This is a genomic window from Dactylosporangium sp. NPDC005555 (genome assembly GCF_040605635.1).
GTDB lineage: Bacteria > Actinomycetota > Actinomycetes > Mycobacteriales > Micromonosporaceae > Dactylosporangium.
In genome coordinates this window covers 63,473-121,143 of sequence record NZ_JBEXDG010000029.1, presented here as the reverse complement: position 1 = coordinate 121,143, position 57,671 = coordinate 63,473, and the positions used below count along the sequence as shown (strand labels likewise).

45 protein-coding genes and 1 pseudogene (2 of these 46 running past the window's edge) are annotated in these 57,671 nt (G+C 72.3%); 24 read left to right on the top strand and 22 right to left on the bottom strand.

The features are described 5' to 3' along the window. On the top strand, window positions 1–1,003 hold the 3' portion of the coding sequence (locus ABZS58_RS29450) for an integrase core domain-containing protein (protein WP_354786468.1). Its footprint begins 101 nt before the window's first position; only the last 1,003 of its 1,104 coding nucleotides appear in the window; its start codon lies beyond the left edge, outside the window; its stop codon occupies window positions 1,001–1,003. Between the two features lie 272 nt (window positions 1,004–1,275). Here ABZS58_RS29450 and ABZS58_RS29445 read toward each other — a convergent pair whose 3' ends face one another. Both ABZS58_RS29445 and ABZS58_RS29440 read right to left on the bottom strand, forming a co-directional pair. Beyond that, window positions 1,276–1,551, bottom strand: a complete 276-nt coding sequence (locus ABZS58_RS29445; protein WP_354786467.1) for a hypothetical protein — start codon at window positions 1,549–1,551, stop codon at window positions 1,276–1,278. A 266-nt stretch (window positions 1,552–1,817) separates the two neighbouring features. Beyond that, window positions 1,818–2,012 carry a hypothetical protein gene (locus tag ABZS58_RS29440; RefSeq protein ID WP_354786466.1) on the bottom strand — a complete coding sequence of 65 codons (195 nt, stop codon included), beginning with the start codon at window positions 2,010–2,012 and terminating at the stop codon, window positions 1,818–1,820. Between the two features lie 401 nt (window positions 2,013–2,413). Between ABZS58_RS29440 and ABZS58_RS29435 the strand changes: the two genes are divergently transcribed. The 3 genes from ABZS58_RS29435 to ABZS58_RS29425 all read left to right on the top strand — a co-directional run bounded on the left by ABZS58_RS29435 (window position 2,414) and on the right by ABZS58_RS29425 (window position 6,965). After that, on the top strand, window positions 2,414–3,067 hold the full coding sequence (locus ABZS58_RS29435; RefSeq protein WP_354786465.1) for a hemerythrin domain-containing protein: 654 nt from the start codon (window positions 2,414–2,416) through the stop codon (window positions 3,065–3,067). 98 nt (window positions 3,068–3,165) lie between these two features. Then, complete coding sequence (locus tag ABZS58_RS29430) at window positions 3,166–6,471, top strand: BTAD domain-containing putative transcriptional regulator (RefSeq protein ID WP_354786464.1); 3,306 nt, start codon at window positions 3,166–3,168, stop codon at window positions 6,469–6,471. A 71-nt stretch (window positions 6,472–6,542) separates the two neighbouring features. Continuing rightward, window positions 6,543–6,965, top strand: a complete 423-nt coding sequence (locus ABZS58_RS29425) for a nuclear transport factor 2 family protein (protein ID WP_354786463.1) — start codon at window positions 6,543–6,545, stop codon at window positions 6,963–6,965. A gap of 89 nt (window positions 6,966–7,054) precedes the next feature. Here the strand turns inward: ABZS58_RS29425 and ABZS58_RS29420 are convergent, their stop codons facing one another. Then, a complete protein-coding gene (locus tag ABZS58_RS29420) occupies window positions 7,055–7,522 on the bottom strand; it encodes a helix-turn-helix domain-containing protein (RefSeq protein ID WP_354786476.1) in 468 nt (155 codons plus the stop codon). A 320-nt stretch (window positions 7,523–7,842) separates the two neighbouring features. Here ABZS58_RS29420 and ABZS58_RS29415 point away from each other — a divergent pair, with 320 nt between their 5' ends. From ABZS58_RS29415 to ABZS58_RS29395, 5 genes are all read left to right on the top strand, one after another. After that, on the top strand, window positions 7,843–8,229 hold the full coding sequence (locus tag ABZS58_RS29415) for a metalloregulator ArsR/SmtB family transcription factor (RefSeq protein ID WP_354786462.1): 387 nt from the start codon (window positions 7,843–7,845) through the stop codon (window positions 8,227–8,229). Window positions 8,230–8,359: 130 nt separating this feature from the next. Then, window positions 8,360–8,506, top strand: a complete 147-nt coding sequence (locus tag ABZS58_RS29410) for a hypothetical protein (protein WP_354786461.1) — start codon at window positions 8,360–8,362, stop codon at window positions 8,504–8,506. Further along, window positions 8,499–10,322, top strand: a complete 1,824-nt coding sequence (locus ABZS58_RS29405; protein ID WP_354786460.1) for a phosphoenolpyruvate carboxykinase (GTP) — start codon at window positions 8,499–8,501, stop codon at window positions 10,320–10,322. The genes ABZS58_RS29410 and ABZS58_RS29405 overlap by 8 nt, the downstream gene beginning before the upstream one ends. Window positions 10,323–10,441: 119 nt before the next feature. After that, window positions 10,442–10,648 (top strand): DUF2795 domain-containing protein, encoded by a 207-nt coding sequence (locus ABZS58_RS29400; RefSeq protein ID WP_354786459.1) that lies wholly within the window; start codon window positions 10,442–10,444, stop codon window positions 10,646–10,648. Window positions 10,649–10,696: 48 nt separating this feature from the next. After that, window positions 10,697–11,461 carry a class I SAM-dependent methyltransferase gene (locus tag ABZS58_RS29395; protein ID WP_354786458.1) on the top strand — a complete coding sequence of 255 codons (765 nt, stop codon included), beginning with the start codon at window positions 10,697–10,699 and terminating at the stop codon, window positions 11,459–11,461. Window positions 11,462–11,913: 452 nt separating this feature from the next. Here the strand turns inward: ABZS58_RS29395 and ABZS58_RS29390 are convergent, their stop codons facing one another. Continuing rightward, window positions 11,914–12,396, bottom strand: a complete 483-nt coding sequence (locus ABZS58_RS29390) for a VOC family protein (RefSeq protein ID WP_354786457.1) — start codon at window positions 12,394–12,396, stop codon at window positions 11,914–11,916. 558 nt (window positions 12,397–12,954) lie between these two features. Between ABZS58_RS29390 and ABZS58_RS29385 the strand changes: the two genes are divergently transcribed. Continuing rightward, on the top strand, window positions 12,955–13,629 hold the full coding sequence (locus ABZS58_RS29385; protein WP_354786456.1) for a hypothetical protein: 675 nt from the start codon (window positions 12,955–12,957) through the stop codon (window positions 13,627–13,629). A gap of 22 nt (window positions 13,630–13,651) precedes the next feature. Here the strand turns inward: ABZS58_RS29385 and ABZS58_RS29380 are convergent, their stop codons facing one another. Then, window positions 13,652–14,080, bottom strand: a complete 429-nt coding sequence (locus ABZS58_RS29380) for a hypothetical protein (protein WP_354786455.1) — start codon at window positions 14,078–14,080, stop codon at window positions 13,652–13,654. A gap of 101 nt (window positions 14,081–14,181) precedes the next feature. On the opposite strand from ABZS58_RS29380, the gene ABZS58_RS29375 reads away from it, so the two are divergent. The 3 genes and pseudogenes from ABZS58_RS29375 (at window position 14,182) to ABZS58_RS29365 (ending at window position 15,855) form a co-directional block, all read left to right on the top strand. Then, window positions 14,182–14,934: a metalloregulator ArsR/SmtB family transcription factor gene (locus ABZS58_RS29375; protein WP_354786454.1), complete on the top strand. Its 753-nt coding sequence runs from the start codon at window positions 14,182–14,184 to the stop codon at window positions 14,932–14,934. Continuing rightward, window positions 14,931–15,326, top strand: coding sequence for a VOC family protein (locus ABZS58_RS29370; protein ID WP_354786453.1), 396 nt, complete (start codon window positions 14,931–14,933; stop codon window positions 15,324–15,326). Before ABZS58_RS29375 ends, ABZS58_RS29370 begins: the two co-directional genes overlap by 4 nt. Next, window positions 15,220–15,855, top strand: a pseudogene (locus ABZS58_RS29365) (chromate transporter). Before ABZS58_RS29370 ends, ABZS58_RS29365 begins: the two are co-directional and overlap by 107 nt. Window positions 15,856–16,130: 275 nt before the next feature. On the opposite strand, the gene ABZS58_RS29360 reads toward ABZS58_RS29365, so the two are convergent. The 7 genes from ABZS58_RS29360 to ABZS58_RS29330 all read right to left on the bottom strand — a co-directional run bounded on the left by ABZS58_RS29360 (window position 16,131) and on the right by ABZS58_RS29330 (window position 24,478). Then, window positions 16,131–17,021 carry an ROK family protein gene (locus ABZS58_RS29360; RefSeq protein ID WP_354786452.1) on the bottom strand — a complete coding sequence of 297 codons (891 nt, stop codon included), beginning with the start codon at window positions 17,019–17,021 and terminating at the stop codon, window positions 16,131–16,133. Continuing rightward, window positions 17,018–18,481: a lyase family protein gene (locus tag ABZS58_RS29355; RefSeq protein WP_354786451.1), complete on the bottom strand. Its 1,464-nt coding sequence runs from the start codon at window positions 18,479–18,481 to the stop codon at window positions 17,018–17,020. The genes ABZS58_RS29360 and ABZS58_RS29355 overlap by 4 nt, the downstream gene beginning before the upstream one ends. Beyond that, window positions 18,478–19,305 carry a creatininase family protein gene (locus ABZS58_RS29350; protein WP_354786450.1) on the bottom strand — a complete coding sequence of 276 codons (828 nt, stop codon included), beginning with the start codon at window positions 19,303–19,305 and terminating at the stop codon, window positions 18,478–18,480. Before ABZS58_RS29350 ends, ABZS58_RS29355 begins: the two co-directional genes overlap by 4 nt. After that, window positions 19,293–21,044 (bottom strand): iron ABC transporter permease, encoded by a 1,752-nt coding sequence (locus tag ABZS58_RS29345; protein WP_354786449.1) that lies wholly within the window; start codon window positions 21,042–21,044, stop codon window positions 19,293–19,295. Before ABZS58_RS29345 ends, ABZS58_RS29350 begins: the two co-directional genes overlap by 13 nt. Beyond that, window positions 21,041–22,123, bottom strand: coding sequence for an ABC transporter ATP-binding protein (locus ABZS58_RS29340; protein WP_354786448.1), 1,083 nt, complete (start codon window positions 22,121–22,123; stop codon window positions 21,041–21,043). Before ABZS58_RS29340 ends, ABZS58_RS29345 begins: the two co-directional genes overlap by 4 nt. A gap of 101 nt (window positions 22,124–22,224) precedes the next feature. Then, complete coding sequence (locus ABZS58_RS29335) at window positions 22,225–23,286, bottom strand: extracellular solute-binding protein (RefSeq protein ID WP_354786447.1); 1,062 nt, start codon at window positions 23,284–23,286, stop codon at window positions 22,225–22,227. A 28-nt stretch (window positions 23,287–23,314) separates the two neighbouring features. Continuing rightward, window positions 23,315–24,478, bottom strand: a complete 1,164-nt coding sequence (locus ABZS58_RS29330; RefSeq protein WP_354786446.1) for an ROK family protein — start codon at window positions 24,476–24,478, stop codon at window positions 23,315–23,317. A gap of 473 nt (window positions 24,479–24,951) precedes the next feature. On the opposite strand from ABZS58_RS29330, the gene ABZS58_RS29325 reads away from it, so the two are divergent. Together ABZS58_RS29325 and ABZS58_RS29320 are read left to right on the top strand one after the other, a co-directional pair. Continuing rightward, window positions 24,952–27,642 carry a sugar-binding protein gene (locus ABZS58_RS29325; RefSeq protein ID WP_354786445.1) on the top strand — a complete coding sequence of 897 codons (2,691 nt, stop codon included), beginning with the start codon at window positions 24,952–24,954 and terminating at the stop codon, window positions 27,640–27,642. 314 nt (window positions 27,643–27,956) lie between these two features. After that, window positions 27,957–29,255, top strand: a complete 1,299-nt coding sequence (locus tag ABZS58_RS29320) for a hypothetical protein (protein WP_354786444.1) — start codon at window positions 27,957–27,959, stop codon at window positions 29,253–29,255. 190 nt (window positions 29,256–29,445) lie between these two features. On the opposite strand, the gene ABZS58_RS29315 is transcribed toward ABZS58_RS29320, so the two are convergent. Both ABZS58_RS29315 and ABZS58_RS29310 read right to left on the bottom strand, forming a co-directional pair. Continuing rightward, window positions 29,446–31,905: a hypothetical protein gene (locus tag ABZS58_RS29315; protein WP_354786443.1), complete on the bottom strand. Its 2,460-nt coding sequence runs from the start codon at window positions 31,903–31,905 to the stop codon at window positions 29,446–29,448. Window positions 31,906–32,036: 131 nt separating this feature from the next. Then, entirely contained in the window at window positions 32,037–32,702 is a 666-nt protein-coding gene (locus ABZS58_RS29310) for a GNAT family N-acetyltransferase (RefSeq protein ID WP_354786442.1), read from the bottom strand. 75 nt (window positions 32,703–32,777) lie between these two features. Here ABZS58_RS29310 and hrpB point away from each other — a divergent pair, with 75 nt between their 5' ends. From hrpB to ABZS58_RS29295, 3 genes are all read left to right on the top strand, one after another. Further along, window positions 32,778–35,225: an ATP-dependent helicase HrpB gene (gene hrpB / locus ABZS58_RS29305; RefSeq protein ID WP_354786441.1), complete on the top strand. Its 2,448-nt coding sequence runs from the start codon at window positions 32,778–32,780 to the stop codon at window positions 35,223–35,225. Between the two features lie 112 nt (window positions 35,226–35,337). Further along, window positions 35,338–36,636, top strand: a complete 1,299-nt coding sequence (locus ABZS58_RS29300) for a DUF1254 domain-containing protein (protein WP_354786440.1) — start codon at window positions 35,338–35,340, stop codon at window positions 36,634–36,636. A gap of 100 nt (window positions 36,637–36,736) precedes the next feature. Next, a complete protein-coding gene (locus tag ABZS58_RS29295) occupies window positions 36,737–38,878 on the top strand; it encodes an MMPL family transporter (protein ID WP_354786439.1) in 2,142 nt (713 codons plus the stop codon). A 64-nt stretch (window positions 38,879–38,942) separates the two neighbouring features. On the opposite strand, the gene ABZS58_RS29290 is transcribed toward ABZS58_RS29295, so the two are convergent. After that, window positions 38,943–40,736, bottom strand: coding sequence for a hypothetical protein (locus ABZS58_RS29290; protein ID WP_354786438.1), 1,794 nt, complete (start codon window positions 40,734–40,736; stop codon window positions 38,943–38,945). Window positions 40,737–41,043: 307 nt separating this feature from the next. Here ABZS58_RS29290 and ABZS58_RS29285 point away from each other — a divergent pair, with 307 nt between their 5' ends. Then, a complete protein-coding gene (locus ABZS58_RS29285) occupies window positions 41,044–41,580 on the top strand; it encodes a DoxX family protein (RefSeq protein ID WP_354786437.1) in 537 nt (178 codons plus the stop codon). 5 nt (window positions 41,581–41,585) lie between these two features. Here the strand turns inward: ABZS58_RS29285 and ABZS58_RS29280 are convergent, their stop codons facing one another. The 4 genes from ABZS58_RS29280 to ABZS58_RS29265 are packed head-to-tail and all read right to left on the bottom strand — an operon-like array spanning window position 41,586 to window position 44,758. Then, window positions 41,586–42,275, bottom strand: a complete 690-nt coding sequence (locus tag ABZS58_RS29280) for a hypothetical protein (RefSeq protein WP_354786436.1) — start codon at window positions 42,273–42,275, stop codon at window positions 41,586–41,588. Further along, on the bottom strand, window positions 42,272–42,841 hold the full coding sequence (locus tag ABZS58_RS29275; RefSeq protein WP_354786435.1) for an NADAR family protein: 570 nt from the start codon (window positions 42,839–42,841) through the stop codon (window positions 42,272–42,274). The genes ABZS58_RS29280 and ABZS58_RS29275 overlap by 4 nt, the downstream gene beginning before the upstream one ends. A gap of 31 nt (window positions 42,842–42,872) precedes the next feature. Beyond that, entirely contained in the window at window positions 42,873–44,099 is a 1,227-nt protein-coding gene (locus tag ABZS58_RS29270; protein WP_354786434.1) for a HAMP domain-containing sensor histidine kinase, read from the bottom strand. Between the two features lie 2 nt (window positions 44,100–44,101). Then, window positions 44,102–44,758 carry a response regulator transcription factor gene (locus ABZS58_RS29265; protein ID WP_354786433.1) on the bottom strand — a complete coding sequence of 219 codons (657 nt, stop codon included), beginning with the start codon at window positions 44,756–44,758 and terminating at the stop codon, window positions 44,102–44,104. 124 nt (window positions 44,759–44,882) lie between these two features. Between ABZS58_RS29265 and ABZS58_RS29260 the strand changes: the two genes are divergently transcribed. The 4 genes from ABZS58_RS29260 to ABZS58_RS29245 are packed head-to-tail and all read left to right on the top strand — an operon-like array spanning window position 44,883 to window position 48,481. Further along, window positions 44,883–45,488, top strand: coding sequence for a hypothetical protein (locus ABZS58_RS29260; RefSeq protein WP_354786432.1), 606 nt, complete (start codon window positions 44,883–44,885; stop codon window positions 45,486–45,488). Window positions 45,489–45,490: 2 nt separating this feature from the next. Next, window positions 45,491–46,570 carry a peptidoglycan-binding protein gene (locus tag ABZS58_RS29255; RefSeq protein ID WP_354786431.1) on the top strand — a complete coding sequence of 360 codons (1,080 nt, stop codon included), beginning with the start codon at window positions 45,491–45,493 and terminating at the stop codon, window positions 46,568–46,570. Further along, window positions 46,567–47,229, top strand: coding sequence for an ABC transporter ATP-binding protein (locus tag ABZS58_RS29250; RefSeq protein WP_354786430.1), 663 nt, complete (start codon window positions 46,567–46,569; stop codon window positions 47,227–47,229). The genes ABZS58_RS29255 and ABZS58_RS29250 overlap by 4 nt, the downstream gene beginning before the upstream one ends. Before the next feature lie 49 nt (window positions 47,230–47,278). Beyond that, complete coding sequence (locus tag ABZS58_RS29245) at window positions 47,279–48,481, top strand: ABC transporter permease (RefSeq protein WP_354786429.1); 1,203 nt, start codon at window positions 47,279–47,281, stop codon at window positions 48,479–48,481. On the opposite strand, the gene ABZS58_RS29240 is transcribed toward ABZS58_RS29245, so the two are convergent. Beyond that, window positions 48,424–49,653 carry a glycosyltransferase gene (locus ABZS58_RS29240; protein WP_354786428.1) on the bottom strand — a complete coding sequence of 410 codons (1,230 nt, stop codon included), beginning with the start codon at window positions 49,651–49,653 and terminating at the stop codon, window positions 48,424–48,426. The genes ABZS58_RS29245 and ABZS58_RS29240 overlap by 58 nt on opposite strands. Window positions 49,654–49,729: 76 nt before the next feature. Beyond that, on the bottom strand, window positions 49,730–53,122 hold the full coding sequence (locus tag ABZS58_RS29235; RefSeq protein ID WP_354786427.1) for a hypothetical protein: 3,393 nt from the start codon (window positions 53,120–53,122) through the stop codon (window positions 49,730–49,732). 145 nt (window positions 53,123–53,267) lie between these two features. Between ABZS58_RS29235 and ABZS58_RS29230 the strand changes: the two genes are divergently transcribed. Beyond that, on the top strand, window positions 53,268–54,284 hold the full coding sequence (locus ABZS58_RS29230; protein WP_354786426.1) for a hypothetical protein: 1,017 nt from the start codon (window positions 53,268–53,270) through the stop codon (window positions 54,282–54,284). Here ABZS58_RS29230 and ABZS58_RS29225 read toward each other — a convergent pair. Further along, a protein-coding gene (locus tag ABZS58_RS29225; RefSeq protein WP_354786425.1) for a BTAD domain-containing putative transcriptional regulator crosses the window boundary here: on the bottom strand, window positions 54,242–57,671 show its 3' portion. Its footprint extends 341 nt past the window's final position; 3,430 of the gene's 3,771 nt are visible here — the last part of the coding sequence; the start codon falls outside the window, past its right edge — the gene reads right to left on this strand; the stop codon is at window positions 54,242–54,244. The genes ABZS58_RS29230 and ABZS58_RS29225 overlap by 43 nt on opposite strands.

Sequence of the window (57,671 nt, the reverse complement as noted above, 5' to 3'; positions counted from 1 at the left end):
GCGCCACCAACTCCTCCTCCTGCAACGCCAGGCCGGCAAACCCACGTTCACCGACACCGACCGCGTGGTGCTCGCCGGCCTGCTCCACCACCTCCCCAGGCAACGGCTATGCCAACTCCTGCTGCTGGTACGGCCGGACACGGTCCTGCGCTGGCACCGTGACCTGATCAAGCGACGCCATGCCGCGACCTGCACGCCGAAACGGCGCGGACGCCCACCCACGGTCCGCTCGATCCGCGCACTGGTCCTGCGCCTGGCCCGCGAGAACCCCTCCTGGGGATACCGCAGAATCCACGGAGAGCTCGCCGCCTTGGGCATCAAAGTCGCTGCCTCGACCGTCTGGGAAATCCTGCGGGAACACGGCGTCACGCCCACGCCGCAACGGCAGAGCACAACCTGGGCCGACTTCCTCCGCAGCCAGGCGGACGCGCTGCTGGCATGCGATTTCTTCGAAACCCACACCTTGACCGGGGCGCGCCTGTACGTCTTCGCGGTCATCGAGCACGCCACCCGGCGCATTCGGATCCTGGGCGCCACCGCACATCCCACCGCGGCATGGGTGGTGCAACTCGGGCGCAACCTCGTCATGGACCTTGAGGACGTGGACAGCAGGGCCAGGTTCCTGGTTCGTGACCGGGACTCCAAGTTCACGCAGGCCTTCGACGCCCTGCTGACCGATGCCGGCCTGAAGGTCATCAAGAGCGGTGTCCGGATCCCCCGGATGAACTCCATCATGCAACGCTGGATACAGACCTGCCGACGCGAACTGCTGGACCGCACCCTCATATGGGACCAACGCCATCTGCTCCACGCCCTGCGCGAGTTCGAGTCGTTCTATAACGAGCACCGGCCGCACCGGGCCCTCGATCAAGCCGCTCCGCTACGCCCGCTGCCCGAACCGATCACCGAGCCAGGGCAGATCCTGCGCCTGGACGTCCACCGACGAGATCGACACGGCGGCACCTTCACGAATACCAACATGCCGCTTGAACAGGGCGGATGATTAATCGGCACCTACAGAGGCGGCTGATCTACGTTTCCGCAGTTCAACCGCCTCTTGATCTTGCGCGCCCGAAGGGACTCGAACCCCTAACCTTCTGATCCGTAGTCCGCACGCAGCCGAGTCCAGCTCACAGCCTCGATCAGCGCCGACCTGATAGCCCGATTACTCGATAATCGTGTAGCTCGTCCATCCACTGTGGATCGACTCAAGTTTTGGCAGATCAAGACGCGCCGATCGCGGCAGACATCCCATGTCTTGATCTCGAAGCGCGCTCAACGCGGATCATCGTATGGTGGCATCTCGTCGGCGAAGGTGCCGTAGGGAGCGCCGCCGCAGGTGTAGCCCGCAACGAAGAACGGCCTGCCGTCCAGCATGATCCACCACTCGTCATGGACCGGGCGAGTGGCGCGCCCGACGGTACGGCAGGGGGTCGTTGATGGGCGCTGCGCCCACTGCTGCGCCGACTCGGGCAACGCGAACCCGAGCGCGGTCAGGTCGTCGTAAGCCGTGTACTCGTCGACGCCGTACCACTTGGCGTAGTGCCTCACCGTAACCGCCGACCCGGAGCGGATCCACGCCCGTGCCGAGTCCCGGCGTTGCCGCTGGCGCATTCGGTGCCGGCGCGGTTGCATGCCCGGATGCTACCGGCGGCCGGTGTCCGTCCTACCGCATGCTGGACGACGCCGGATCGCGCGTCCTGCTCGCCCCGATAGTCACCAGCCTGCCGAGCGCTATCGGCGGCTACTTATCCGGACGTCTGATCTTGGCCGGTTGGTGGGTGGGCTTGTCACTGTGTGGTGAGGGTGCTCGGCAGTCAGGTAGTGATCGTGCCGTTGTTCCAGCCGATCCAGAATTCGGACATGGTGCTTGCCAGTGGCCGGCTCGCGCCGTTGATCGGGTTCCACACGAACACCCTGATGGTTTCGCCGCGCGGGACGCAGAACGGCGCGCCGGTGCCGTCATCACCGAAGCCAGCAGGCTGCGTCGCGTACCGGCCTCGTGCTGCCATGCCTGCAGGTTGCGTGCCACCACCTCGGCCAGCGGCCACACTACGAACCATTGCGCGGCGTGATCGAACCGGCCGTCGCTGAGCAGATACAGCTGTCGCAGGTCGGTCGACAGTGCCGATTCCGCTGCCTGGATGGCGGCTCCGGTTGCGGCCGGCATGGTTCGACGTCGTCGCCGTCGGCAAGTAACGCGTACCAATCTGTCGTCGGCATAGTCCAGAATCTTCCAGCCCGGCTCCGATCGTGGCCAGCGCTCAGCACCCACTGGGTCTGTATGGCCGTGCGTCCGGGTGGCACTGTACGGGCGCGGGCGCGCCGAGGCGTCTTTCCGCAAGCGCGTCGCTAGTCGGACGCAAGAGGTTCGCCGGAGGTTGAGGGCACTACCGAGACCTTGGAGCGGACCATGACGATCACATCGACGCACACCGAACCAGACCTGCGCGGTTTCCTGCTGGCGCACGCGGGCTTCCGGACCGAGTACGGCCGGCTCGCCGTCGCGGCCGGGGCCGTTCGCGACGCCGGGCACGCCGCGCTCATCGAGGACCAGCTGCGGATGGTCACCGACCATCTGGAACACCACCACGGCGACGAGGACGCCTGGATGTGGCCGGTGCTGCGCAGCCGGCAGCCGAGTGCCGTGGCCGCACTCGACGCCCTGGAAGAGCAGCACGAACACATCGACCCGCTGCTGCACCAGATTCGCGACACCACTCGAGGCCTGCCGAACCGGATCGACGCGATGGAGCAGCTGCACCGGCTCCTGAACACCCACCTCGACAACGAGGAGCGCGACGCGGTGCCGATCCTGCGTGCGGTCGTGCTGCCCGACGAGTTCAAGGCGGCCGCTGACCGGGCGCTCGCATCGGTACCGAAGCGAGAGATCCCGGCACTGTTCGGCTGGATGGCGAGCTGCGGTACCCCGCAACAGGTGGCATCGGTGATGACCACGTTCCCGTTGCCGGTGCGGCTGCTGTTCCGGCTGGTGTGGTGGCCGGCGTACCGGCGGCGGTACAACAGCCTCTACGGCAGCGATCTGCGCCGGCACGCCGATCGTTGACGGCGGAACCGGCGGCCGCGGGGGGACAGTCGGGGACTTGACGTTGCCGGCCTGACGTGCGGGCTTGACGGCAGACGGGCGCGTGACACGCTGTTGAGATGATCACGCCGCCCACCCCGCACCTGTCCGTGCTGGGGCGCGTGGGCGCATGGCGCGACGGGGTCGATCTGGATCTCGGTGGCCGCCGGCAACGGGCGGTGCTGGCCCTGCTCATCGCGGCACGCGGCCGGATCGTTCCAGCCGACCGGCTGATCGGCCTCGTCTGGCGCGACGAGCCACCGGCGCGGGCGTCGGGGGTCCTGCAGGCGTACGTGTCGCACCTGCGCCGGGCCCTGGAGCCGGACCGGCCGGCCCGCGACCGGACCGGGCTGATCGTGAGCGCGTCGCCCGGTTACGCCGTGCGGGCCGAGGCGTTCACCGTCGACGCCTGGCAGTTCGAGGCGGTGGTCCGCGAGTGGACCCGCCCGGCGGCGCCCGCCGCGCCGGCCCGGGACGCGCTGAGCGCCGCGCTGCTGCTGTGGCACGGCACGCCCTACGGCGACTACGACGCGGAGCCGTGGGCGGCCGCCGAACGAGCCGGTCTGGAGGAGCTGCGGCTGGCCGGCCTGGAGGGGCTGGGCCGGGCCCGGCTCGAGCTGGGCGAGACGCACCAGGCGATCGCCGACCTGCAGGGGCTGCTCGCCGGGCATCCGCTGCGGGAGGAGGCCTGGCGGCTCCTGGCGCTCGCGCTGTACCGCAGCGGGCGGCAGGGCGACGCTCTCGCCGCGTTACGGCGGGCCCGCACCGCGCTCGCCGAGAGCGTCGGGCTCGACCCGGGGCCGGGACTGCGGTCTCTTGAGGCCGACATCCTCGCCCAGGCGCCGCACCTGCTAGCTTCCGCCGCACCCCCGAACGTTGTGCAAGAGGCACGGCGCCCTACCGTTGGCGTACCGCGCCGTGTGCTGGTCGGCCGTGACGCCGAGACGGCGGTGCTGGATGCCGCCGCCCGGCAGGCCCGCGCCGGCGCCACCGTCGCACTGGTGGAGGGTCCGGCCGGCAGCGGCAAGTCGTCGTTGCTCGAGGCGCTCACCGACCGGTTGCGTGCAGAAGGCTGGGGTACCGCCTGGGGGCGCTGCCCCGAGGTGGACGGCGCCCCGGCCCTGTACCCGTGGGCGGCGCTGCTGGAGGCGCTCCCGGCGGCCGCACCCGGGTCCGGGCACGACGTCGGACTCGACCCGCTGCGCTCACCCGGCGCGCCGGGTGAAGTGCCCTCGGACGGCGGTGATCCGACCGCCCGGCGGTTCCTGCTGCACCGGGCGTTCACCCGCCGGCTCACGGCCGCCGCCGCATCGGCTCCGCTGCTGCTCGTGCTCGACGACCTGCACCGCGCCGACGACGCGAGCCTCGCCCTGCTGCGCGATCTCCTGCCGGACCTGCGGACCGCGCCGGTGCTGCTCGTTGCCACGTACCGGCCGGAAGAGGCACACGCCGCGCTCACCGGAGCGCTGGCGACCCTGGCCCGGCATGATCCGGTCCGGTTGCGGCTGGGGCCGCTCGCGCCGGACGCGGTCGGCGAGCTCGTGCGCGGGCTCGCCGGCCGCCCGTTGACATCGCGGGAACTCGCCTCGGTGACCGCGCGCAGCGACGGCAACCCGTTTCACGTCATGGAGCTCGGGCGGCTGCTCTCAGCCGGCGGCAACGTCGAGGAGGTGCCGACCGGCGTCCGGGACGTGGTGAAGCTGCGCACCTCCCGGCTCCCTGACCGGGCGGCCACCGTCCTGCGCCTCGCCGCGGTCATCGGCCGGGAGGTACCGACCGAGGTGCTCCTGCGCGCCAGTGGCCTCACCGAGGATGAAGCGCTCGACGCCGTCGAGATCGCACTGGTCGGGGGCTTCCTGGACGCGGTCGCCCACGATCTGCGCTTCTCGCACGTACTGGTCAGAGAGGCGCTCTACGCCGAGCTGTCCCCGCCTCGCCGCGCCCGGATGCACCACCTGGTGGCCTCGACGACGGAGGCGGTCGACCCGTCGGCGGTGTTCTCCCTGGCCCACCACTACCACCTGGCCGGCCCGGCACACGCGGCGTCAGCGGCCCGGTGGAGCGAGCTCGCGGCGGAGCAGGCGGAGAGCCGGCTGGCGTACGCGGAGGCCGCCCTGCTCTGGCGCCGCGCGGCGGACGCCGCGCGCGCCGCCGGCCGGCCCGCCGCCGGGCGCCTCGATCTGCTGCTCCGGCTCATCCGGACCCTTGCCTGGAGTGGCGACGTGGCCCGGGTCCGCACTGTGCGCGCCGAGGCCGTCGAACTGACCGGTTCAACGGGCTCCGAGGCGTTACTCGTGGCCGCGCTCACCGCCTGGAGCATCCCGACCCCGTGGACCCAGCGGCACTACCTGGAGCTCGACCAGGCGCTCATCGACCTCGCCGAGCGCGCCCTGACCATGCCCGCGGCGGACGACCCAGCGACCCGGTGCAGGCTGTTGTGCCTACTCGTGGGCGAGGTCGACGGGGAAGGCGATCCACGTACCGCCGACCGCGCCGACGAGGCCGTCCGCGCCGCCGAGCAGGTGGGCGATCCGCAGCTGCTGACGCTGGCCCTCAACGCGCGGCTACGTGTCCACTACGAGACCGACGACCTGACGCAACGGCTGGCGGTCGCGCACCGGGTGGCGGAGCTCGGCGAGCGGGCGCAGCTGCCGGCGACCGCGCTGCTCGGGCACCAGGCCGCGTTCGCCGCCCACGCCGGGCTCGCCGACCTGGTCGCGGCCCGGCGGCATCTGACCGCGTTGGAGGCGGTCGCCGAGCGGCACCAGCTCGGCACCGGCACGGTGATGGCGCGCTGCGCCCACGCGCTGCTGTCAGCCCTCGATGGAGACGACGCCGGGGCACGGCGGTCCGTGACGCGGATGGTCGAGGCGATGCGCGCCGCGGGCGAACACTCGGGCGACTCGCTGGGCGCGCTGTGCCTGTTCATGCTCGATGAGGTGGCCGGCGTCGCGCACGATCCGGAGCAGGTCCGAGGTTGGTACTCGGCGGTGCCGGGGTTGTCGCCGGAGTTCCTGGTGCGCGCCCTGCGGCAGGCCGGCCGTCCTGCCGAGGCACGCGCGCTGTGGCGGCCCGACCAGCCGGTCCGGCACGATTTCCTGACGCTGACGATCTGGACGGTGCGCGCGCACAACGCCCTGGCGTTCGACGAGGAACCGGTGCTGGCGCGGTGCGCGGAGGCGCTCGCCCCGTATGCGGATCAGCTGGCCGGCGCCTCGTCGGGTGTGTTCACCCTCGAACCGGTCGCCGAGGTGCTCGCCCGGCTGGCGACCGCTCTCGGCGATCTGCCGGCGGCGCACGAGTACTGGAGTCGCGCGCTCCTGGTGGCGGAACAGGCCGGCGCGGCGCACTTCGCGGCCCGGGCGCGTACGGCCCTCGCAAGTTAGCCGCTAGATCGGCGCAACCGTCCGGCCCGACGCTCTGGTGGTCAGCGAAACCACCAGAGAAACGGCCGACCATGATGACGCTCACCGACACCCGAGTCCGCAACACCGAGCTGATCGCCCAGTACAACGCCCTGTTCGCGGCGAAGCGCTTCGCCGACTGGTCACTGTTGTTCCAGCCCGACTGCCACTTCGAGGTCGCGTACCCCCTGCCGCCGCTCCCCGCCGTCCTGCACGGACGCGACGAGCTGGTGGGGTTCATCGGCGCAATGGCCGAAGCCGTCGGCGACGTCCGTATCGATCGGCAGTCGACGCACCAGACCATCGACCCGGACGTCGTGATCACCGAGCACCGGCTGAGTGTCGAGCTGCTGGGCGGAGGCCAGTACCAGAACCAGTACATCAGCGTCATCCAGCTGCGCGACGGCCTGATCGCCGAGGTCCGGGAGTACTACGGCAGCATCGAACACGCCGCCTTCGTGGCGTCACTCGCGTGACCGGCGCCCGTCCGTGATCCGCGGCGACAGCCTGGCCGCCGCCGCGGGCGCCGTGCGCGAACACGGCGGCCAGGTCGTCGTCGAGCCGCTCACCCTGGCCGGCATGGGTCAGGGCTGGCGGCGGGATCGCGGTGGAGCGGGCCGGCACCATCACTGGCAGCATCGAGTGGCACGGGCTGCGGTTCGAACCGCCCGGTCAGTGTGACCGTCTCGAAGAAGTCGCACGCCAGCAGCGCCTCCGCCTGCGATCGCAGGAAGTCTGACCAGGTACTGGCCGCCCGATTGGGTGCCGGATCGATGCCCGCCTCGCGCAGGATCTCCCAGACCGTGGACGCGGCGACCTTCACACCGAGCACGAGCAGTTCGCCGTGCACCCGCCGGTAGCCCCACTGCGGGTTCTCTCGCACCAACCGCAGCACCAGTACCCGAATCGACCGGACCGTTCGCGGGCGACCCGGGCGCTTGGGCCGACAGACTGCCGCATGGCGGCGCGCGACGAGGTCACGATGCCACCGAAGGACCGTGTCCGGACGGACCAGCAGCCGCAGCCCCCGCACCACACGTTGCCGGGTACGTGATGCAGCAGCGCGGCCAGCAACGCCCGGTCGCTTGGGTCGAACCGCGGACCGGGACCGTTGGCCCTTTCGCGATCGCTAACCGGCCCTGGGGGCAAGGCGCGCTACCGGCGCGGGGCAGGTGCCACCCGAGATCCCACAGATGCCTTCCCACCCCGACCGTGACCCCCAAGGACCACCACAGCGGCGCGGGCTGCCGTGGGATGTTTCACAACCGTCCAGCCCGCGGTAGTGGTGCGAAGTTGCAAAGGTGTTCAATTGTCGAGAACGTAGAAGGCGTCTCGCGTGAGGGTGTGAGCCTGGTGCCAGTTCCGCTGTATCAGCGCAAGGCGGAGTTCTTTCGCACGCTGGGTCATCCGGTGCGGATCCGAGTCCTCGAATTGCTCGGGGACGGACCGCTGGCGGTCCGGGATCTCCTTGGCGAGATTGATGTCGAGGCGACGAGCATGTCGCAGCAGTTGGCGGTGCTGCGCAGGGCGGGGATCGTCAACAAGCTGCCCGACGGTCGGTACGCCCTGGCCGGACCTGATGTCGCGGATCTGATGCGGGCGGCCCGTTCGTTCCTGACCCGGCTGCTGGCCGGCCAAAGCGAACTGCTCGACGCGTTGCGCGACGAAGCCGTTTCCGACGATGTTGGTCCCGAAACTGGTCCCGATGATGCCGATGCGGCTCTGGCGGTGCCCGCGTGAGTATCACCGCCACTCGCGCCGCTGGGACTCGGCTTGGGCTGCTGTTGCCCGGTCAGGCGGATGTGGCGGCGATGCCGCCACCGCGCGGCGAACTCGTGGCTCACACGACCGGGGTCACCCGGTGAGTCCGGTGAACAGCGCGACCGGACCGGCCGGGCAGCAGGCGGCGTGGAACCAACGCTTCGAACTCGACACCAAACCGCCGGGCACACCGCAGCGGCGCAACATGCGACACCACGGCCCGCAGCACCCCGAGAAGGGTATCGACGATGACTGACACGGCAATGGCGCCCGGCTCAGCTCCCACCACCCACCCACGTCTGGTCGCCTGGGTGGCCGAGGTGGCCGCGTTGACCACACCCGAGCGCGTGCACTGGTGCGACGGCTCCGACGAGGAATGGCAGGCCCTCACCGCAGTGCTCGTCGAGGCGGGCACCCTCGTCGCCCTCAACCAGGAACACAAGCCGAACTCGTTCTGGGCCCGCACCGACCCCTCCGACGTGGCCCGGGTCGAGGAACAGACGTTCATCTGCTCGGCGGGCGAGGCCGATGCGGGGCCGACCAACAACTGGAAGGACCCGGCCGGGATGAAGCGTCTCATGGCCGACCTGTACCGGGGTGCGATGGCCGGCCGGACCATGTACGTCATCCCGTTCTGCATGGGCCCGCTGGACGCGGAGGACCCGAAGTTCGGTATCGAGATCACCGACTCGGCCTACGTCGCCGCCAGCATGAAGATCATGACACGGGTCGGAACCCCGGTGCTGGATGCGATGGGTCGCAACGCCGACTTCGTGCCGGCACTGCATTCGGTCGGTGCACCCCTGGCACCCGGCCAGGACGATGTGTCGTGGCCGTGCAACGACACCAAGTACATCGCCCACTTCCCGGAGACCCGCGAGATCTGGTCGTACGGCTCCGGCTACGGCGGCAACTCGCTGCTCGGCAAGAAGTGCTACAGCCTGCGCATCGCGTCGGTGATGGCCCGCGACGAGGGCTGGCTGGCTGAACACATGCTCATCCTCAAACTCACCAACCCCGCCGGTGCCGTGCACTACGTCGCGGCGGCGTTCCCGTCCGCGTGCGGCAAAACCAACCTCGCCATGCTGCAGCCCACCATCGAGGGCTGGAGGGTCGAAACGCTCGGCGACGACATCGCCTGGATGCGGTTCGGCGACGACGGCCGGCTGTACGCCACCAACCCCGAGTACGGATTCTTCGGCGTCGCACCCGGCACCGACTGGACCACCAACCCCAACGCCATGCGTACCCTCGAACGAGGCAACTCGCTGTTCACCAACGTCGCGCTGACCGACGACGGCGACGTGTGGTGGGAAGGCATGGGCCAGCCCCCGGCGCATCTGACCGACTGGCACGGCCAGGACTGGACACCCGCGTCCGGCACCCCATCGAGTCACCCCAACAGCCGGTTCTGCACCCCGATCAAACAATGCCCGATCCTGGCCCCCGAATACGACGATCCCCGCGGGGTGCCCATCTCGGCGATCCTGTTCGGCGGACGCCGCAAAACCACCATCCCCCTCGTGGCGCAGGCCCGGGACTGGAACCACGGCGTGTTCATGGGCGCCACTCTGTCCTCGGAGACCACCGCCGCCGCGGTCGGGCAGATCGGCGTGGTACGCCGCGACCCGATGGCGATGCTGCCGTTCATCGGCTACCACGCCGGCGACTACCTGCGGCACTGGACAGAAATCGGCAAACACTCCACCGACTCGGCCCGGCTTCCGCAGATCTTCCAGGTGAACTGGTTCCGCCGTGCGCCAGACGGCAAGTTCCTGTGGCCCGGCTACGGCGAGAACTCCCGCGTCCTCAAATGGGTCATCGAACGCCTCGAAGGCACCGCCGACGCCCTCGACACCCCGATCGGCCTGGTACCGCACCCGGCGGCGATCGACACCGACGGCCTGGACATCGCCGCCGACGACCTGGCCGCCGCGCTGCGCGTCGACGTCGAGGAATGGCAGCAAGAGATCCCGCAGATCACCGAATGGTTCACCCGCTTCGGCGACAAACTGCCCGCCGCGCTGTGGTCCGAACTGGACACCCTGCAACACCGGCTGATCATCCGATAACACCGTGAACACCGTCTCCCAGGCCGGCGTGGCCCGCCGCAGTCCGCACTGCTGCACGGCGGGGGCATGCCACACCCGGCCCACATCGCTATCGCCCCCACTATGCGCAGGAGTATCAGGTGACCGTCACCCGCATCGAACTGGCCAACCACATCCAGGCCGCGTTCGCCAGCGGCCCCGCCACCCGCGACAGCATGCTCGCCTACGCCGTCAGCAGCCACGCCCGCCCCGAAGTCATCGCCGCCCTCCAACGGCTCAACGACAAGCCGTACCCGAGCATCCGCGACCTGTGGCACGTCCTGGCGGACATGCCAGTCAGCAACTGACCACAGCCGCCCCGACACGCATCCGTACCGACGAAGGAACCAGGGAACGTGGCCCACGACCAGGACCTCGCCTCGGCGTACGAGCTCATCTACGTGGTCGCCGCCGGCAAGAACTACCAGCGGGAGGCCCGCGACATCGCTGCTCTGATCCGGCAACGGCATCCCACAGCGGACAGTCTCCTCGACGTGGCCTGCGGCACGGGACTACACCTGTCCCATCTGCGCAACAGCTTCGCTCACGTCGAGGGGCTGGAGCTCTCCGGCCCGATGCGCAAGGCGGCCATCGCGCGACTCGACGGGATCGCGGTGCACGCCGGGGACATGCGTGACTTCCGGCTCACCCGCACATTCAGCGCGGTCACCTGCCTGTTCTCCGCCATCGGCTACGCACGATCGGTCGACGATCTGAACCAGACCCTCGCCTGCCTCGCCGCGCACCTGGAACCAGGCGGTGTCCTGGTGCTCGAACCATGGTTCACCCCGAGCCAATGGATCTCCGGACCCGTTGACACCGGCACGGCCGCCGACGGTCAGCGGCACCTCACCAGAATGTGCGTCTCACGGCAGACCGGCACCACGTCCACGTTGACCATGCACTACCTGCTCGGCGAAACCGGCACCGGAATCCGGCACTGGACCGAAGAGCACACCCTGACCCTGTTCACCGACGAGCAGTACCTGCACGCGATCGAGCAAGCAGGCTTGCGCAATGTGGAACGGCTGCCCGGCTGGAACGACCAACGCCCACGTATCGCCGCCATCAAGCATCGACCCGGACGAACCCGCGCTCCGCTGCCCAGGTCACCCGGATAGACGCCGTAGGACATGAACGCGACCTGGCCGGTCGGTTCGGCGTTCGCGGCGCGCAGTTGGCGGGCGGCCGCCCGGTCGGTGTGGCGTCCGTGGAGCATCGGGGTGACCTCGCCGTGCAGGCAGCCGGCGTCACGAGTGAGTCGACTCTGAGCTCTTGTCACGCGGCAGACGTCGCTGGCGGCGTCAGTTGATAGCAGCGTCCAAGGCATAGGAGCGACAGCCCACAAGACGTTTCGCGTGGGCGTGCTATGCAAGGACGGCTTGGGCGTGCCCTTGCCCTCGGCACGTTTGCGGTCGTAGAACTGCCGGAACTCCGGGCGGCACTCGACGGCGGCGATGGCGGCCTCCGCAAGCGTGACCGGCGTGCGTAGGTTGTCGTCGGACGGCGGCCGGCCGAGCTGCTGGTGCAGGCGGTCCAGACCTACCCAGGCGACCTCGGGCCAGTTCGGTGGTCAGCCGGTGACCAGGCAGAAAGGGTGACCGGCCGGGTCCAGGAGCACCCGCCACCGGTCGCCGCCGGGCTGGTGATCCGGCCTGACCGCGCCGAGTCCCAGCGCCAGATTCTCCGCCGCGTCAAGGTCTTCGACCCTGAGATCCAGGTGGAACTGCTGCGGCACAACCTGGCCGGGCCATCGCGGCACCCGGTATCCGTCGACCCGCTGGAAACCCAGGTCACAGCCGGAACCGCCGGTCAGGGCGACGAACCCGTCGGCGTTGTACCCGAGCTCCATGCCTGTCATCTCTTGGTAGAACCGGGCCAGCGCCCGCGGATCGGCACAGTCCAGGGTCACGCCTCGCAGCGTGGCGATCGGCATCGTCCACTCCTCCTCATCCATGTCGCGCGATTGGCTGACCCACGCCGGCAAGCCTTCCACATGCCCGGCAACGCCGGAAATAGCACCGAGACCGCGCGGTCCATTCCTGCGCGCCGGCACCCCGCTGCGGTCATCACCGGATGACCAGGATGCCGGGGCGGGGCCTGCGTGGCTGAGGATGACTGGTCAGACCTACGGCGGCCTGGTTCGCTGAAGGCGTGCCGGTGGCGGAGGTCGCGTGGCGGATGACGCGCTGACCGTACGGGGCACGACCCGCCGTGACGTCCAAGTCAGCGCGGTGACGACGTGGTGATACTTCGTCTCCCACGAGACCTCACCACGGCTGAGGAAGGCGCCTCGCCGCGTTCGTCGTCACCGTGCCGTGCGCCCTGCACGACCTGACCTGCGCCCAACACCTCGACATCACTGCCGCCCTGTACTGGGCTGCGTCCACATTGGACCTACCGACCCTCGCCGACTGCGGCTACGACGGTACCGGGCAAGGCATCCACACCCCGTACAAGCAGCCCGGCGACGGCCGACCGCTCGCAGTTGGTTTTTGTCGGTGACTTCGGTCCCGCCTGTCGGCGAGTTCGGAGCCCGTGTCGCGTGGGCCACTTTCTGTGTTCGCGAGTCCCGGACCACCGCTGCGCCTGACCGTGCCCGCACAATTGACGTGTGATCAGACTCCGGTTGTACAAGGCTCGCGAACGGCAGCGGGTCATCGATCCCGCTGATCTCGAGGCGGCCTACTTCGCGGTCGATCCGGAGACCAAACCGGTCTTCGAGCACGACGGGGTGATGGTGTGGGTCAGCGACCCCGACTACTGCCGGGTTGAGCGGCGCATCCGCGGCCGGGATCTTCATCTGGTCGAGTCCGGCACGAACGTCCTGCCCCGTGCCCGTGGTCTGGAGATCCTGCACACGCCCGGTGCGGACTACCGCTGGGTGCACTCCCTGGATTGGCGCTGGGGCGCTGGCGAATACCTCGACCGTGACCGTGTCGACGCAATCGTCGATCGTGCTCTCGACATGGAACCGTGGGCGGCACCGCCGGAGGGCCCGGTCGGCCTGGTGCATCTGTCCTACCTGATGTGGTTCCATAACGGCGCGATGGCCAACGGCGCCGCCTGGCCGCTGGACTACTGCACCGCTGAGCAGATCGCCGCGTTCGCCGCGGCCGCGACCTATTTCGAGCTCGAAGAGGTCGCCGACCTGATTGGCCGCCTCGAACCGGATGACGCGCTCAGCCGCGAGTACTGGGATCTCAGCAGCCCGTTCGGCGAGGACGCTGCGCTGATCTGCGACGCGCTCCGCTGCAAGCTCGTCGAGGCACCGCGGGACTGGGTCTAGCGATAGGCGCGCTCTGTTCTGATCACGTAGAGCCTGCGCCCAGCCACCGACATCTCGCAGCTGGCCTTACCGGCGGATCACGATCAACGGCCACACCCGCCGGCTCGACGATCTGACCGCCACCCTGATCGTTCAGCACCTGATCGATCGGTACCAGCGCTGGCCGCACACCCTCAACCAGCACCTGCTCCTCAGCGAACAGACCGGCCACGATCAGCGGCCCGTCAGCGAATACTGGCTGACGAAATGGCTGCGAGGATCGGGCGTCACCCTCAAACAGATCAGCATGGACCGGCAACTCGAAGAAGCCCTCAACCACGGCCCGGACGCCCTGCACCTGGCCGTCGTGTTCGGCATCGGTGAACGCACCGCGATGCGCTACGCCGACGCCCGGTAACTCCTCGATACCGGCGAACTCCGGGACACCGGCGCACCTCCAGCCGCCCGTCATCGCTCACCGTGACCCGTTCCGGCCCCGCGTCGCCCCGCCTCCATCTGCGGGAACCACCCGCCACCCTATTACATCAAATTATTTTGATGTAATCTGCGGAGGTGACGTCAGCGACGCCCAGCACCTTCGCACCGCTCGGGTTCGTGACCGCGGCCGGGCATCCGGTGCGATGGCGGCTACTCAGTGAGCTGGCCCGCGGTGATCTTGCCGTGCACGAATTGACCGCGCTGCTCGGCCAGCCACAGAACCTCGTCTCCTATCACCTCGGCAAGCTCCGCAAGGCCGAACTGGTGACCACGCGGCGCAGCAGCGCCGACGGTCGCGACACCTACTACTCACTCGACCTGGCGCGCTGCGGGAACCTGCTGTCCGGCGCCGGCGCCGCCCTGCATCCCGGACTGCGACTCACCACGCCCGCACCTGCCCCGGTGACCGGGCGGGTGTTGTTCCTGTGCACGGGCAACAGCTCACGGTCACAGATCGCCGAAGCGCTGCTGCGGGACCGCACCGCAGGGACCGTGCAGGCGTTCAGCGCCGGGAGCAATCCGAAGCCGATCCATCCGCACGCGGTGAACGTCATGGCGGCGCGTGGCATCGATCTGTCCGCCGCCAGACCCAAACACCTCAACGAGTTCACCGGTCAGCTGTTCGACACAGTGATCACCCTGTGCGACCGGGTCAAGGAAATCTGCCCCGAGTTCCTGGGCCATCCACGACCGACGCACTGGAGCATCCCGGACCCGGCAGCCGGCTCCGCCGAGCCTTCCGTATTCGAGCGGGTCGCCGACGAACTCGCCCAGCGCATCGGGTTCCTGTTGCACACCCTCACCCACCGTCCGGAGAAGGCATCATGACCAACCCTGCCGATGACGGCACTGTCAGCGTGCGCTACCTCGTCGACGACGTCGCCGCCGCTCTCGACTTCTACACCACCCACCTCGGGTTCACCCTGATCACCACGTTCCTGCCCGCGTTCGCCGACGTCCGCCGCGGCAACCTGCGGCTGCTGCTGTCCGGCCCGGACAGTTCCGCCGGCCGCGCCATGCCCGACGGCAGTCGTCCGCACCCCGGCGGCTGGAACCGCATCCACCTGATCGTCCGTGACATCGACACCGAGGCGGCCCAGCTCCGGGCAGCCGGTGTCGTGTTCCGCAGCGACGTCATCACCGGTCCCGGCGGCAAACAGATCGTTATGGACGACCCAGCCGGCAACCCTGTCGAACTCTTCCAGCCCGCCCGTGCCTGACCCGCGCACCACCCAGCACCGCGCCGACCTCGCGACCGTCCTGAAACAGTGGGGTCGCATCGGCTGCATCGGCTTCGGCGGCCCACCCGCGCACATCGCCCTGCTCCGCAAACTCTGCGTCGAAGACCGCAAATGGCTCGACGCGCAGGAATTCGAAGACGCCATCGCCGCCTGCAACCTGCTACCCGGCCCCGCCTCCACCCAGCTGGCGATCTTCTGCGCATGACGGGTCCGCGGCCGGGCCGGCGCGATGGTCGGCGGAGCAGCGTTCATCCTGCCCGGCCTGATCGCGATCCTCGCCCTCGCCGCACTGTTCCTCGGCAACCCGCCCACCTGGGTCAAAGCCGCCGGAGCCGGCGCCGGCGCGGCGGTCGCCGCGATCGCCCTGCAAGCCGGCACCAGCCTGGTCCCCGCCGGATGGAAACGGGCACCCCAGCAGAGCAGCCGGATCCGATGGGCGATCTACCTACTGCTCGGCACGGCCGCCGCCGCAACCATCGGGCCATGGCTCGTGCTGCTGCTCATCTGACCGCGGCGCCGCCACTCGACGGTGACCGGCATCCACCGAGCGAGTGAACCGCCGACGGCCCGCGCCCCGGGCGGGCGGTGGCGGGCTCCCCGGCACCCGGATGCACCGTCCGACGGCGCTGTGACCGGTCCACACATCCCCGGCGGGTGCGTGCGACCTGCCGGGCCGGCCGCCCGTAAACCCACCAACAGGTCAACAGCAGGCAGCATGGACGCCGAGCTGGACCGCCCCGGGGTGTCGCGGACGGTCCGGGGCGGTCCAGCGGGCGGGAGCGGTCAGGCCTGCGCGGCGAGCGTGATCGAGCCGAGCAGCGCGGCGTCCTGCGCGAAGTCGGAAAGGACCACTTCGGGCGGGTACGGCAGCGCGTGGGAGAGCCGGTCGATCAGCAGCTCGCGCACCAGGTCGTCGCGGGCGACACCACCGACGAGCACGAGACGCTGAGGGTCGAGCAGCAGGCAGCACGTGACGACGTGGCGGGCCAGTTCGTCGACCCGGGCGACCAGCGCGTCGCGTACCGGTCCGGGCGACGCCGCGGCCGCGCAGAGCCCAGCCGCGCCGTCGGGCAGAGCGAGCCGATCCGCCAGTTCGTCGAGGGCCCGCCCGGAGAAGTCGGTCTCGAGCAGCGGCTCCGGCGACGCCGGCCAGTTCGGGCCGGTGACGGCGTACGCGATCTCACCGGCCGCGCCGCGGTACCCGGGCACGACGGCGCCGTTGACCGTGACGGCCGTGGCGACTCCCGTACCCAGCCCGATCACGAGGCCCGGGTCGGCGTCCCGCAGTGCTCCGCGGTGCAGTTCGGCGAGGGCCGCGGCGTTGAGGTCGTTGGCGACCCGCACGCGGGAGACGCCCAGGTGGTCGCGGACGGCCTCGGCCAGGCGCAGGTGCTCCCAGCCCGGCACGTTCGGCGCGAGGTCGATGCCGTCCTCGCGGATCACGCCGGGCGAGGCGATCCCGACCGCGTACAGGGTGCCGCCGGTGTCGGTGACGAGCTTCTGTGCCAGGTCGAGGGCGCGGTCGAGGGCCTGCCGCGCGCCGCGGGCGGCCAGGGTCGGCAGACGCTCCGAGACGAGCAGGCGTCCGTCGGCGTCGCCGATCCCGATCGCCATCTTCGTGCCACCGAAGTCGATGCCCAACAACCGCCGGTCGGCGGGGGCTTCGAGGTTCACTGTGTGACCCTTTCCGCGACCGCGGTCGCGAGCTTCGTGTCGGCCTCGCGCAGCCGCTGCCGCAGCGCTGCGGCCCCGGCGATCGTCGCGTCCAAGGTGGATCGGAGCCGGGCGACCTGTGCCCGGACGGCTGCCTCGCCCGGGCCGTCCGACTGGGCGCGGCGCAGCACCAGCTCCGGACGCAGGGCCGCGGCGAGAAGGTCCTGCACGGCGGCGTCATCGAGCGAGTCGATCCCGGCGACGGCGTGCGCCGCCTCCCGAATGCCGTCGCCGGTCCAGGTCGCGGGCGGCCCGGAACGGACCAGGCGGCCGATGACCGAGTGGGCGGCGCGGAACGGCAGGCCGTGCCGGGTCAGCGCGTCGGCCGCGGCGGTCGTGGTCGCGCCGGTTGCGACGATCGCCTCACCGGTCGGCGGACGCAGCGGCTCCAGCCGATCGAACAGGCCGCCGAGCAGGGCGAAGAACCGGTACGCGCGGTCGTTGCTCTCCCACAGCCGTACCTGCACGTCGGTGGTGGCGTTGTTGGAGTCCTCCCACCACGCCGCCCCGACGTTGTTGTACACGGACGCGGCGTCGGCGGCCGTCGCGCCGGCCATCGAGACCAGGTGCTCCAGCACGACCGGGTTGCGCTTCTGCGGCATGATGCTGCTGCCCTGCGTGAACTCCTCGGGGGTGCGCACCCATTCCCAGGTCAGCCAGTCCATGAGCGTGCGGGCCACGCGCGCCCCGGTGGCGAGCGCCTGCGCGTTGAGCGCGGCCGTCCGCATGAGGTGGTCGGCGCCGGCGACCGCCTCGTAGGAATTGACCACCACCTCGTCGAATCCGAGCAGCTCGGCCACGCGGTGGGGGTCGATCGCCAGGTCCGTGCCCGCGAAGGCGCAGGAGCCGAGCGGCGACCGGTTCATCTCGGCGAGCAGGCTCGCGTAGGCGGCGGCCTGGCCCGCGAGGGCCTCGGCGTATCCGGCGAGCACGTGCCCGATGCTGGTCGGCTGGGCGGGGCGGCGGTGGGTGTACCCGACCACGACCACGTCGGCGTACCGGTCGGCGCGGTCCAGCAGCACGGTGCCCGCGTCACCGAGCGCGGTGAGCACACCGAGCAGCTGCTCGCGCAGGACCATCCGGAACACGCCCGAATCCAGGTCGTTGCGGCTACGGGCGAGCTGAACGCTGAGCTGCCCGGTCGGGATGCCGCATGCCTCGGCGAGCCGTTTCTCGAGCGTGAAGTACACGTCCTCGACCGAGCCGTCGTAGTCGAACGTCCCGGGCCGGTCGTCTCGGAGCGTGACCAGCCCGCGCAGCATCTGCGCCGCCGCGTCGGCGGGCACGAGGCCCTGCTCGGCGAGCATCACCACGTGCGCCTCGCTGGCCTTCACCATCGGCCCGTAGAGGTGGGTGGCGTGGTGGTCGAAGACCACGCGGAGGTGGTGATGCTGGTAGGTGGTCAACGGCTGATGCGTCATGCGTTCCCCTCGTGTTGTGGTGCCGGGTCGGCGCCCGGCGGGCCGGGCAGCGGCGCCGCGACCCATGCCCGCGCGACGTCACCGAGCCGGGCGGCGGCCATCTCGCGCACCCGCCGGCCAGCCGCCTCGGTGGCCAGCGAGACGTGGCCGGACCAACCCTGCCACGGCTCGGGTCGCGACTCGACCAGGACATACGGATGGGCTGTGGGCAGCTTCGGCCGGGGCGGCAGGTCGGGCGCGACGCCCAGGTGCACCGACTCCGCGTCGAAACCGAGCACGGCCGAAGTCTCGTAGGCGCCGCCGTGGCCGCGGGAGGGCAGCTCGCCGAACAGCTCGGTCGTCTCGCGGGCGTCGATGAGCTGGAACCAGTTGACCAGGAGCAGGCTCGCCAGTTGCCGACCGGACACCCACTCCATCGCCGCCCGAACGGTGGACATGTTGGCGTCGTGCCCGTTGATCACGAGCACCCGCGGGAAGCCCGCGGCGATGATGCCCTCGATCACGTCACACAGGTATGCCACGGCGATCTCGGGCCGCACGGCGATGGTTCCGGGCCACGGTCGCGTCTGTCCCGGGCACGCCGTGTACGGGACGGCCGGGAACGACACGGCCCGCAGCCCGGCGCCGTCCACTTCGCCGGCGAACCCGTCGGCCAGGATCAGGTCGGTGCCGAGCGGCAGGTGCGGTCCGTGCCACTCGACCGCGCCGACGGGCAGGACGGCGAAGTCGGCCGCCGCGGCGACGCGCGCCAACTCGTGCCCCGGCAGCCGGCTCACCGGGAGGAGCCCGCCGTCCGCCTGCCAGGCCTCGATCAGTTCGTCCATTGCTCCGCCTGTCGTGACGCGGCCCGGCCGCCGTTCTCCATCCGTCCCGAGAACCACATCACCACGAAGATCAGCAGGACCTGCAGCATGCCGTATGCGGCTGCCGTGCCGATCTCGAAGGAGTACATCCGGTTGTTGATGGCCACCGAGATCGGGACGGTCGAGGAGGTGTAGATGAGCACCGACGCGACGAACTCGCCCACGCCGTGCACGAACGCCAGCAGCGCGCCGACGATGACGCCCGGCAGCATGAGCCGGACGGTGATGTTGAGGAATGCCCGCAACCACGACGCGCCGAGGCTGCGCGCGGCCTCCTCGAGCGACGGGTCGATCAGCGCCAGCGACGCGGAACTGGCCCGGAACACCAGCGGCAGGAACCGCACGAAGTACGCCAGCGGCAGGATCCAGAACGTGCCGATCAGTGCCTGCCCGAAGCTGAACGAGTTGCCGGTGCTGAAGGCCGTGATCAGGTTGATCGCCACGACGGTGCCGGGCAGCGCCCATGCGATCATGACGCCGATGTCGAGCAGGCTCCTGCCGACGAACCGCAGCCGCCGCACCGCGTAGGCGATCAGCACGCCGATCACGACGCACCCGGCGGTGGCGAGCAGGCTCATCTGCAGCGAGTTCAGGATCGGCTGGAACGCCTTCGGCTCGGACACGATCGTGACGAAGTTGTCGACGGAGTATGCGGACGGGATGATCTCCGTCGTCCACGACCCGTCCTCGGAGAACGCCACCAGCGCGATCGTCGCGACCGGGGCCAGCAGCACGACCGTCGCCAGCACGGAGGCCACCGGCGCGAGCCAGCGTCCGACCGGGTTGGAGATCTCCCGGCGGCGCGCCGAGATGCCCTTGGACTGCGACAGGTAGCTGCGCCGCCCCTCGTACCAGCGCATCAGCAGCAGGAAGGCGATCGACACCAGGCCGAGTGCCGAGGCGTACGTCGAGGCCATCGGTAGGTCGCCGTTGGTGCGGTTGACGTAGATCTGCATCGTCATGGTCTGGTCGACCCCGAACAGCAGCGGCGCCGTGTAGGACGCCAGCGACGTCATGAAGACCAGCAGCGACGCGGACACCATCGCCGGGGTCAGCATCGGCAGCAGCACCGTGCGCCACACCCGGACGCGTCCGGCGCCCAGGTTGTACGCGGCCTCCTCGACCGACGGGTCCAGTCCCGCCAGCGCGGCGGACGCGGCCAGGTAGAAGAACGGGTACATGGTGAAGGTGTGCACGACGAGCACCCCGGCGATGCCGTCGAACGCGAGCACCGGCTCGTCGGTCCCGAACAGCTGCTGCAGGCCGCGCGGCAGGATGCCGATCTCGCTGTACAGGAGCTGGAACGAGATCGCACCGATCAGCGGCGGCAGCGCGGCGGGCACCAGGATGAACGCCTCGATGAGGCGGCGACCGGGGAAGGAGAACCGCTTGAGCAGGAACGCCATCGCGACGCCGACGACGGCGCACAGCAACACGCTGGCCGCCGAGATGACCAGCGACGTGATCAGGGAGGTACGCGCGACACCGGACGAGGTGAAGAACTGCGTGTAGTTGCTGACGCCTTCCTCGCTGACGCTCTCCACGAACGTGGCCAGCATCGGCTGCACCACGTAGCCCCAGAGGATCAGGACGAGCGGGGCCACCATCAGATACGGGAACCAGGCCGCGTTCGCGCCACCGGCCAGACGCCGGACCAGCCCGGCCCGGCGGGACGAAACGGTGGACGACGCCGCGGTCACGGCCGGACCACCCACAGCCGGTCGGCGGAGAGCCGCAGGCCGATCCGGTCGCCGACATCGACGCGGTCGGGCACGTCGACCGCCGCGACGGTCACCTCGCCGCCCTCAGCCGCGCCCAGGTCGACCGTCAGGTGCGTGGCCATGCCGGTGAACTCGAGGGCGGTCACGCGTCCGCGGATCACGCCGGGGTCGTCGGGGCCGGCCAGCGCGATGTGCTCGGGCCGGGCGGAGACCAGTGCGGTGTCGCCGACGCGCAGCCCGTGCCCGTCCGGCGCGCCGGACGCGATGTGACCGCCGCCGGGCAGCGCGACCTCGACCCGGTTGGGGTCAGCGGCGGTGACCGGCAGCGACAGCACGTTGCTGCGGCCGATGAAGCGCGCGACGAACGCGTTGGCCGGCTGGTGGTACACCTCGCGCGGCGTGCCGATCTGCTGCACGCGGCCGGCCTGCATCACGGCGATGCGGTCCGACATGGCCATCGCCTCGGCCTGGTCGTGGGTCACGTAGATGGACGTGGTGCCGGCGTCGCGCTGGATGCGCCGGATCTCCGTGCGGGTCTCCTCGCGCAGCTTCGCGTCCAGGTTGGACAGCGGCTCGTCGAGCAGGAGGATGCGCGGGCGGATCACCAGCGCGCGCGCCAGGGCGACGCGCTGCTGCTGGCCGCCGGAGAGCTGCTCGATCCGCCGCGACCCGTAGCCGTCGAGGTCCACCTGGGCCAGCGCCTCGGCCACCCTTCGGCCCCTGTCGGCCCCGGAAACCTTGCGTACCTTGAGTCCGTAGGCGACGTTCTGCGCCACCGTCATGTGCGGGAAGAGCGCGTAGTTCTGGAACACCATGCCGGTGTCGCGCTTGTTGGGCGCGAGCCGGGTGACGTCCTGACCGCCGAAGCGGATGTGCCCCAGGGTGGGGAAATAGAACCCTGCCACCATGCGCAGCGTGGTCGTCTTGCCGCACCCGCTCGGCCCGAGGAGTGTGAAGAACTCCCCCGCGCCGATGGTGAGGTTCACGTCGTCGACTGCGGCGGCCTCGTCCGACTTGGCGAAGCGTTTGCTCACCGACTCCAACTCGACGTCGATCATCTTTCCCTCTCTGCACTACCTTCGATGCCTGGGCGGTCAGCCGGCGCGGAGCGTCCGGTGGGCCGGGCCGTCGCGGTGCGACGGCCCGGCCCGGTAGGCGGTCAGCCCTTGTTCTTGATCTCGGCGTTCCAGTGGTTGATCCACTGGGTCTCGTTCTTGGCGATGACGTCCCAGTCGACGTCCATCGGCTTGAGGTTGAGGTTGGCCAGCCACTGCGGCTGCTCGGCGATCGGCACAGCGGGGATCTGGAAGAAGTCCTTCGCCAGGTTGGCCCGCAGCCCGCTGTCGAACAGGAACTCGATGAACGTCTTGGCGCCCTCGGTGTTGCCACCCTTGATCGCGGCCACGCCGTCGACGAGCACCGGCGCGCCGGACGCCGGCATCACGTAACCGAACGGCATCTTCGACTGCTCGGACTGCAGCAGGATGTCCTGCAGGTTCCAGGCGCTCACCACGCCCTGCTCGCGGGACATCTTGACGTACAGGTCCGTCGGGTTGGCGGCGTAGTCGCGGGTGTTGGCGTCGAGCTTGCGCAGCCAGTCGTAGCCGGGCTGCGGGTTGCTGCCGTCCTTCGACAGGCGCTGGATCATCGAGGCGTAGATGGACCGCATGGTGCCCGACGCGGCCACGTCCCGGATGATGACCTTGTCTTTCCACCGCGGGTCGATCAGGTCGTCCCAGTCCTTCGGCGCCTGGTCGGCCGGGATCGCCTTGTTGTTGTACATGATGACCTCGGGCAGCAGGATCTCGCCGAACCAGCGGCCCTGCGAGTCCTTGTACCGCGCGTCCATCTGCGCCGCGAAGGACGGCTGCCACGCCTCGAGGAGGCCGTCGCCGGCACCGGCCGACAGGCCCTGCTGCGTGCCGCCCCACCAGACCGAGCCCTGCGGGTTGGCCTTCTCGGCGCGGGTCCGCTCGAGCACCTCCTGGGCGCCCATGTTGAGCACCTCGACCTTGCCCTTGTACTCCGGGTACTTGGCGACGAACTGCTCGACGACGAAGTCGGTGACCTTCTTGTCGCGGGCGCTGTAGACGACGATCTTCTCCGCCTTCTTCGCCGGGGTGCTCGACGCGGCAGGCGAATCGTCGTTTCCGCTACCGCAGCCGGTCAGGCCGGCTACTAAGGTGCCGACCGCGAGGGTGAGGGCGATGCGACGTCTCATGACTTCCTCCACATGCAGAAAGGGGGTGCTATCGGTGACTTGCGGTCAGGGAAGGGCCGGGTAGCCGTACCGCGGCCGATAGGGCGTAACTGATCGCGCCGTGCAGCGCCGCCTGGTCTCCGAGCACGGCGCGGCGCACCTCGGTGGGGGCGGGGACCCTGGCGGAGACCAGGTCCTGGATGTATTGCAGTGCCGCGTCGTCGAGCTGCGCCGCCGCACCGCTGAGCAGCACCCGGCCCGGATCGACGACGCAGGCGCAGGAGATGATGAGCCGGGCCCAGGCTTGCAGCACCTCGTCGAGGTACGCGCGGGCCGCGGCGGAGGTGGACGCGAGCTCGATCAGCTCGCCGACCGGCGCCTCCGGACGCCGGCCGGGATGCAGTGCGACGACCCGCTCCGCGATCGCGTTGGCCGACCAGCGCGCCTCGAAGGGGCCGACACCGCTGTATGGGCGGTCCACTTCCGGATCCAGCGGGAGGAAACCCACTTCCCCCGCCGCGCCGCTCGCACCGCGCCGCACCCTGCCGTCGAGGATGAGACCGGCGCCGATGCCGTCCGCGACGTGCAGCAGCAGCAGGTCGTCGACGTCCTTCCCGGCACCGGCCATCCGCTCCCCCGCCGCCATCAGGTTGACGTCGTTGTCGACGACCACCGGCACGCCGAGCTCCTGCTGCACCGACTGGCCGATGGGCCGCGCCTCGACGAGGCCGACCGAAGGCGCCAGCCGGACCGCGCCGTCGGACGACACCCCCGGCACGGCGATCGCGACCCCGCACAGCGACGGCCGGTTCTCGGCGACCAGCTCCGCCACGAACTGGCAGACCGTCTCGACGACATCGCGGCCGAGCCGGGCCGTGCGGTGGGCGATCACCGTGCCGTTGCTGTCGGCGATCTCGCAGGTGATGCGGGGTGGCTCGAGAGAAACCGCGGCCACCAGCTCGGCGCGCGGGTTGAACTCGAGCATCGCGCGGGGCCGCCCGGTCGTGTTGCCGCCCGGGCCACGCTCGATCAGGTATCCCTCGGCGATCAGGTCGCGCACGAGGGCCGTGAGCGTCGCCGCAGGCAGCCCGGTGAGCTCGGCCAGATCGACCCGGGACAGCACGCGCGCCTCCCGGGCAGCCGAGATCACCGACTGGCGTTTGATCTCACGCGACCGCTCCCGGCTGACCGGGCTGATCGGTGCTCTCCCCACGGTGATCACCCTTTCTTACTAGTGCGAAGAAAATCGACGGTCAAGTCACAGAACGATCTCGAAGGGCCACCTCGGTCCCGTGGGCAGCGGCGGGCTGACCACGGCACAACGACCGTCCATTCGTATAAACGGACAGTAATGTGGACAGATCACGAAGGCAAATATGGACATATGCATTCGCATTGCCATCCCGTCGGGCATCGCCGACGAGTGATTCTTTCTATAGTGAAGAAAATGCCTTCGTGGGGTGTTGACAGCTCTTTCGGAAGATCCCTAGCGTTACGCCCAACACCCTCCCAGGGCTGGCGGGCTTTCCGGGCACTGCGACACCCAACTTACCGTCCATTGTGGACGGTCACCGCGCAGTGGCGTCTTTGCGTTCGCGCCCTAATTTTCCAATCCGAATTAACCCCGGCAACCCGCCAGCGGACCAGGAGTACCCCCGTATCCACCACACGAAGAGGTATGCCCCTATGAGATGGCGCCCCACAACCGTGATCGCCGCGTGCGGTCTGCTACTGATGGGCCTGGCAAGCCCTGCGCAGGCCAAACCGGACGCACCGATCGACCTGGACATCATGTTCATCGGTGCCCACCCGGACGACGAGGCCGGACAGCTCGGCATGTTCGGCTACTGGAACGAGTTCCACAACATGAAGGCCGGGGTCATCACGATGACCCGGGGCGAGGGCGGCGGCAACGCGGTCGGCCTCGAGGAAGGACCCGCGCTCGGCATCCTGCGCGAGGACGAGGAGCGCAAGGCCGTGGGCTGGGCCGGCGTCAAGAACGTCTACAACCTCGACGCGCTCGACTTCTACTACACCGCGAGCGCGCCGCTGTCCGAGCAGATCTGGGGCTACCAGCGCGCGTTGTCGCGTATCGTGCGGACGATCCGGACCACCAAGCCGGAGATCATCGTCACGATGAACCCGTCGGCGACGCAGGGCAACCACGGCAACCACCAGGAAGCGGCGATGCTCGCCGTTGAGGCCTTCTACGCCGCGGCGGACCCCAACGTCTTCCCCGACCAGATCAAGAAGGAAAAGCTCGAGCCCTTCCGTCCCGCCCGGCTCTTCCAGGCCGGTGGCAGCGGCACCAGCTCGAACGGCCAGGCCTGCGAGACCACGTTCACGCCGTCCCAGTCGACGAACACCATCTTCGGCACCTGGCAGGGCTACGAGTCGGCCCGGCACGGCGGCACCCGGTGGAACCAGGTCGGCGTGTGGGCGCGGCGCGAGTACGCGTCCCAGGGCTGGGGCGACACCGCGAACGCGCAGAGCAACCCGGCGAGCATCGGCTGCAACCGGATCACGATGATCGACAGCCGCACGCCGTACCCGGACCCGAACGTCGGCGGCACCGCCGCGCTGCAGGGCACCAGCATCCGCGCCCAGGGTGGGCTGCCGCTCGGCACCGAGCTGCACGTCCGCGCCCAGGCGTGGCAGGTGCTGGCCGGCCAGCCGTTCGAGGTCAAGACCAACGTGCGGGGCACCCAGGCGATCCCGGGCGCGAAGGTGGCCCTGACGGCCCCGGCCGGCTGGACCGTCACGGGCAAGGGCGACATCGGCACCATCACGCCCAACAACAAGGAGTCCGTCGCCACGTTCACCGTCACCCCGCCGGCCACCCTGGTCGCCGGCGAGCGGTTCCAGCTCAAGGCGACCATGACCACCAAGAAGGACGGCACCGGCAGCAACACCACGCTGGTGCAGGCCACCGCCCCGGTTCGCGGCACGCTCGAGCCGCTGGCGGAGGTCGGTGACTTCCGTGACTGGACGGAGACCAACCGCGTCCAGTCCCTCGACGCGCTGATCGAGTCTCTGCGGAGCATCCCCAGCGGCGGCACCCAGCCGATCCGGGTCGACCTCACCAACCACAGCAAGAACGTGCAGTCCGGCACGGTGAAGCTCAACGTGCCCGCCGGTTTCGCAGTGGCCGAGGCGCAGCAGAGCTACAGCGGCCTGCAGCCCGGCACGCGCGGCTCGGTCACGTTCACCGTGACCAACACCGACGCGTCACTGCCGACCGCCAACCGGGCGCCCAACGACGGACGCTACCCGGTGCAGATCGAGACCAGCTACGTCGGCGGCAGCGCGGTCGAGCCCGGTGTCCTCAACATCGTGCCGGTCACGTCCATCCCCAAGGCCTCGACGGCTCCGGTCATCGACGGCACGGCGAGCCCGGGCGAATACGGCGGCGAGGTCATCGACATCTCCACCCGCTGGGAGGGCACCGCGACCACGGCCGCGGACATCTCCGGCACGGCCCGGCTGACCTACACCGACGACGCGATCTACGCGCTGTTCGAGATCACCGACGACGTGCTCGGCTCGGTGCTGCCGGCGGAGGACTGCAAGCGCCCCCGGCGCAACGACAACGTCGAGTTCGGCATCGACCCGCGCGGCGGCTCGGCGAACACCTCCACGGTGTTCAACGTGGCGCTGTTCCCGATCACGAAGGACCCGGCCAACGGCAACCCGCCGTGCTTCGCCCGGGAGCGGGACAACCACCAGGGTGGCCCGGAGACCGCGCCCGGCCTGCAGGTCGCGTCGGTCGTCACCAGCAGCCCCTACACCGGGTACCGGATCGAGGTGAAGGTGCCCTTCAACGTCCTTCCCGACAACGTGGACGCGTCGAAGATGGGCATGAACATCCTCGTGAACGACTCCGACACGCAGGACCTGGCGGGGCAGACCCGCGTCGGCTGGTCGACCTGGAGCGGCGTGCGGGCCGACCCGTGGCGCTGGGGCGTCGCCAAGCTCGAGGGCTACCAGACCCGTCCTTCGTCGCCCAAGACGCCGATCATGCCGGACACGGCGGCGATGAGCGTGAACTCGCCGCAGACGATTCTGCAGTCGAGCGAGGACAAGGTCGCCCCCGGCGGCTGGGCTGCACTGGGTGACGACGCGATCAAGGTCAAGAACATCACCAAGAAGAACCAGAACGGCGTCGAGGTCGAGCTCAAGACCCGCCAGGCAGGCACCGCCCGGGTGTTCGTCTGGGACGGCAACTCGATCCTGGCGCAAACGACGGTCGAGTTCGACCGCGGCGGCTCGCGCGATGTGTGGCTGCCGACGACCGGCGCACTGCCGGCCGGCACCACGCTGCTGGTCTCGTACCAGTCCGGTGACGCCACCACCGGCACCGCCCAGCGGCTGAGCTGAGAACACCACGGAGGGAGGGGTCGGCACCCGCCGCCCCTCCCTTCGTGGTCATCGCCGCCTGATTTCGCGGAGTACGGATCGTCTATCCGGCGTATCGGCTCACGGTTCCGCATCTCGGTCAGGACATCACTGCCGGACTGACCCGGCGCTGACCAGACGCCCGGTCGGGGCACATGCACATGCATCTGAACCTGTACGGTGCTCGCGTGACGACGCCGCCCTCTCCCGCCGGCCCGAACCCGGACTTCCCTGCGTGGGGCACATCTGACGCCCCTGCACCGGGCATGCCGACCCCCGGCGTACCAGTGTCCGGCATGCCTACGTACGGGCCACCCACCTCCGGCATGCCCGCGTACGGAGCACCCACCTCCGGCATGCCCGCGTACGGGACGCCCGACGCGTACGGCATGCCCACGCCCGGGACACCCACCTCCGGCATGCCCGCGTACGGACCACCCACCTCCGGCATGCCCGCGTATGGACCACCCACCTCCGGCATGCCCGCGTACGGAGCACCCACCTCCGGCATGCCCGCGTACGGGATGCCGCCCGCCGGTGCTCCCAACTGGGGCGCGCCGGCCACCGGTGCTGTCACCGGCGGCCCGGGCGCAGGGTGGCCGAGCGGTGACCGGGTCGCGCCCGGGAGGTCGAGGAACAAGCTGATCGTCGGCGTCGTCGCCGCCGTGCTCCTGCTGGTGTGCGGTGTCGGCGGGGTCGCGGCCTTCGTCGCCGGCGACCCCGACCAGAAACGGACCTCCTCGGGTGCGGCCGGCGGCTCCTCGGCGAGCCCGACGCCGAGCAAGGCACCGGAGCCGGTGACCGCCACCGCCTACCAGACGCTCCTGACCGAGGCCGACGCGCTGATGGGGCCGGCGTGGCAGAAGGTCGTCGCGGCGAAGAACCAGACGGCGACGGTCGAGGCCGTGCAGGCGCTGGCCGAGGCGGTCAAGGCCAGCGGACCCCGGTTCGCCAACCTCACCCCGCCGAAGGAGGCGGCCGCCGGCCACGAGCAGATCAAGCGGGCGTTCGAGTCGTTGAGCAGCGACTTCAGCACGCTGGCCGGATCAGCGAAGTCGGGCGAGGTCTGCGCCGGTTCCTCGGCGGTCGCCCAGGTGACCGGCTCGCAGGCCGCGACCTACCTCCGGGAGGCGGTCAAGGCCTTCGGGTCCGCCTTCACGTTCGGCGCGTGGCTGCCGGCGCCGGTCGCCCAGCAGACCCGCACGCTGGCGAACGGCACCATGGTGAAGAAGGGGACCCTCAACGGGCTGGGCGAGTTCACGATCAACAACAGCGGCAGCCAGAGCGACGTCGTCGTGAGCCTCGTCCCGAACGGCGGCAAGGTCGCGGCCTTCACGGTCTACGTCTCGGCCGGCAAGACGTTCAAGGTCAAGAAGGTCAAGGACGGCAGCTACCAGGTGTACATGGCCACCGGCGTCGACTGGGACGCGGGCGTCGCCGGCTTCACCCGCTCCTGCGAGTTCGAGAAGTTCGCGGACATCTTCGAGTTCAAGACCACGAGCAAGCAGTACACCACCTGGGAGATCACCCTCAAGGCCAGCGTCGGCGGCAACGCCGACACCGACTCGGTCGACCCCGGCGACTACCCGCAGTGATCAGGGTCCGCGGCGTTCGCTCACTGCCGAGCTGAGCGGCCGCCGCCGGTGACGGCGCCTGCGCCCGCCGCCGGTCCGATGAACCGGGCATGACGCGGTCGACGCTCCACCTGACAGCGCATGTGGGCGGTGCGGCAAGAAATGCGCCCGGCCGGCCCTCGGAAGGGGTCGGCCGGGCGCATTCGCGGTGTCAGGAGCGGGTGAGCTGGTAGGTGGCGTCGGCGGCGCCGGTTTCCAGGACGACTGTCAGCGGGCCGGTCGGCAGGTAGTTGCAGGTGACGGTGCGGTCTTCGTAGCCGGGGGTGGCGCCGCAGTAGCGCAGGCCGTTCTGGTCGAAGACCGACAGCGACGCGACGCCGCTGCCCGAAGTGCGGTGCCACGTGAACGTGGTGCTCGCGGTGTGCTCGTCGGCGGGGATGTTGAAGCACGCGCCGAAGTGGGTCGCCGACGTGGTCACCGTCGAGCCGGTCGCGCCGGAAGGCAGGGCCGGGCAGGTCGGGGGGCCGTCGACGCGGGCGAACGCCATCGAGAACGCGCCCGGCGGGTCGCCGCTGCGTTCGTTGAGGACCAGGACCAGCGGGGCGACGCCGGACAGCGGGCAGCTGGTCTGGTGCAGGTTGTAGTCGAGGTCGCAGACGAAGTTGCCGGCCGCGTCCAGGACCATGCCGGTGGGGTTCGAGGAGCCGGTCGCGTCGGTGGGCTTCAGCTGGACGATCTTCGAGCCGGCGGGGCCGGTCAGCTGACGGCAGAGGAACTGGCCCGGTGCCGTGAACGCGGCCTGCAGCGGCGGGTCCTGGAAGCCGTTCGTCGGCAACGCGGGGCATCCCGTCGGCTGGACGGGCAGCAGCGCCGTCACGAACGAGAAGTCGTTGTCGAGGACGGAGTCGACCACACCGGCGTTGAGGACCATGGTGTAGCGGCCCGCGGCCGGGATGTCGCAGTAGCTGCTGTCGGCGCAGATCCGGTGGCCGGTGCTGTCGTAGACCGCCGCGTAGGTCTGGTAGTTGTCCGCGTCGAAGGCCTTGGCGATGTACCTGCCGGGCGTGCTGACGTTGAGGATGCGGCAGCGGATCGGGCCGAGCGACCCGGCCGGCGCCGCGTTGTAGGTGCCGGGCCGGATGACCGGGCAGCCCGCGGGCTGTGACAGCCGGCGGACCTGCAGCTTGTAGGTCTCGTCCGGGCTCTCGGTGTCCCACCGGCTGAGGAAGGAGACGACCCGGTACGTGCCGGTGGCCGGCAGGAGGCAGCCGTCCTCCCCGTCGGTGTAGTCGGGGCAGGCCTTGGCGCCGGTGCTGTCCACGATCCAGCGGTCGACCGAGTTGTAGACCAGCGGGGCGGCGTAGGCGATCACGCGGTCGCCGGCGTTGGCGTGGAACGGCTGGCAGTTGGTCTGCACGGGTGACGTCTGGTGCACCAGGAGCGCGTCCGGCGCCCAGGACAGCCCGGTGGAGGCGGCGCAGCCCGCGTTGCGGAACAGGGCCGTCGCCGCGATCCGGTAGGTGATCGGCTCGTAGCCCTGGTTCAGCGTGATGACGGAGTAGTCACCGGCCGCCGGCAGCGTGCAGGAACGCCGGTTGGTGTAGCTGTCGCAGACGACCGCGCCCGCGTCGTCGTAGAGGTACCAGAAGATCTGCTGCCAGTCGTAGACGCGGATCCCGATGGTGCCCGCGGAGGGCATGCGCACCTTGTGGCAGGCGACGCCGTCGGGGTTGACGGTCCCGGTGCCGGCGTTCACCCCCGGGTCGCCGAACGGCGCCGGCTTCAACGGCGCGCACCCGGCGGCGTTGGAGATCCGCGACATCCGCAGCGTGTAGGTGGCCTGGTTGCCGTAGTACTCGAAGAGGTCGAGGAAGTACGGGCCGGCGGTCGTCAGGGTGCAGGTCGTCGCGTACCGCACCGGGCAGACCGGCTCGAACTGCGCGTTCAGGATCGTGCCCTGCACGTCGGCGGGCTGGCCCGGCGTGGGGGTGACGCCCTTCGGCGAGTCCAGTCGCAGGACGCTGCCGACCGGCTGGTTGAACTTGTAGCAGTCCCCGGCGGACCCGGCGGGCACCGTCTTGCCCACCCCGGCCGAGGCGAACGAGAAGAAGCTGTTCGGCAGGGTCGTGCACGCGGCGGGTGACCGCATCGACTGCACCGACAGGCTGTAGTTGCCCGAGCCGACGCCGTTGTACAGCTTCACCGTGATCGTGTAGGTGCCGGCCTGCTGGAGCTGGCACGTGCCGGCGTCGACGCCGAAGAAGCAGACCTGCGTGGCGCCCTTGGTGACGAAGGCCTGCAGGAAGTCGCCGCTGCCGCGGGTCAGCATCGTGTAGAGCTTGTCGCCGGCCTTCGTCGTCGTGACGGTGAAGACGTCCTGACGGGTGCCGGAGATCGCCGGGCACACCGCGATGTCGCCGAACGCCAGCGCCCCGCCACACGTGGCGGCGGACGTGGCTTTCACCGCCGTGCCGGCGGCGACCGGCGCGAACGCGGGCTGAGCGGCATCGGCAAGGACAGTGCCGGCGGTGGTGGGGGTGGTGGCGGCGGCCTGGGCGGTCGAGGACGGTGGCGCCGCGACCGCGGGTGTCCCGGTGAGCAACGCCCCGGCGAGGGCGGCGACGCCGGCCAGGCAGAGAATGCGGCGGAGGGCAGGATGATTCACATGCATGACATCTCCCCGTCTCGCTCGACGCAGACGCGCGAGCGAGTCGATGATTTCACGCACATAGGCGCCCGGCGATCCCGCCTGGACAAGGCCATACAGACCCGCTGATATTCGCCGAAGACGACCGGCGATGCCTACGACGGGTAGACGGTGCCGGGTGTCGCGGCGATGAGGACGGTGGCGGCGGGTCGCCAGCCGAGTTTCGTGTACAGGTGCCGGCCCTCTTCGCTGGCGACCAGGATGCCGCGGGTGGCGCCCGCCGAGACCGCCGCGGCCGCCAGGGCGCCCATGACGGTGCTGCCGAGGCCCCGGCGGCGGTGGGCGGACATCGTCTCGATCCGGTCCGCGACGGCGTCGGGGCCGGCCAGCCCGATCGTGCCGTGGGCACCGGTGGTGCCCGCCGCGTCATGGACGGTGGCCGTGACCACGGCGTCCTGCGCCCGGGTCCGCAGCGTGTACCCCGCGGCGGGCGGCGGCTCGGGATGATCGCACAGGTCGATGGTCATCATCAGTTCGGAGCGCTTCAGCACGACCAGTCCCGCCGATTCCAGCAGTCCGGCGGTGCGGTCCGGGTCGGCGGTCGGGACGGTCAGCCACGTGACCTCGGTCTCGGCGGCCACCCGGCCGGCCAGGTCACGCAGCGACGCCGGGTCCTGATCGAGCGCGAAGTACTCGACCGCCCGGCCGATCTGCAGGCAGCGCACCCGCAGCCCCGGGCCGAGGTCGGCGGCGGCGGGGAGCGCGCGCGACAGTCCCCAGCCGCGCTGCCAGCGGACGACGAGCTCACGTAGGTCGGACATCAGCGCAGGCTAGCCGACCGCCGCCCCCATCCCCCGCGAGCCGGACCGGAGCACCGGTGCTGTAGGAGTTGGGGCGTGGCGGAGCTGGCGGTGCGGCGGGTGCTCGGGGATGTCGTCGGGGCGCTCGGGACGGGGACGGCGGTGCTCGTGGCGCCGCCCGGGACGGGGAAGACGACGCTCGTGCCGACGGCCCTCGCCGACGCGTTCGAGGGCACGGTCGTGGTGGCGGAGCCCAGGCGGATCGCGGCGCGGGCGGCGGCGCGGAGGATGGCGGAGCTGCGCGGCGAGCGGGTCGGGGAGACCGTCGGGTACAGCGTCCGCGGCGACCGCAGGGTCGGGCCCCGCACCAGGGTCGAGGTGGTCACCACTGGGCTGCTCGTGCAGCGGCTCCTCGCCGATCCCGAGCTGGCCGGCGTCGGCACCGTGATGATCGACGAGTGTCACGAGCGGCACCTGGACACGGACCTGGCGCTGGGGTTTCTCCTGGAGTGCCGGCAGACGCTGCGGCCGGACCTGCGGCTCCTGGCGGCCTCCGCGACCGCCGACGCGCAGCGGTTCGCGGACCTGCTGCGGGCCGACATCGTGGAGGCCGAAGGGGCGCTGCACGACGTCGCGGTCGTGTGGTGCCCGCCGGACCGGCCGGTCAGGCCGCCGCACGGGCTGAAGGTCGACCCGGCGTTCCTGGACCACGTCACTGCGGTCGTGCGCAGGGCGTGGCGGGAGACGGCCGGGGACCTGCTGGTCTTCCTGCCGGGTGCGGGTGAGATCGCGTCCGTGCGGCGCGGGCTGGCCGACCTGCCGGTGGACGTCCTGCACGGCCGGTTGCCCGCGGTGGCGCAGGACACCGCGATCCGCGCCGGCGACCGGCGCCGGGTCGTGCTCGCCACGGCCGTCGCGGAGAGCAGCCTGACCGTGCCGGGGGTCCGGGTCGTCGTCGATGCCGGTCTGGCGCGGGTGCCCCGGACCGACCACGCTCGCGGTCTGGGTTCGCTCGCCACGGTACGAGCGGCGAAAGCATCGACCGTCCAGCGGGCCGGACGGGCGGGCCGGGAGGGGCCCGGGGTCGTCTACCGCTGCTGGTCCCAGGCCGACGACGAACGCCTGCCGGCGCAGCCCGAGCCCGAGGTCGCCGTCGCGGAGCTGACCGCGTTCGCCCTCGCGCTCGCCTGCTGGGGGCATCCCGACGGCACCGGTCTCGCCCTGCCGGACACTCCCCCGGCCGCCGCGATGCGCGTGGCGCGGACGACGTTGCGGGCGCTCGGCGCCGTGGACGACGAGGGGCGGGCCACGCCGCGCGGGCACCGCATGTCCCGCGTCGGCGCGCACCCCCGGCTGGCCCGGGCGCTGCTGGACGGCGGGCCGAAGGTGGGCGCGCGGAAGGCCGCCGAGGTGGTGGCGATCCTCGCCGACGACTCCCTTGCGCGGGGCGACGACCTGGCCGCCGCCTGGCGCCATCTACGCGACACCCGCGACCCGCGCTGGCGCGCCGAGGTGGACCGCCTGCACCGCGGCACCGAGACCACCGGGGCGGCACAGCAGCGCGGCACCGAGACCACCGGGGCGGCACAGCAGCGCGTCGGCGCCGCGGGGGCGAAGGGCCTGCCCGACGATCTGACGGCCGGGCTGATCGTCGGGCTCGCCTACCCGGAGCGGCTGGCGAGGCTGCGCGGCGGCGGGTACCTGATGGCCGGCGGCACCGAGGCGGCCCTGGCGCAGGGATCGCCGCTCACCGGGCACCCGTGGCTCGCCGTCGCCGTCGCGGACCGCCAGCCGGGCAACGCGTCCGCGCGGGTCCGGCTCGCCGCCGCCATCGACGAGGACACCGCGCGGGAGGCCGGCGCGGCACTGCTGTCCACAGTGGACGAGGTGACCGCGGAGGGCGCGGAGCGCCGGGAGCAGCTCGGCGCGATCACGCTGCGGCGGCGAGAGCTCAAGGACCCGCCGCGCGAGCTCGTCGAGCGGGCCATGCGTGAGGCACTGGCGAAGCAGGGGCTGCGCTGGACGAAGGAGGCGGCACAGCTGCGGCAGCGGATGGACTTCTGTCACCGGGTGCTCGGCCCGCCGTGGCCGGACGTCAGCGACGCCGCCGTCATCGCGCACACGGATCTGAGCACGGTCCGGCAGCTGTCCACGGTGGACCCCGAGCGCACGCTCCGGGCGATGCTGCCGTGGCCCGCCGCGGCGCGGCTGAACGAGATCGCGCCCGAGCGGCTGCCGGTGCCCAGCGGATCCATGGTCCGGATCGACTACAGCGACCCGGAGGCACCCGTCCTCGCGGTGAAGGTCCAGGAGGCGTTCGGCTGGCTGGAGACCCCGAACGTCGGCGACGGCCGGGTGGCGGTCCTGCTGCACCTGCTGTCCCCCGCCGGCCGTCCCGTCGCGGTCACCCGGGACCTCGCGTCGTTCTGGCGCACCGGATATCAGCAGGTCCGGGCCGAGCTCCGGGGCCGCTACCCGCGCCACCCGTGGCCGGAGGACCCGGCGACCGCGGTCCCCACCAAGCGGACCAACCCGCGCCACTGAAAGCCAGGAGGACCCGGCGCCGAAGCCACCCGGCGCCTCACCCACCCGGGCGCCGCCCGGCGAGCAGGCTGGAGTCCAGGAGGAGGCGATCCGAACCCCGGAAGGAACGCGCATGGACCTGAGGGCGATGGACCTGACGACGCTGGCCGCCGAAGCGTTCCAGTACGGCTACCCTCTGCTGACCAGCCTCGCCGCCGTGGAACGCGAGGGCGGACCGGACAACACGTTCACGCATCAGCGACGCTTCGACGACCGGCGCAACGCGAACCCGGACCTGCTGTACTCGACCGCGCGGCTCGACCTGTCCGGCGGTCCGCTGTGGCTGCGCGTCCCCGACACCGGCGACCGGTATCACGTTCTGCAGTTCGTCGACGCGTGGACGGACAACTACGCCTACGTCAGCGAACGCTCCACCGGCAGCGGCGAGCGGGAGCTCCTGCTGGTGCCGCCCGGCTGGGCGGGACGGGAGGCACCCGGCGCCCAGGTCATCAGGATCCCGACGATGGTGACGACGCTGATCGGCCGGTTCGCGTGCGGCCAGCAGGAGCTGGCCGAGGTGCACGCGCTGCAGGACGCGCTGCGGATCGAGCCGATGTACCCCCAGGTGCCGCTGGACGGGCTGCCGCACCCGCAGGCCGGTGTGCCCGAGGACCTGCTGTTCTTCGAGTCGCTGCGGCGGTCCATCGCGGCGTTCCCGCCCTCCCCGGCGGAGCGGCGCTACCAGCGCAGGTTCGCGCCGATCGGCCTGCTGGAGCCCGGCACGTCGCCGTACGCCGGTGCGCCGCGCGAGTTCCGCGAGACGCTGCGCGACGGGCTCGCCGTCGCCCGCGACCACCTCGAGGAGGAGGCGATGACCCGGCACGCCGGGCTCGTCAACGGCTGGACCAACGACCTGCACATGTTCGACTTCAACCTCGACTACTTCGAGGTCGGCACGATGGACACGCCGGAGTGGACGATGCCGGACCGCGACGAGGCGCACGCTGTGCGGGCCGTCGCCGCGCGGACCGGCCTGTGGGGCAACCACGCCTACGAGGCGGTCGCGCCGACCGTGCACAAGGACCGCGACGGGGAGCGGCTCAGTGGCGCGCACGCCTACGAGCTCCACTTCGCCGAGCCGCCACCGGCCGGCGCCGGCTGGTCCCTGGCCGTCTACGACGTGCCCGGCTCCCGCCCGGTGCCGAACCAGCTGGACCGCCGCGCCATCGGCAGCGGTACCCCCGGCCTGCGGCGGGAGCCCGACGGGTCGCTGACGATCCGCGTCCAGCACGACCCTCCCGGCGACGACACCAACTGGCTGCCGGCGCCGGAGGGCGGCTTCCGTCCGGTGCTGCGGATGTACCAGCCGGGCCCGGCCGTCCTGCACGGCGAGTTCCGGCCGCCGCCCGTCGTGCCGGTCCGTGCGGCCTGAACAGCACCCTGAACAGGGAGTACTAGCGGACTCCAAGTCGGCTGAAAGTGTCACCCGGGATGGTGGCACCGCTGCATCAGACGACTTGGAGGCACCACATATGTCCCGCTTGCTCGGCCGGCTCGGAGGAGCGGCCGCCGCGCACCCCTGGCGCACGATCGGCGCCTGGCTGATCGTGCTCGTCGCGTTCACCACGTTGTCGGCCGGCTTCGGCGGTACCCCGCACGACGACTACAACGTGCCCGGCACCGAGTCACAGGCCGGCACCGAGTTCCTGCGCGAACACCTGCCGGCGATGTCCGGCGCCGACGCCCGCGTCGTCGTGCACGGCAAGGGTCCCGTCGACCCGGCGACCCTGGACCGGCTGCGGGCCCGGCTCGCCGCGATGCCGAGCGCCGGCGACGTGTCGCAGCCGCGGATGTCCGCCGACGGCGACACGGCGCTGATCGCGGTGCGGTACACCATCCCGGTCACCGACTTCGTGGGCACCGCCGGCATGGACGCGCTGCGCACCGCCGCCGAGCCGCTCGTCCGCGAAGGGCTGCAGGTCGAGTTCGGCGGCCAGGTCGCCGAGAACATCTCCGCGCCGTCCGGCACCGCGGAGGCGGTCGGCATCGTCGTCGCGCTGCTGATCCTGGTGCTCGCGCTCGGCTCGGTCGTCGCCGCCGGCCTGCCGCTGATCGTGGCGATCGCCGGTCTCGGCGTCGCGAGCGCCGTCATCGCGCTGCTGGCGGCCGTCACCGACATCAGCGGCACGGCGCCGACGATCGCGACCATGGTCGGGCTCGGCGTCGGCATCGACTACGCGCTGCTGCTCGTCGCCCGGCACGTGGAGGGGCTGCGGGCCGGGCTGACCCCGCGCGAGGCGGCCGCGGCGGCGAACGCGACCGCCGGCTCGTCGGTCATCGTCGCCGGCCTCACCGTCCTGGTGTCGCTGTTCGGTCTGAAGCTGGCGACGCTGCCGGTGTACTCGTCGTACGGCTACGCCACGTTCGCGGCCGTCGGCGCGGTCATGCTCGCCTCCATCACGCTCGTCCCCGCGCTGTGCGGCCTGGCGGGCCACCGGGTCCTCCCCCGCGCGGTCCGGAAGCACGCCGCGACCGCCGGATCCGCCGCCGCGACCGGCACCGCGGGCCCGAACGGCACCGCGACGGCGCAGCCCGGGTGGACGGCGCGGTGGGCGGTGCTCGTCGGGCGGCGGCCCGTGCTCGCGGCCCTGGCGTCGCTGCTGGTCCTGGCCGCGCTGTCGGCGCCGGTCCTCGGCATGCGCACCTGGCCGCAGGACGCGGGCAGCCAGCCGACCTCCAACACCGCGCGGCAGGCGTACGACCTGACGTCCGCCGAGTTCGGTCCCGGCGCCAACGGCCCGCTCGTCATCGCCGTCGACCCGACCAAGGTGTCCGATGTGGATGGTCTCGTCGCGGCGCTGCGCGCCGTGCCGGGCGTCGCGCTGGTGGTGCCCGCCGCTCGGACCGGCGACGTGGCCGTCATCCTCGTCGAACCCTCGACCGGTCCGCAGGACGAGCGGACCACCGAGCTGCTCGACCGCCTCCGCGCCGACGTGCTGCCCGACGGCGCGCTCGTCACGGGACTCGTCGCGGTGTTCGCCGACATCTCCGACCGGCTCGCCGAGCGGCTGTGGATCGTCGTCGCGTTCGTCGTCGCGCTGTCGCTGCTGCTGCTGACGGTGCTGTTCCGGGCGCCGGTCGTCGCGGTCAAGGCGGCCGTGATGAACCTGCTGTCGGTGGCCGCGGCGTACGGCGTGATGACCGCCGTCTTCCAGACCGACGCGGGCGCGCGGGCGGTCGGCCTGCCGCACGCGGCGCCGGTGTCGACCTGGGTGCCGATCCTGCTCTTCACCGTCCTGTTCGGACTGTCGATGGACTACGAGGTGTTCCTGCTGTCCCGGGTCCGCGAGGACTGGCTGGCGACCGGCGACGCGCAGGGCAGCGTGGTCCGCGGCCTGTCCGCGACCGGCCGGGTCATCAGCAGCGCGGCGGCCATCATGGTCGCGGTGTTCGTCGGCTTCGCCCTCGACCCGGACGTCACGGTCAAGATGACCGGCGTGGGCATGGCCGCCGCCGTCCTCATCGACGCGACCCTGGTCCGCCTGGTCCTGGTCCCGGCGACGATGTCGCTGCTCGGCCGGGCGAACTGGTGGCTGCCGGCCTGGCTGGACCGCCTGCTGCCGCACGTGAAGGTCGAGGCGGAACCCGCTCGGCAGCTCGAGCCCGTCGCCTGACCCCGGTCCGGAACGGAAAACGGGCCCGGCGGAACACCGCCGGGCCCGTTTCAGCGCAGAACTCTCAGCCGTTCACGGTGACCGCGAACGAGTGCGGGCTGGAGCTGGTGCCGTCGGTGTAGCGGACCGTGAACCAGAAGTACGTCCACCCGGCCTCGGTGGGCGTCCAGTGCACACGGGCCTTGCCGTCGGCGTCGACGGCGACCGTCCTGGGGGTGCTGTCGACGGACGTGAAGTACCGCACGTCCTGGACACCGGCGGCGAAGTACGGCGTGACGGTGAAGACACCCTCCACGCCGACGCCGCCGCCCGACCCGTCGACCGGGTAGACGCCGTCGGAGGTGACCTCCGGGTCGTCGACCGAGAAGAAGTAGGTCGTGACCGGGTCGTAGTGGGAGGCGCCGGAGCTGTCCTGACCGGCGTAGGTCAGCTCGTGCTGACCGGCCGGCAGCGGCACCGTCGGCCCTTCGGCGACACCGTCGGCGCCGACCGTGGCGTACTGCTGCGCGCCGCCGTCGACCGTGTAGGCGATCCTGGTGATGCCGTTGCCGACCTGGGTCTCGAAGTGCAGCGTGACGACGGCGCCGCGGCTGCCGGCCGGGTCCGGGACCTGGTCGGTCCGCCACGCGTTGACCCCGTAGCTGCGCACGTTGATCTTGTACTCGCGCACCACCGACATCAGCCGCGCGCGGTCGATGCTCGCCACGTACAGCGTCTGCGGGCCGCTGCCCCACGGACGCCACTCGACCGTGGCGGTGCCGCCCACGTGGTCGGCGGCGACCCGGTTGTTCAGGCTGAACCGCGACGTGCCGTAGACGAACTCGGTCACGTCGCCGGAGCCGTTGGCGGTGAAGACGAACGTGCCCGGCTTGCCGGCCTCACCGGTCGGCAGCGGTGGGTTCTCCGGGTAGTCCACCGAGGAGACGCCGGGCGCGTTCGGCGCCGTCTTGTCCACCACGAAGGTGCACGGCGCGCTCCACGCCGAGTAGGCCCGCTCGTCGTAGGTGCGCGCGTGCCAAGCGTAGGTGCCCTCGGCGAGGCCGCCGATGCCGACGTAGCCGGAGCCCCAGACGCCGTCCCCGCCGCTGGTCTGGCTGACCGGGATCGACGTCACCGCCGACGGGTTGCCGGTGGGCCAGAGCTCGGCCTCGGTGCGCAGCGCGTCGCCGGCGTCGGGGTCGGTCTGCTCGGCGAACACCGTGAAGTCGTAGCCGGCGTAGTACGTGCTGCCGGCGCAGGACCCGCTGTCGCCGTAGGTGTAGCCGACCTTCGTCGGCGTCTTCGGCGGCGTGTTGGTGAGCTCCACGTTGAGGCGGTAGTTGCTCTGGTCCAGGTAGCGGCCGAACTCGAGCTTGTTCTCCTTGCCGCCGGGGACCTTGATCTCGACGTACAGGCGGCTCTGGTGCTTCTTGAGCGCCCTGTCGAGCCCGTCGGTCAGGTCGAAGTTGAGCACCGACTGGCAGCCGGGCGTCTCGGCGACGGGGGTGACGGTGCTGCCCGCCGACGCCGGCGGACGGTTCCACGAGTTGGCGGTGGTGAACTCCGCGACCGGCCTGGCCTCCAGGGCGCGCGGCGTGCCGCAGTCGGTGGCGCCGGTGTCGATGACCCGCAGCTTGGCGGCGTGCAGCCGGGCGCGCGGGACGTTGCCGATGTCGAACCCGAAGTAGACCCGGGTCTTGTGGGTGACCCCGCCGACGACGTGCGCGCCGAGCGGGAGGGAGCCCTCCGGGTAGTACGTCGCCGTCCCGGGCGTCGCCGAGTCGGTGAGTGCGCTGAACGTGGGGGTGAACGAGAAGTGCGGCTCGGCTGCGCTCGCCGGTGTCGCGGCGAGAACCGCCGCGGCGGCGACCACCGTCACGGTGAGCGCTTTCGCCGCTTTCCGCCCGCGTCCCCGTAATCCGCGGGTGTCATTGCTCAAGTGGAGCCCCTTCCACGACAGAGGTGGATGCGATCACGCGCAGCGTATCGATCCGGGGCGCTCCGCACCGACCCGTTTTCGCGCGGCCCGACGGGGCGTCCCGGGTTGCGATCACGGAACAAGGTCGCGTTTACGCAGGTGGGGCGCGTGCCGGGTGTCCCACGGTGTCCCACGGGCGGCGCGCGGCGGGGCACCCCGGTGCTCCGATGTCTCCTGTCAGCGAAACAGCGCAGTCAGGAGAGACGACATGAGCACGGTCACCGTCACCGCCCGCCGGCCCTGGTTCACGCTCAACGGCGTCCTGTGGACGCTGCAGGTCCTGTGGGGCTTCTTCTTCGCCGGCAGCGGCTTCGGCAAGGTCCTGCTGGCCGACGCCACCCTCTACGCCGAGGCGCCCCGGGCCGTCGCCTGGTACGCGGCGGTGCCGCAGCCCCTGATCGTCTTCATCGGCGTCGCCGAGGTGCTCGGCGGCATCGGCCTGATCCTGCCGGCGCTCACCCGGGTCGGGCCGCGCCTGGTGCCGCTCGCCGCGGCGGGCCTGGCCCTCACCATGCTCCTGGCCGCCGGGTTCCACATCGTGCGCGGCGAATACCCGCTGGTGCCCGCGAACGTCCTGCTGGGCGGGGTCGCCGGTTTCGTCGCCGCGGGGCGGTGGCGCCTGCGGCCGCTGCCGGCCGAGCCGCTCACCACCCGGCGGGTCGTCACGTCGGCCGTGGTGCTGGTGGTGCTGGCGCTGACGATGTTCGCGCCGACCTGGTACACCATGACCCACACCAGGTTCTGAGCGCGTCAGCGCAACCCGATGGTCGCCAGGACTCGACCCACCGTCCGCCCCACCGGCCGGAGCACCGCATCCCGGATCCACCGGCCGGTGGGCGCGACGAGATACCGCCACAGCAGCACGACGGAATGGTTCCAGGACCATGCGACGGACCAGGCCACCGCCCGGCCGACCGGCACGATCACCCACCGCCAGAACCAGGCGAGCAGCTGACCGGCGGGGCGCAGGCCGTAGTCGACGAGGATGCCGATGACGAACCCGACGGCGATGCCGATGGGGCGCAGGAGGTAGCGGTACAGCAGCACCGCCGTCCACCAGATGGCCTTGCCGAGGTAGACCCAGAACAGCCGGGTCCGCTTCGCGAGCCACACCGTGCCGTCCCACAGCGCCTGCAGCGCCGGGGCGATCACGTGCTCGATCAGCCACGCGAGCGGGACGACGACCAGGTGGCGCAGCAGCCAGCGCATCGGACGGACCACCACGAAGTCGAACGCGATGCCGAGCGGCCGCAGGATGTACCGGTGGATCAGCCGCGAAACCGGTGCGACGACATACCGGTGGATCGCCGCGAACAGCTCCCACAGCAGCTTGAACGGCAGGACGACGGCGACGGCGACGACCCGCACCGGCCACGCCAGCCAGCCCGGCAACGGCAGCGGCTCAGGCTGTTTCCGCTTCCGCAGCGACGGGCGGGTCATGCCGCGGCCAGGATCGTCCGGGCCCGCATGAGCGCGAAGCCGAGCAGGTTGAGGCCGCGCCAGAGGGCCGGCTCGTCGGCGGACGCGTCGCGGGCGCCGAGGCCGATGCCCCAGACCCGGTCCAGGGGGCTCGCCTCGACCAGGATCCGGTCGCCGGTGCCGACGAGGAACGCGCGCAGGTCGGCGTGCTGGCCGAACTTCTCGACGCTGCCGCGCACGACGACGTCGAAGCGTTCCCGCTTCCAGACGGTGTCGTCGAAGTCGCGGACCTGCCGGCCGAGGGTCTTCGCGTCGTTCGGGTGCCCGGCGGTCAGCACCTTCGCCGCGGTCGCGGCGTCGCCGAACAGGGTCGCCTTCGACCACATCATGTAGTGCTCGGCGGAGGCGAAGCGCACGCCGTCGACGGTGAACTCGGCCGGCCACCACTGGCTGAGGCAGCCCGCGCCGACGGACCCGCCGGGGCCGGGCCGATGGCCCCAGAAGTGCAGGAACCGGACCTTGGCGCCGCTGCCCATCAGGGCGATGAGCTCGGCGGTGTCGGCGGGTGGATCGGACGGTACTGGCATGTCTGCGAGTCTGCCGGACCACGGCGACCAGTTATGTCAGCGGTGCGACAGGCAAGATCACCGTCACCACGAGGCCGCCGCCGTCGCGGGGCTCCGCCCGGACGTGCCCGCCGTGGGCGCGGGCGACGGCCCGCACGATCGACAGGCCGAGACCCGCGCCGGGCACCCCGGCGGCGACCCGTTCGGGCCCTAACCGCCGGAACGGCTCGAAGAGGCGCGGGATCTCGTACCGCGGCACGACCGGACCCGTGTTGCTCACCGTCACCGCGACGGTCCCGTCGGGCCGGGTGCCGCAGCTGACGTGGACCCAGCCGCCGCCGGGCAGGTTGTGCCGGACCCCGTTCTCGACGAGGTTGTGCACGAGCCGTTCCAGGAGCACCGCGTTGCCGGTCGTGGGCGCCTCCTGCGGCGCGCAGTCCACGGCCGCCTTCGCCGGTGGCAGCCGGGAGCTGCCGGAAGGGCGTGACAGCCGGGAGCTGCCGGAAGGGCGTGACAGCCGGGAGCTGCCGGAAGGGCGTGACAGCTGCGCCGTGACGTGCTCGACGATGTCGGCGAGGTCCACGAACGAGCGGTCCGTCACCTCCCGCTCCGACCTGGCGAGCAGGAGCAGGCCGTCGATGAGCTGCTCGTGGCGGGCGTTGACGGCGAGGAGGGTCGCGCCGAGCTGCCGCAGCTCCGGGGACGCGGTGTCGGGGTCGATCGCGACCTCCAGGAGCGTCCGGTTGAGCGTCAGCGGGGTCCGCAGCTCGTGGGAGGCGTTGGCGATGAAGCGCCGCTGGCCGTCGAACGCCTGGTCGAGCCGGGCGAGCATCAGGTCGAACGTGTCGGCGAGCTCCTTGACCTCGTCGTGCGGGCCGGGCAGCGCGATCCGCTCGTGCAGCCCCCGGTCGGGGGCGTTGGCGATGCGGCGGGCGGTCGCGGTCACCTGGTGCAGCGGCTGGAGGAGCCGCCCGGCGATCAGCCAGCCGAACGCGGTCGCGGCGAGCGCGATGACGCCGAGCGCGATGCCGCCCTGGGTGAGCATCACCTGGCGGGTGTCGCTGGCGACGGTGTCCCTGAACTGTTTGACGAACAGCTGCCCTTCGGGCGGTGCCGCGGCGCCCGACGGAAGGCCCTGCACGGTGCTGGTGACGATCGCGTTGCCGCTGAATCGCTGGTACAGCAGCGCGTAGCACACGGCGAGCAGCACCAGACCGGCGAGGAGGAAGAGGCCGCCGTACACCAGCGTCAACCGCGCTCGGATGGTCAGTCTGTTCACGGTCAGGCCACCCGGTAGCCGACGCCGGGCTCGGTCAGCACGACCTGGGGGTCGCCGAGCTTGCGGCGCAGCTTGAGGATCGTCATCCGGACCGTGTGGGTGAACGGGTCCGCGTGCTCGTCCCACGCCTTCTCCAGCAGCTGCTCGGCGGAGACCGCGGCGCCGTCGGCGCGCAGCAGCTCGGTGAGGACCGCGAACTCCTTGCGGGACAGCGGCACGTACCGCCCGTCGCGGTACACCTCGCGGCGGTGCGGGTCGAGCCGGATCCCGGCGCGCTCCAGCACGGGCGGCGCCGCGGCCCGCGCCCGCCGGCCGAGCGCGGCGACCCGCGCCGACAGCTCGCGGAACGCGAACGGCTTCGGCAGGTAGTCGTCGGCGCCGAGGGCGAGCCCGGCGACCCGGTCGTCGATGTCGGCGGCGGCGGTCAGCATCAGCACCCGGGCCGCGCCGTCACGGGCGGCGAGGGACCGGCACACGTCGTCGCCGTGGACGACCGGCAGGTCCCGGTCGAGGACGACGACGTCGTAGTCGTTGACGTCGAGGCGCTCCAGGGCGGCGCCGCCGTCGTGGACGACGTCGACCGCGTGCGCGTCGCGCCGCAGCCCCTGCGCGACCGTCTCGGCGAGCAGCGGCTCGTCCTCGACCACCAGAATCCGCATCCCCCTATGGTGCCGCGTCGCGGTGTCACGCCGGCGTCAACGTTTCCGGTTACGGCCGGGTGACGCGCCGCCCGCTTGACTTCGGCGCAGTGGCCGGCGAGTGCCCGGCCCGCCAGGAGGAACGATGTTGCGCGTCAGGACAGCGTCCGCGCTCGGCCTGCTGCTCGTCCTCGGTCTCGCCGCCACCGGGTGCGCCCGGCCCGGCGGCGGCGACGGGGTGGCCAGCGCCGGCGGCACACCGACGGCGAGCGCCGCCTCGGGTGCCGGGACGAGCCGGCCGGACCCGGTGAAGGACCAGGAGAACTTCCTCAGGTATGCCCAGTGCATGCGCGAACAGGGCATCGACATGCCCGACCCGCAGATCGACGGCGGCGCGGTCTCGATGGTGCTGCCGCAGGGCACCGACAAGGCCAAGGTCGACGCCGCCAACGCGAAGTGCAAGCAGTTCCTGCCCAACGGCGGCGAGCCGATGAAGGCCGACCCGGAGATGCAGGAGCGGATGCGCAGGTTCGCGCAGTGCATGCGGGAGAACGGCCTGCCGGACTTCCCGGACCCGGGCGAGGACGGCGGCATCCGCATCGACGGCAACGCCGCCGGCGCGCTCGACCCCGGCAGCGAGGCGTTCAAGAAGGCGGAGCAGGCGTGCCAGGAGTTCCGGCCGAAGCGGCCCGGCTCCGGCGACGAGGGCTCGACGACCCAGAAGACCGAGACCGGCGGTGGCGGAGCATGAGCATGAGCGTGAGCCGTCGGCGGAGGTCGCGGGTCGGTCGGGTGGTGGTGACGGTCGCGGTGGTCGCGGCCGTCGGCGCCGCCGCGGCGGCCGGGCTCGGGCTGCCCGACCGGGGCAGCGACGCGAGCACCCGGTCGGCGACGCCGCCGAAGACCACGAAGGTGACCCGGCAGACGCTCGTCGACACCCAGACCGAGGACGGCACGCTCGGCCACGGCGACCCGGTCACCGTGGCGGGCCGCCTCTCCGGCACGCTGACCGAGCTGCCGGCGGTGGGCTCGACCGTCCAGCGTGGACAGTCGTTGTTCCGGGTCGACGACGCGCCGGTGCTGCTCCTGTACGGCGGCCTGCCCGCGTACCGCACCCTGGCGCCCGGCACGGAGGGCGCCGACGTCCGCCAGTTCGAGGAGAACCTCGCCGCGCTCGGCTACAAGGGGTTCACCGTCGACGACGAGTACACCGCTTCGACGGCGACCGCGGTCAAGGCGTGGCAGGGCAAGCTGGGCCTGACGAAGACCGGCGTGGTCGAGCTCGGCCGGGTCGTCTACGCCACCGGCGCGGTCCGCGTCGAGGAGCGCAAGGCGGCCGTCGGCGACCCGGCCGGCGGGGCGCTGCTCACCTGCACCGGCACCGGCCCGGTCGTCACCGTCACCCTGGAGGTGTCCGACCAGCGGCTCGCGGTCGTCGGCACCGCGGTCACCGTCAAGCTCCCCACCGGTAAAACCGTCCCCGGCAAGGTCGTGCGGGTCCAGACGGTCATCACCCCGGCCGAGGGCAACAACCCGGCGGAGACCGGCCTGGAGGTGACCGTCACGCCCGACGGTGACCCCGAGGGCACCGTGTTCGCCGGCCTGGAGCACGCCACCGTCGAGGTCGGGTTCACCGCCTCGCGCAAGGAGCATGTGCTGACCGTGCCGGTGTCGGCGCTGCTCGCGCTCGCCGAGGGCGGGTACGGGCTGCAGATCGTCGAGAACGGCGCCGGCCGGGTCGTCGCCGTCGAGCTCGGCATGTTCGCCGCCGGCCGGGTCGAGGTCACCGGCGACGGCATCGCCGAAGGCGTCCAGGTCGGGGTGCCGTCATGACCGAGGTGGTCACCCTGGACGGCGTCAGCAAGTCGTACCCCGGCGGCGTCACGGCGGTGAAGGAGGTGTCGCTGTCGATCGGATCGGGGGAGATGGTCGCGATCGTCGGGCCGTCGGGCTCCGGCAAGTCGACCATGCTGCACCTGATCGGCACGCTCGACCGGCCGTCGGCCGGCACCGTGCGCATCGACGGCCATGACGTGTCCGCGCTCACCGACCGGCAACTGTCCGCGCTGCGGGCCCGGCGGATCGGGTTCGTCTTCCAGCAGTTCCACCTCGCGCCCGGCCAGAGCGCGCTGGACAACGTCGCCGACGGCCTGCTCTACGCGGGACCGTCGCGGGCGCAGCGGCGCGCGAAGGCGCAGGCGGCCCTGGTGCGGGTCGGGCTCGCTGACCGGCTCGACCACCTGCCGCACGAGCTGTCCGGCGGTGAGCGGCAGCGGGTCGCGATCGCCCGCGCCGTCGTCGGCGGGCCCGCGCTGCTGCTCGCCGACGAGCCGACCGGCAACCTCGACTCCGCGTCGGGCGCCGGCGTCGTCGAGCTGCTGCGGGAGCTGCACGCCGCCGGCACCACCGTCCTGGTCATCACCCACGACCAGGCGATCGCGGCGGCCCTGCCCCGGCAGGTCGTCATGCGCGACGGGGAGGTCGTCACATGAGCGGGGCATTCGGCTCAGGGCGACGCCGCAGCGCGGCGGAGGTGGCGTCATGACCGCGCCGCCGCAGCCGGTCAGGTTGTACCTCAGCGACGTGCTGCGGGTCGGCAGCGCCGGGCTGCGGACCAGGCCGATGCGGGTGTTCCTGTCCGCGCTCGGCATCGCGATCGGCATCGCCGCGATGACCGCCGTCGTCGGCATCTCCTCCTCCAGCCGGGCGGAGCTGGACCGGCAGCTCGACGCGCTCGGCACCAACCTGCTCACCGTCGCGCCCGGCAGCGACCTGTTCGGCGGCGACGCGACCCTGCCCGACGAGTCGGTCACGATGATCTCGCGGATCGGGCCGGTCACCGAGGTCGCCGCGACCGGCAAGGTGCCCGGCGCCCACGTCTACCGCAACGACCACATCCCGGTCGCGCAGACCGGCGCGATCAGCGTGCAGGCCGCGCACCTGGACCTGCCGCGGACGGTCGGCGCGGCGCTCGCCGACGGGATCTGGCTCAACGCGGCGACGGCCCGCTATCCGGCGGTCGTCCTCGGCGCGGCGGCCGCCCGGCGGCTCGGCGTCGACACGGCCGGTGACGGCGTCCAGGTGTACCTGGACCGCCGCTGGTTCACGGTCGTCGGGGTGCTCCAGCCGGTGCCCCTCGCGCCGGAGCTCGACGCGACCGCCCTCGTCGGCTGGCCGGCCGCGCAGACGTACCTCGGCTTCGACGGGCACCCGACGACCGTCTACACGAGGTCCAGGGACGAGCAGGTCGAGGCGGTCCGGGCGGTCCTGGCCGCGACCGCGAACCCGCAGAGCCCCAGCGAGGTCAGGGTGTCCCGGCCGTCCGACGCGCTCGCCGCCCGGCAGGCCACGGACAGGACGTTCACCGGGCTGCTGCTCGGCCTCGGCGCCGTCGCGCTGCTCGTCGGCGGGGTCGGGGTGGCCAACACGATGGTCATCTCGGTCCTGGAGCGGCGCGCCGAGATCGGGCTGCGGCGGGCGCTGGGCGCCACCCGCGGGCAGGTCCTGCTGCAGTTCCTCGCCGAGTCGCTGCTGCTGTCGGCGCTCGGCGGGGTCGGCGGGGTGTTCCTCGGGGTCGCGGTGACCGGGGTGTACGCCCTCACCCGCGGCTGGCCGGCGATCGTGCCGCCGTGGGCGACCGCCGGCGGTGTCGTCGCGACGCTGGTGATCGGCGCGGTCGCCGGGCTCTACCCCGCGGTGCGGGCGGCCAGGCTCGCCCCGACGGAGGCCCTGGCCGCACCCTGAGCGGCCTGCTGGGCGGCTCCGTACACCCGCAGCAGGTGGTCGAGGTAGTTCTGGGTCGAATACGCCCCGGCGGCGGCCCGGCCGGCCTCGGCCACCTCGCGGTGCAGCAGCGGATCCGTCAGGACCCGCACGAGCGCGGCGGCGAACGATCCGGCGTCCGGCGCGGTGCTCAGCCGGTGCGTCCCGGCGAGCGCCGCGTCGGCGAGGACGACGGGCAGGCCCTGCGCCTCCGCCTCGACCAGCACGAGCCCTTGCGTGTCGGTGGTCGACGCGAACGCCAGGACATCGGCCATCCGGTAGTAGGCGGCCATGCTCGCGTGCGGCACCGGCCGGACCAGCCGCAACGCGTGCGCGACCCCGGCCTGCCTGGCCAGCCGCAGGACCGCCTGCCGGCGCTGCAGCACCCCGAGCATCACCAGGCGGGCGTCCGGCAGCCGGCGCAGCACCCGCGCGAACGACTCCAGGAGCAGCTGCGGGTCCTTCTCCTTCGTGGCCCGCCCGACGGCGAGGACCACGGGCGCGTCGGCCGGCAGGCGCAGCGACCGGCGCAGCTCGTCGCGGCCGAGCGGGCAGTCGGGCAGCGCCACCGACGTCGGCACCGTCCACACGGGAGGGACCCGCTCGAACTCGGCGAGGCTCGCCGCCGTCTTCGCCGACGGCGCGATGAGGATCGAGGTGCGGTCCAGGAACTCCTGACCGACCCGCACCAGCTGGGCCCGCCGCTCGGTGCCGGGCCGGGTCAGCTTCAGGTAGTCCCGCACGGTCCAGCCGACCTGGAGGCGCTGCGCGGCGTGCGCAGCCCCGAGCTGGATCTCCATGAAGTGCGCCGAATACGCGAGCAGATCGGTGTGCCAGGTCATGACGACCGGGATGTCGTGGGCCCGCGCGTACCGCAGCCCGCCGACGCCGACCGGTCCCTGCGTGTGGATGTGCACGACCTCGGGAACCCGCCGCATGCCGGGGAAGCGCGGCACGCCGATGCGGACGTTGCGCAGCGGCACCGGCACCGACCGGACCCCGCACGGCTCGGCCCGGCCGCGCAGCAGCGGCGCCGGCTGGTACACCTGCACCTCGTGCCCGGCGTCGCGGAGCAGGGCAACGGTCGTCGCGACGGAGATCGCCACGCCGTCGGAGCGGCCGGCGTGGCTGTCGCAGAAGTGCGCAACTCTCACGCCGCACATGGTGCGGCACACCTGCCTGCTTCGGGGATGGCCCGCGCGAGGTGTACGTCGTCCGGCAACGGGATGTTCATTGATCCAGCGACACGGCCAGCGCGGCGTCGCGGACCTCGGCGACCTGGTGACGGCGCAGCTCCCCGACGACCGCCCGCCACGGCACCGGCCACCCGAGGCTCCTGCCCCGGCCGGTGTACGCGAGTGCGAACAGCCCCTCCACGAGACCTCCCCGGGCGGCGAGCGCGGCGGCCGTCCGCCTGAGCGTCTCCGGCTCGGCGACGACCTGCTCCAGCCGTTGCCGGATCCGTCCGGCCAGCTCGGCGGCGAGGACCGGCCGGTCGGCGACCAGGTCGCGGACCTCGTCGAGGCCGGCCGGGTCGGCGAGGTCGGCCGCCTCCGTGAGCAGCGCCGCCGCCGCGGTCACGAACCCGTCCACCGTGGCCAACGCCCGCCCGGCCGCCCCGACGGCCCGCCGCCCGGGCGCGTCGGCCGCGGCCCGCCCCGACCAGCCACTGACCCCCCTGACCAGCGCTTCGACCCGCCGCCGCGCCGCCAGATCCTGTCCCCCGTCAGCGGCCCCTACTCCTGCGATGCCTGCGCCTCCCGCGACCCCGCCCCCGGCGACGGCAGCACCGGCGGCGGTTTCGGCGGCGGCGGCGGCGACGTTCGTGGCGGCTTCGGCGGCGGCGAGGGAATGAACGGCGGCGACCAGGGGTGCTTCGCCGAGGCCGGCGGCGACGAGGCCGACCACGGCGCGGACGACCGCGGGCCAGACGACCCGGTCGTCGAGGTCGGTCAGCCGCGCCACGACCGCGCCGGTGACGTCCCCCAGCCACGGTGCCCACACCGGCAGCACGTCCCAGGCACGCACCGCCACGGCCCGGTCGGGAGCGGCGCCGGCGGCCGCGACGAGGGTCGCGTACTCCGCCCGGCGGCCCACCGGCACCAGCCACAGGTCGGCCGCGAGGAGCGTCATGACGTCGTCGCGGCCGCCACCCGCCGACGCGGCACGCAGGATCCGCCACATGCCCGGGTCCTCGGCCCGCTGCCTGGCCGCGGACACGACCGCGACCCGGACGTCACGGTGCAGTGCCGGGTCCTGCCACAGCCGCCACAGCACGTCGGCCGCGCCCGGCACCGACCGCGCGGCGAGCAGCCGGACCGCCTCCTTGCGCACCGTCACCTTCCCCCGCGCCGGGTCGAGGAGCGGTCCGAGGGCGGCGAGCAGGGCCGACGGCGGGGCGAAGCGGCCGGCCCGGCCCAGCGCGGCCACCGTGACCCTGGCCCGGTCGTCGCCCGCGTGGGCGAGCAGCACCGGCAGCGCCGCCGCCGGGCGGTCGGTCCAGGCGAGCGCCGCCAGGGCCGCCTCCGCGACGGGCACGTCCCCGGCGTCGGCCCACCGCAGCAGCAGCGCCTCGCCGTGGACGGGGATCGGGGCCGCGTCGCGCAGGGCGGTCGCGCGGGACTGCGGGGTCGCGCCCGGGTCGCGGACCACGTCGGCCTGGCGTTCGGCGTACATCTGCTGCTGACGGGGAAGCCAGCGCCCGGGGAGGACCGCGCGCGGCGGCACCCAGCGGACGCCGGTGGGCACGAAGCGGCCGGTCGGTGGCGGGCCGGTCAGGGCGGCGCCGAGCAGGTCGTCGCGGCGGGCGCAGACGGCGCGCCACACGACGGGCAGCGCGATCGCCGACGGGTCCTCGCGCAGCACGGCCTCGACCCGGTCGGCGCGGTGCCGCGGGTCGGCGAGCCACAGGCCGACGGCGGTGCGGGTGACGTCGGCGAGGTTGCCGCGGCGGGTCGCGCGCTCCAGCATCGACTGCAGCTCCGGCAGCCGCCACGCCCGTCTGCCGAGGGCCCGGGTGACGGCGAAGAGCGGCTCGAAGCGAGCGCGTTCGGCGCCGAGCTGCACCCAGCCGCGGACCGCCTCGAACGCCTGCGTCTCCTGCCCCCGGCGCAGCCTGCGGTCCAGGCCGCCGAGGTGCGGCACCCGGTCGTCGCCGAGGACCCGCTGAAACGTGTGCAGCGCCCAGCGGACGAGGACCGGCGAGTCGAACCGCTCCCGCAGCACCGTCACCGCGAGCTGGCTGAGCTGGTGCAACGCCATCGGTGAGCTGTCCCGGGCGTGCACGACGTCGGCGACGACCTGTTCGAGCGGTTCGACGAGCTCGGGCCGCAGCAGCGCCGGGCGCACCTCGCCGAGGCTGCTCAGCGCGCCGGCCCGGACGGGGTCCTGCTCGTTGCGCAGCCGCAGGAGGTGGTGCGTCGCGGCGAGGACGGCGGCGGGGTCGTTGCTGCGCGCCGCGCACCGGATCAGCAGCTGCCAGGCGGCGACGCGGTCCTCGGCGCGGGCCCGGCGGGTCGCGGCGAGCAGCGGCGCCTCCGCCTCCGCCCACGGCAGGTGCGCCGTGTAGGCCAGGGTCAGCGGCTCGCTCTGCCGCACCGCCTCGAGTGCGCACGCCCGCCGCGCCTCCGCCACCCGCAGCGCGTCGGGCAGCAGCCCGTGCACGGCGGCGACCGGGAGCGACCGGGAGCGGTCCACATCGGACATCGCGCGGGTGAAAAGCTCGGCCCGGTCCCCGGGCGCCACGGCGGCCAGCAGCCGCGCGAACGCGGGACCGTTGCCGCGCAGCCGGAGCGCGAGGCCGGCCAGCCCGGCGACCGGCAGGCGGCTCAGCCGTGACAGCACCGCCCGCGGCAGCGTCACCCCCGGCAGCCACGCCGCCCGCGACGGCGCCGTCAGCAGGTCGAGGACCCGCAGCGGGTCGGCGACGACGAGCACCCCGTAGGCGCGCAGCGGCCCCGGCAGCGTCCCGGCCGGCGCGTACGACTCCAGGAGGTCCAGGACCCGGTGCGGCAGCGCCGGCGCGGCGGCCAGGACCCCGGTCCCGTGCCGCGCCCACCAGGCGGTGCGGGTGGCGGCGGGCAGCTCCGCCAGCTCCAGCTCGGCCCGCTCGAGGCAGTTGCGCGGGAAGCGCCGGGTCAGGGCGGCCCGGTCGCCGAGCGCGTGGGTCAGCTGCGGGAGCAGCCGGGCGACGGTCGCCTCGCCGCACGCGGGGAGCAGCGCCGCGGCCTCGGCGTCGCCGAACCGGGCCCGGACCGGGTCGATGAGCGCCTCGGCGAGGTCCGTGCGCCGGCAGACACGGATCCGCCGGTACAGCCGGGCCCGCGTGTCCGAGGGTGCGTCCGCGACGAGCCGGGCGACGGGCTCCGCCGGGGTCTCGGCGGCCCCGGCCCAGGCGAGCAGCGCGCCGAGCCGGATGCGCGGGTCGTCGTCGGTGAGCGCGGCGAGGACCCCCTGCCGGTCCCGCCCGACGAGCGCCATGAACAGCGCCGTCTCGCGCGCCTGCCGGTCACCGCCGCGCAGCGCCGTGAGGGTCGCGCCGAGTGTGCCGTCCGCGGCCCCGGCGACGGCCCGGGCCGCGAACATCCGCCGGCGGGCGGGGTAGGGCAGGTGGTCGCCGTCCATCCTCCCATCTTCCTACCCCCGCGCCCTGGTACGTCACCGGAAACCCGTCATCCGGATCGCCTCGACCTGATCCACACGGAAGGTGACGGTGCTGAACGACTTTCGGCGGTAGGCCCGGCGCCCCGCGGGCGGTGGACTCGAAGGCATGGGAGCTTTCATCCGCAGGATGGCGCCGGTGGCCGGGCTGCTCGTCCTGGCACCGTTCGCCGGCGAGTTTCTGCTCGGCAATCTTTCGGTCCGGCTGCTGCCCGCGTGGGCGTTCCTGGTGCCGATGTACGGCGGCGGTGCGCTGCTGATCCGGGAACTGGTGCGGCGCACGGGATTCGGGTGGCCCGCGATCCTGCTGCTCGGCGCGGCGTACGGCGTGATCGAGGCGGGACTGGCGGACCAGGCGCTGTTCAACCCGTCGTTCGAGGGCCACGACTTCCAGGCGGTGACACCGGTCCCGGCGCTGGGGATCAGCGCGCTGAACACGATGTCGTTCGTGACCGGGCACGCGGTGTGGAGCATCGCGCTGCCGATCGCGGTGGTGGAGCACCTGACGCCGGCCCGGCGCACCACACCCTGGCTGGGCCGCGCCGGTCTCGTCGGGACGCTGCTGCTGTACGTGTGGGGCCTGTGGATCATATTCCGGGAGCTGTACGAGTCGGAGGGGTTCCTCGCCACCCCGGCGCAGCGGACGGGCGCGGCCGTGGTCGCGGCGCTGCTGGTGGCGGCAGCCTTCGTGACCCGCCGCCCCACCGCGTGCGGCCCCGCCCTGCCCGGCGGCTGGGTGCCCCGGCCGTGGCTGGCCGGCGCCGGCGGGTTCGTCCTGTCGGGGGTGTTCGTGGCGCGCCCGGAGAGCTGGACCGGCGTCTGGATGGGCGCGGCGCTGCTGCTCCTGGCCGCCGTGGTCGTCTCCGCCCTCGCCCGGCGTCCACAGTGGACCCAGGGTCATCACGTCGCGTTCGCCGGTGGGGTGCTGCTGACGTACGCCTGGCTCGGTTTCGTCCTGACGTGGCTGATGGACCCCGGGGACCCCGTGCGCTGGTGGGGCAACGCCGGGTTCGCGCTCGCCGCCGTCGCGCTGCTGGCCTGGTGCGAGCGGGTCACCCGCCGGGGTCCGTCGACTGTGGACGGTCAGAGTTCGGCGAGCCCGGCTTCCGCGTCGCCGACCCAGTGAGCGGCGTCCCACGCGGCCGCCACATCGCGGGCCAGCTCGTAATGTTCCCGTGCCCGGTCGCGGTCGCCCAGCAGCGCGTACAGGCGGCCGAGGACGTACGCGACCGGCCGCATCGCGATCGAGGTGCTGCTCATCCCCGCGATCTGCGTGCGGACCGGCAGCAGCTCGCCGATGACGGCGGGCGCCAGGTCGGCGCGGCCGAGCGCGACGGCCGCGAGCCCGCGCACCGCCAGGAGCGCGGACCGGAAGTAGTCGGGGCGGTGCTCGTGGACGCCGATCGCGACCGACCGCGCCTCGTCGATCCGGCCCGCGTGCACCAGCGCGAGGGCGAGCGCGTCGTCGGCGACCGGGCCGAGCGCGTCCCGCGTCGCGCGGGTCCGCGCCAGGTGCTCACCGAGCCGGCCCTGGCTGATGAGCAGGCTCGCGGTGGCGAAGAAGTGGTAGCCGTCGGCGTGCAACGACCCCTGCCGGCGCATGACGGCGAGCGTCTCGTCGTAGAGGCGCTGCGACTCGGCGTAGTCGCCGGCGACGTGCGCGAGGGTCGCCCGGGCACTGAGGATGATCGCCTGGGGTTCCGGCAGCTGGTACGCGTCGGCGAGCACACCCTGCCGGGCGACCCGGGCCCGGACGTCGGCGGCCTCGTTGCGCACGGCCGCGCAGTTGGTGAGGATCTGCTCGGCGACCCATTCGTAGGCGACCATGCCGTGCGCCCGGGCGAGCCCGCTCAGCCGCACGCCGACCGTGGCACGCTCCTCGGCCGCCAGGTCGTAGCGCATCGTCCTGGCCCTGGCGACCAGCCCCAGCGCCTGTACCGCCGGATCCGCGACGGCAGGGGCGAGCTCGTGGGCCTCGACGCCGGCGGCGGGTCCCCGCGGATCGTCCTCGCCGTCGAGCTCCATGGTGAGCGCGTCGAGGAGCCGCACCCTGGCCGCCGGGTCGAGGTCGGGTTTGCGCAGCAGCCGTGAGAGCAGGTCGACGACGCGGTGGTCGATCACGCCGTACGTGCGGATCTGCCACGGCGTCGGCACGTTCCACGCGGTGAACGCCGCGATCAGCAGCTCCTCCCGCCCGCTGGCGACGGCCACGTCGAGGGCCCGGTCGCGGGTCTGCCGCGCCTGCGCCACCGCACCGGCGCGCGCCTGCGCCCGCAGGAGCCGGCCGAGCAGGTCGACGCGCAGCTGGTCCCGGTCCCCCGCGACGGTCTCCGCGGTCTGCACGGCGCCGGCGAGGAGCTCGATGGCGGCGTCGTACGCGTAGCGCCGCTCGGCGAGCTCGGCGGCCCGCACCGCGTAGTCGACGGCGAGTGCCGCCGTGTCCGACGAGGCGGCCCGCGCGTAGTGATGGGCGAGCGCCGGGTAGTCGTCGGGCCGCAGCCGCCGCGTGCAGGCGGCGACCCTCGCGTGCATCCGGGTGCGGCGCAGCTGCGACAGGTCCGTGTACATCGTGTCGCGCACCAGCCCGTGCACGAACCTGACCCGTCCCGGCGCCGGCTCCGTCAGCAGCCCCGCGATGAGCCCGGCCTCGAGCGCGTCCAGGACGGCACCCTCGTCGGCGTCGGCGGCCCCGACGAGCGTCTCCACGTCGGCCTCGCGTCCCACGACGGCGGCGAGCCGCAGCACCGCGACGGCCGCCTGCGGCAGCCGCGACAGCCGGCGGCGCAGCACGTCCCGCACGCCTTCCGGCACCTCCGACGTGGCGACGAGCGCCCCTTCCGACGCCAGCAGCCGCGCGGACTCCTTCAGATAGAAGGGGTTTCCGCCGGTACGCTCGGCGAGCGCCGCGACCGTCCCGGCGTCGACGTCGGCGCCGACGAGCCGCTGCACGTCCTCCGCGCCGAGCCCGTCGAGATGGACCCGGGCCGGCGACCGCCGGGCGAGCGCGGCCAGCGCCCCGTCGAGCCGCTCCCGGTTGTCGGCGGGCCGGTACGCGGCGACCAGCAGCACCCGCGCGTCGGTGAGCTCCGCCGCGCTGGCCAGCAGCAGCAACGTCTCGGCGTCGGCGGCGTGCAGGTCGTCGAGCACGATCGCGACAGGCCCCCGCGCGGCGGCCTGCTTCAGCCAGGCGCGCACGGCCTGATGCAACCGGAACCGCCCGGCGGCCACGTCGTTGCCGTCGCTGTGCCCGGCGCCGGCGTCGTCGAGCAGCGGCGCGAGCGCCGGGCCGAGGTCACCGGGCTGCACCTCCGCGGCGAGCTGCCGCAGCGCCTCCACCCACGCCCACGCGGGCGGCGCGCCGTCGACCTCGGGACACCGCCCGACGACGACGAGCCAGCCCTCGTCGACGAGGCCCTGCCGGAACCGGGTGAGCAGACTCGTCTTCCCGACCCCCGCCTCACCGCTGAGCAGCACGATCCGCGGCCCGCTCGGCACCGCCTCAGCCGCGGCGGCGGACAGCGTCGCCAGCTCCTGCCCCCGCCCGACGAACACCTCCGGGTTCGCGTCCCACGCCTGCCTACTGGGTAAACTGCGGAGGGTGACGACGTCGGAGATCGACTTGGTCGGCTGAGGTAGCGTGGTGATAGAGCTGCCGCCCGCCGCCGAGGGATTGTTGCTCCACTCGCCCGGCTCCGTGCTCCGCTCGCTCAGCCCGTCCGGCTTTTTCAGCTCGTCCGGCTCTACGTTCTGCTCGCCCGGCGTCGCGCTCCACCCGCCGGCCGCCAGGGAATCCGCAGCCGCCGGGGAATTTGCAGCCGCCGGGGCCCTGCCCTCGTCGAATCGAGGGCCGTGCTCGCGAGGGCCGTGCTCGCGAGGGCCGTGCTCGCCGATCGCCGGTCCGCGGGGCAGGGTGCCCGAGACCTCGCCGCCCCGCAGGGTGCCGGAGACCGCACCGCCGCGCGGGATGCCGGAGATCTCGCCACCGCCGCGCAGGGTGCCGGGCACCGCACCGCCGGAGACCGCACCGCCGCGCGGGGTGCCCGAGACCTCGCCGCCGCGCGGGGTGCCCGAGACCTCGCCGCGGCGCAGGTTGTCCAGGAGCTCGACGCGCTGGGCGAGGATCGCGGACTCCAGTTCGACGAGGGCCGGGCCAGGGTCCAGGCCCAGGTCCTCGGCGAGGATGCCGCGGGCGCGGCGCAGCGCGGCCAGGGCGTCGGCCTGGCGGCCCGTGCTCCACAGGGCGAGGGCGAGCAGCCGCCAGCCCTCCTCGCGCAGCGGGGCCTGGCGGGTCAGCAGCGCCGCCTCCGGGACGGCCTCGGCGGCGCCGCCGGTGCGCAGCGCCACGTCGAGGAGCAGTTCACGGGCGACCATGCGGAGCTCTTCGAGCCGGGCGGCCTCGGGCTGAGCCCAGGACTCCTCGGCGAACTCGGCGTAAGCGCCGCCCTGCCACAGCTCGAGCGCGCCGCGCAGCAGCAGCCTGGCCTGGCCCGGCGCGCCGGCGTGGACCGCGCGG

Coding starts and splice junctions, on each gene's coding strand:
- ABZS58_RS29285 (WP_354786437.1), top strand. CDS start 41,044: ATGAGCACGGTCACCGTCACCGCCCGCCGGCCCTGGTTCACGCTCAAC.
- ABZS58_RS29355 (WP_354786451.1), bottom strand. CDS start 18,481: ATGACGCATCAGCCGTTGACCACCTACCAGCATCACCACCTCCGCGTG.
- ABZS58_RS29425 (WP_354786463.1), top strand. CDS start 6,543: ATGATGACGCTCACCGACACCCGAGTCCGCAACACCGAGCTGATCGCC.
- ABZS58_RS29250 (WP_354786430.1), top strand. CDS start 46,567: ATGACCGAGGTGGTCACCCTGGACGGCGTCAGCAAGTCGTACCCCGGC.
- ABZS58_RS29235 (WP_354786427.1), bottom strand. CDS start 53,122: ATGGACGGCGACCACCTGCCCTACCCCGCCCGCCGGCGGATGTTCGCG.
- ABZS58_RS29275 (WP_354786435.1), bottom strand. CDS start 42,841: ATGCCAGTACCGTCCGATCCACCCGCCGACACCGCCGAGCTCATCGCC.
- ABZS58_RS29260 (WP_354786432.1), top strand. CDS start 44,883: ATGTTGCGCGTCAGGACAGCGTCCGCGCTCGGCCTGCTGCTCGTCCTC.
- ABZS58_RS29430 (WP_354786464.1), top strand. CDS start 3,166: ATGATCACGCCGCCCACCCCGCACCTGTCCGTGCTGGGGCGCGTGGGC.
- ABZS58_RS29340 (WP_354786448.1), bottom strand. CDS start 22,123: ATGATCGACGTCGAGTTGGAGTCGGTGAGCAAACGCTTCGCCAAGTCG.
- ABZS58_RS29440 (WP_354786466.1), bottom strand. CDS start 2,012: ATGGCAGCACGAGGCCGGTACGCGACGCAGCCTGCTGGCTTCGGTGAT.
- ABZS58_RS29245 (WP_354786429.1), top strand. CDS start 47,279: ATGACCGCGCCGCCGCAGCCGGTCAGGTTGTACCTCAGCGACGTGCTG.
- ABZS58_RS29300 (WP_354786440.1), top strand. CDS start 35,338: ATGGACCTGAGGGCGATGGACCTGACGACGCTGGCCGCCGAAGCGTTC.
- ABZS58_RS29230 (WP_354786426.1), top strand. CDS start 53,268: ATGGGAGCTTTCATCCGCAGGATGGCGCCGGTGGCCGGGCTGCTCGTC.
- ABZS58_RS29310 (WP_354786442.1), bottom strand. CDS start 32,702: ATGTCCGACCTACGTGAGCTCGTCGTCCGCTGGCAGCGCGGCTGGGGA.
- ABZS58_RS29265 (WP_354786433.1), bottom strand. CDS start 44,758: ATGCGGATTCTGGTGGTCGAGGACGAGCCGCTGCTCGCCGAGACGGTC.
- ABZS58_RS29350 (WP_354786450.1), bottom strand. CDS start 19,305: ATGGACGAACTGATCGAGGCCTGGCAGGCGGACGGCGGGCTCCTCCCG.
- ABZS58_RS29380 (WP_354786455.1), bottom strand. CDS start 14,080: ATGACGGGCGGCTGGAGGTGCGCCGGTGTCCCGGAGTTCGCCGGTATC.
- ABZS58_RS29255 (WP_354786431.1), top strand. CDS start 45,491: ATGAGCGTGAGCCGTCGGCGGAGGTCGCGGGTCGGTCGGGTGGTGGTG.
- ABZS58_RS29325 (WP_354786445.1), top strand. CDS start 24,952: ATGAGATGGCGCCCCACAACCGTGATCGCCGCGTGCGGTCTGCTACTG.
- ABZS58_RS29435 (WP_354786465.1), top strand. CDS start 2,414: ATGACGATCACATCGACGCACACCGAACCAGACCTGCGCGGTTTCCTG.
- ABZS58_RS29315 (WP_354786443.1), bottom strand. CDS start 31,905: ATGCATGTGAATCATCCTGCCCTCCGCCGCATTCTCTGCCTGGCCGGC.
- ABZS58_RS29370 (WP_354786453.1), top strand. CDS start 14,931: ATGACCAACCCTGCCGATGACGGCACTGTCAGCGTGCGCTACCTCGTC.
- ABZS58_RS29295 (WP_354786439.1), top strand. CDS start 36,737: ATGTCCCGCTTGCTCGGCCGGCTCGGAGGAGCGGCCGCCGCGCACCCC.
- ABZS58_RS29320 (WP_354786444.1), top strand. CDS start 27,957: ATGCCTACGTACGGGCCACCCACCTCCGGCATGCCCGCGTACGGAGCA.
- ABZS58_RS29405 (WP_354786460.1), top strand. CDS start 8,499: ATGACTGACACGGCAATGGCGCCCGGCTCAGCTCCCACCACCCACCCA.
- ABZS58_RS29280 (WP_354786436.1), bottom strand. CDS start 42,275: ATGACCCGCCCGTCGCTGCGGAAGCGGAAACAGCCTGAGCCGCTGCCG.
- ABZS58_RS29335 (WP_354786447.1), bottom strand. CDS start 23,286: ATGAGACGTCGCATCGCCCTCACCCTCGCGGTCGGCACCTTAGTAGCC.